At 45.6% G+C, this 57,671-nt stretch carries 46 protein-coding genes (1 of these 46 running past the window's edge); 27 read left to right on the top strand and 19 right to left on the bottom strand.

What is annotated here, in order from left to right; translation table 11 throughout:
- A protein-coding gene (locus tag FR741_RS21955) for a sensor domain-containing diguanylate cyclase (RefSeq protein WP_167427714.1) crosses the window boundary here: on the top strand, positions 1-703 show its final stretch. It extends 1,421 nt beyond the left edge of the window; only the last 703 of its 2,124 coding nucleotides appear in the window; its start codon lies beyond the left edge, outside the window; it ends in the stop codon at positions 701-703.
- Between the two features lie 116 nt (positions 704-819).
- On the opposite strand, the gene FR741_RS21950 is transcribed toward FR741_RS21955, so the two are convergent.
- From FR741_RS21950 to FR741_RS21925, 6 genes are read right to left on the bottom strand one after another with little or no spacing between them, the layout of a single operon-like run.
- Entirely contained in the window at positions 820-2,466 is a 1,647-nt protein-coding gene (locus tag FR741_RS21950; protein WP_167427713.1) for a BatD family protein, read from the bottom strand.
- A gap of 4 nt (positions 2,467-2,470) precedes the next feature.
- Positions 2,471-4,252, bottom strand: a complete 1,782-nt coding sequence (locus tag FR741_RS21945) for a VWA domain-containing protein (RefSeq protein ID WP_167427712.1) — start codon at positions 4,250-4,252, stop codon at positions 2,471-2,473.
- The gene (locus FR741_RS21940; RefSeq protein WP_167427711.1) at positions 4,245-5,249 is read right to left on the bottom strand and encodes a vWA domain-containing protein; all 1,005 of its coding nucleotides are present in this window, start codon (positions 5,247-5,249) and stop codon (positions 4,245-4,247) included. Before FR741_RS21940 ends, FR741_RS21945 begins: the two co-directional genes overlap by 8 nt.
- Complete coding sequence (locus tag FR741_RS21935) at positions 5,242-5,718, bottom strand: DUF4381 domain-containing protein (RefSeq protein WP_047008481.1); 477 nt, start codon at positions 5,716-5,718, stop codon at positions 5,242-5,244. Before FR741_RS21935 ends, FR741_RS21940 begins: the two co-directional genes overlap by 8 nt.
- Before the next feature lie 38 nt (positions 5,719-5,756).
- A complete protein-coding gene (locus tag FR741_RS21930) occupies positions 5,757-6,683 on the bottom strand; it encodes a DUF58 domain-containing protein (protein WP_053808320.1) in 927 nt (308 codons plus the stop codon).
- A 14-nt stretch (positions 6,684-6,697) separates the two neighbouring features.
- Complete coding sequence (locus FR741_RS21925) at positions 6,698-7,654, bottom strand: AAA family ATPase (RefSeq protein WP_167427710.1); 957 nt, start codon at positions 7,652-7,654, stop codon at positions 6,698-6,700.
- A gap of 310 nt (positions 7,655-7,964) precedes the next feature.
- Between FR741_RS21925 and FR741_RS21920 the strand changes: the two genes are divergently transcribed.
- The 8 genes from FR741_RS21920 to FR741_RS21885 all read left to right on the top strand — a co-directional run bounded on the left by FR741_RS21920 (position 7,965) and on the right by FR741_RS21885 (position 16,869).
- Complete coding sequence (locus FR741_RS21920; protein ID WP_005392399.1) at positions 7,965-9,881, top strand: methyl-accepting chemotaxis protein; 1,917 nt, start codon at positions 7,965-7,967, stop codon at positions 9,879-9,881.
- Positions 9,882-9,937: 56 nt separating this feature from the next.
- Complete coding sequence (locus tag FR741_RS21915) at positions 9,938-10,138, top strand: restriction endonuclease subunit S domain-containing protein (RefSeq protein ID WP_005392406.1); 201 nt, start codon at positions 9,938-9,940, stop codon at positions 10,136-10,138.
- A gap of 247 nt (positions 10,139-10,385) precedes the next feature.
- Positions 10,386-11,054 (top strand): LuxR C-terminal-related transcriptional regulator, encoded by a 669-nt coding sequence (locus FR741_RS21910; RefSeq protein WP_150917684.1) that lies wholly within the window; start codon positions 10,386-10,388, stop codon positions 11,052-11,054.
- A gap of 228 nt (positions 11,055-11,282) precedes the next feature.
- Positions 11,283-11,939 carry a LuxR C-terminal-related transcriptional regulator gene (locus FR741_RS21905; protein ID WP_080619247.1) on the top strand — a complete coding sequence of 219 codons (657 nt, stop codon included), beginning with the start codon at positions 11,283-11,285 and terminating at the stop codon, positions 11,937-11,939.
- A 207-nt stretch (positions 11,940-12,146) separates the two neighbouring features.
- Positions 12,147-12,737, top strand: coding sequence for a calcium-binding protein (locus FR741_RS21900; protein ID WP_005392412.1), 591 nt, complete (start codon positions 12,147-12,149; stop codon positions 12,735-12,737).
- Between the two features lie 153 nt (positions 12,738-12,890).
- Positions 12,891-14,609 (top strand): type I secretion system permease/ATPase, encoded by a 1,719-nt coding sequence (locus tag FR741_RS21895; RefSeq protein ID WP_167427709.1) that lies wholly within the window; start codon positions 12,891-12,893, stop codon positions 14,607-14,609.
- Positions 14,584-15,924 carry an HlyD family type I secretion periplasmic adaptor subunit gene (locus FR741_RS21890; RefSeq protein WP_047008476.1) on the top strand — a complete coding sequence of 447 codons (1,341 nt, stop codon included), beginning with the start codon at positions 14,584-14,586 and terminating at the stop codon, positions 15,922-15,924. Before FR741_RS21895 ends, FR741_RS21890 begins: the two co-directional genes overlap by 26 nt.
- A 96-nt stretch (positions 15,925-16,020) precedes the next feature.
- A complete protein-coding gene (locus tag FR741_RS21885) occupies positions 16,021-16,869 on the top strand; it encodes a mechanosensitive ion channel family protein (RefSeq protein WP_005392418.1) in 849 nt (282 codons plus the stop codon).
- Between the two features lie 99 nt (positions 16,870-16,968).
- On the opposite strand, the gene fhuB is transcribed toward FR741_RS21885, so the two are convergent.
- From fhuB to FR741_RS21865, 4 genes are read right to left on the bottom strand one after another with little or no spacing between them, the layout of a single operon-like run.
- Positions 16,969-18,936, bottom strand: a complete 1,968-nt coding sequence (gene fhuB, locus FR741_RS21880; protein ID WP_167427708.1) for a Fe(3+)-hydroxamate ABC transporter permease FhuB — start codon at positions 18,934-18,936, stop codon at positions 16,969-16,971.
- Complete coding sequence (locus tag FR741_RS21875; protein ID WP_167427707.1) at positions 18,933-19,862, bottom strand: iron-siderophore ABC transporter substrate-binding protein; 930 nt, start codon at positions 19,860-19,862, stop codon at positions 18,933-18,935. The genes fhuB and FR741_RS21875 overlap by 4 nt, the downstream gene beginning before the upstream one ends.
- Positions 19,853-20,638, bottom strand: coding sequence for an ABC transporter ATP-binding protein (locus tag FR741_RS21870; protein ID WP_048625354.1), 786 nt, complete (start codon positions 20,636-20,638; stop codon positions 19,853-19,855). The genes FR741_RS21875 and FR741_RS21870 overlap by 10 nt, the downstream gene beginning before the upstream one ends.
- Before the next feature lie 52 nt (positions 20,639-20,690).
- Entirely contained in the window at positions 20,691-22,796 is a 2,106-nt protein-coding gene (locus tag FR741_RS21865) for a TonB-dependent siderophore receptor (RefSeq protein WP_167427706.1), read from the bottom strand.
- Positions 22,797-22,941: 145 nt separating this feature from the next.
- Between FR741_RS21865 and FR741_RS21860 the strand changes: the two genes are divergently transcribed.
- From FR741_RS21860 to FR741_RS21835, 6 genes are all read left to right on the top strand, one after another.
- Entirely contained in the window at positions 22,942-24,795 is a 1,854-nt protein-coding gene (locus tag FR741_RS21860; protein ID WP_167427705.1) for an ABC transporter ATP-binding protein, read from the top strand.
- 236 nt (positions 24,796-25,031) lie between these two features.
- Positions 25,032-26,066: a sensor histidine kinase gene (locus FR741_RS21855; protein WP_174856118.1), complete on the top strand. Its 1,035-nt coding sequence runs from the start codon at positions 25,032-25,034 to the stop codon at positions 26,064-26,066.
- Positions 26,063-26,761 carry a response regulator transcription factor gene (locus FR741_RS21850; RefSeq protein ID WP_025627053.1) on the top strand — a complete coding sequence of 233 codons (699 nt, stop codon included), beginning with the start codon at positions 26,063-26,065 and terminating at the stop codon, positions 26,759-26,761. Before FR741_RS21855 ends, FR741_RS21850 begins: the two co-directional genes overlap by 4 nt.
- 151 nt (positions 26,762-26,912) lie before the next feature.
- Positions 26,913-27,566 carry a potassium channel family protein gene (locus FR741_RS21845; protein ID WP_005375180.1) on the top strand — a complete coding sequence of 218 codons (654 nt, stop codon included), beginning with the start codon at positions 26,913-26,915 and terminating at the stop codon, positions 27,564-27,566.
- Position 27,567: 1 nt separating this feature from the next.
- Entirely contained in the window at positions 27,568-28,932 is a 1,365-nt protein-coding gene (locus FR741_RS21840) for a TrkH family potassium uptake protein (protein ID WP_167427703.1), read from the top strand.
- Positions 28,933-29,179: 247 nt separating this feature from the next.
- Positions 29,180-30,106: a LysR substrate-binding domain-containing protein gene (locus tag FR741_RS21835; RefSeq protein WP_005392445.1), complete on the top strand. Its 927-nt coding sequence runs from the start codon at positions 29,180-29,182 to the stop codon at positions 30,104-30,106.
- A 95-nt stretch (positions 30,107-30,201) separates the two neighbouring features.
- Here the strand turns inward: FR741_RS21835 and FR741_RS21830 are convergent, their stop codons facing one another.
- Complete coding sequence (locus tag FR741_RS21830; RefSeq protein ID WP_048625350.1) at positions 30,202-31,938, bottom strand: BCCT family transporter; 1,737 nt, start codon at positions 31,936-31,938, stop codon at positions 30,202-30,204.
- 319 nt (positions 31,939-32,257) lie between these two features.
- On the opposite strand from FR741_RS21830, the gene FR741_RS21825 reads away from it, so the two are divergent.
- The 6 genes from FR741_RS21825 (at position 32,258) to FR741_RS21800 (ending at position 40,583) form a co-directional block, all read left to right on the top strand.
- On the top strand, positions 32,258-33,445 hold the full coding sequence (locus FR741_RS21825) for an aromatic ring-hydroxylating oxygenase subunit alpha (RefSeq protein ID WP_167427702.1): 1,188 nt from the start codon (positions 32,258-32,260) through the stop codon (positions 33,443-33,445).
- A 1-nt stretch (position 33,446) separates the two neighbouring features.
- A complete protein-coding gene (locus FR741_RS21820) occupies positions 33,447-34,883 on the top strand; it encodes an aldehyde dehydrogenase family protein (protein WP_167427701.1) in 1,437 nt (478 codons plus the stop codon).
- A 142-nt stretch (positions 34,884-35,025) separates the two neighbouring features.
- Positions 35,026-36,459, top strand: a complete 1,434-nt coding sequence (locus FR741_RS21815; protein ID WP_167427700.1) for an FAD-dependent oxidoreductase — start codon at positions 35,026-35,028, stop codon at positions 36,457-36,459.
- Positions 36,460-36,471: 12 nt separating this feature from the next.
- A complete protein-coding gene (locus FR741_RS21810) occupies positions 36,472-37,788 on the top strand; it encodes an NAD(P)/FAD-dependent oxidoreductase (RefSeq protein ID WP_167427699.1) in 1,317 nt (438 codons plus the stop codon).
- Positions 37,785-38,135, top strand: coding sequence for an ethanolamine utilization protein EutQ (locus FR741_RS21805; RefSeq protein ID WP_167427698.1), 351 nt, complete (start codon positions 37,785-37,787; stop codon positions 38,133-38,135). Before FR741_RS21810 ends, FR741_RS21805 begins: the two co-directional genes overlap by 4 nt.
- Positions 38,136-38,537: 402 nt before the next feature.
- On the top strand, positions 38,538-40,583 hold the full coding sequence (locus tag FR741_RS21800) for an EAL domain-containing protein (protein ID WP_167427697.1): 2,046 nt from the start codon (positions 38,538-38,540) through the stop codon (positions 40,581-40,583).
- A 67-nt stretch (positions 40,584-40,650) separates the two neighbouring features.
- Here FR741_RS21800 and azu read toward each other — a convergent pair whose 3' ends face one another.
- The 3 genes from azu to norR form a co-directional block, all read right to left on the bottom strand.
- The gene (gene azu / locus FR741_RS21795) at positions 40,651-41,103 is read right to left on the bottom strand and encodes an azurin (protein WP_005392455.1); all 453 of its coding nucleotides are present in this window, start codon (positions 41,101-41,103) and stop codon (positions 40,651-40,653) included.
- Between the two features lie 362 nt (positions 41,104-41,465).
- Entirely contained in the window at positions 41,466-42,116 is a 651-nt protein-coding gene (locus FR741_RS21790; RefSeq protein ID WP_005392456.1) for an HAD family hydrolase, read from the bottom strand.
- Positions 42,117-42,205: 89 nt separating this feature from the next.
- On the bottom strand, positions 42,206-43,738 hold the full coding sequence (gene norR, locus FR741_RS21785; RefSeq protein ID WP_167427696.1) for a nitric oxide reductase transcriptional regulator NorR: 1,533 nt from the start codon (positions 43,736-43,738) through the stop codon (positions 42,206-42,208).
- Between the two features lie 190 nt (positions 43,739-43,928).
- Here norR and norV point away from each other — a divergent pair, with 190 nt between their 5' ends.
- Genes norV through FR741_RS21770 form a run of 3 tightly spaced genes read left to right on the top strand, consistent with a single transcriptional unit; the run spans position 43,929 to position 46,972 of the window.
- Positions 43,929-45,431 (top strand): anaerobic nitric oxide reductase flavorubredoxin, encoded by a 1,503-nt coding sequence (norV, locus tag FR741_RS21780; RefSeq protein WP_167427695.1) that lies wholly within the window; start codon positions 43,929-43,931, stop codon positions 45,429-45,431.
- 9 nt (positions 45,432-45,440) lie between these two features.
- Positions 45,441-46,589: an NADH:flavorubredoxin reductase NorW gene (gene norW / locus FR741_RS21775; RefSeq protein ID WP_167427694.1), complete on the top strand. Its 1,149-nt coding sequence runs from the start codon at positions 45,441-45,443 to the stop codon at positions 46,587-46,589.
- A 44-nt stretch (positions 46,590-46,633) separates the two neighbouring features.
- Positions 46,634-46,972 (top strand): DUF1971 domain-containing protein, encoded by a 339-nt coding sequence (locus tag FR741_RS21770; protein WP_006742231.1) that lies wholly within the window; start codon positions 46,634-46,636, stop codon positions 46,970-46,972.
- A 129-nt stretch (positions 46,973-47,101) separates the two neighbouring features.
- Here the strand turns inward: FR741_RS21770 and manA are convergent, their stop codons facing one another.
- Both manA and FR741_RS21760 read right to left on the bottom strand, forming a co-directional pair.
- Positions 47,102-48,334, bottom strand: coding sequence for a mannose-6-phosphate isomerase, class I (manA, locus tag FR741_RS21765; RefSeq protein ID WP_167427693.1), 1,233 nt, complete (start codon positions 48,332-48,334; stop codon positions 47,102-47,104).
- Positions 48,335-48,412: 78 nt separating this feature from the next.
- Positions 48,413-50,320, bottom strand: a complete 1,908-nt coding sequence (locus FR741_RS21760) for a PTS fructose transporter subunit IIABC (protein ID WP_167427692.1) — start codon at positions 50,318-50,320, stop codon at positions 48,413-48,415.
- Between the two features lie 385 nt (positions 50,321-50,705).
- Between FR741_RS21760 and FR741_RS21755 the strand changes: the two genes are divergently transcribed.
- Positions 50,706-51,548 (top strand): helix-turn-helix transcriptional regulator, encoded by an 843-nt coding sequence (locus tag FR741_RS21755; protein WP_006742228.1) that lies wholly within the window; start codon positions 50,706-50,708, stop codon positions 51,546-51,548.
- 34 nt (positions 51,549-51,582) lie between these two features.
- On the opposite strand, the gene FR741_RS21750 is transcribed toward FR741_RS21755, so the two are convergent.
- Positions 51,583-52,359, bottom strand: a complete 777-nt coding sequence (locus FR741_RS21750; RefSeq protein WP_020838128.1) for a PTS sugar transporter subunit IIA — start codon at positions 52,357-52,359, stop codon at positions 51,583-51,585.
- 8 nt (positions 52,360-52,367) lie between these two features.
- Positions 52,368-52,670 carry a PTS fructose transporter subunit IIB gene (locus FR741_RS21745; RefSeq protein WP_104970216.1) on the bottom strand — a complete coding sequence of 101 codons (303 nt, stop codon included), beginning with the start codon at positions 52,668-52,670 and terminating at the stop codon, positions 52,368-52,370.
- Between the two features lie 267 nt (positions 52,671-52,937).
- Between FR741_RS21745 and FR741_RS21740 the strand changes: the two genes are divergently transcribed.
- Positions 52,938-54,809 (top strand): fructose-specific PTS transporter subunit EIIC, encoded by a 1,872-nt coding sequence (locus FR741_RS21740; RefSeq protein ID WP_167427691.1) that lies wholly within the window; start codon positions 52,938-52,940, stop codon positions 54,807-54,809.
- Positions 54,810-54,989: 180 nt separating this feature from the next.
- Positions 54,990-55,868, top strand: coding sequence for an NAD(P)-dependent oxidoreductase (locus tag FR741_RS21735; protein WP_053809641.1), 879 nt, complete (start codon positions 54,990-54,992; stop codon positions 55,866-55,868).
- A 166-nt stretch (positions 55,869-56,034) separates the two neighbouring features.
- On the opposite strand, the gene FR741_RS21730 is transcribed toward FR741_RS21735, so the two are convergent.
- Positions 56,035-57,474 carry a catalase gene (locus FR741_RS21730; RefSeq protein WP_124007529.1) on the bottom strand — a complete coding sequence of 480 codons (1,440 nt, stop codon included), beginning with the start codon at positions 57,472-57,474 and terminating at the stop codon, positions 56,035-56,037.
- Between the last annotated feature and the right edge of the window lie 197 nt (positions 57,475-57,671).

The raw sequence follows: 57,671 nt of genomic DNA, 5'->3' as shown, positions 1-57,671 counted from the left end.
GCTGACTTCTCAGCTACGTGAAGTGATTCGTATGTTCGCTTCCAGTCTAGCGGAGGTTTTGCAGCGCACTCAAGCGCAAGAGGCGATTCGCGGATTAAACGAAAACCTGGAGTTAGAAGTACAGAACCGAACCAAAGAGTTGGAAGAAGCCAACCGACAGCTTGAGGTACTTTCTAAACTTGACCCTCTGACACGTCTTGGCAATCGCCGTATGTTAGAACATGTGATGCAGAAATATTGCGCGCTAGAGTGTGAGGAAGCGATGTCCTTTGGTCTTATCCTGATTGATATTGATCACTTTGGGTTATTTAACAATCACTATGGCCATCTCGAAGGGGATATCGTACTAATGCGCGTGGGTCATATCTTGGATCATCATACCAAAGGTGAAGACGAGGTTTTCTGTCGCATTGGTGGAGAAGAGTTTGTGTTACTAATGATCGGCTCTGATCAAGAGGCGGTAAAGCAGAGAGCGGAACGTATTCGTCAATGCATTGAAGATGAAGGCATCAAACACCAACACAACCCAGAAGGTGAGTTGCTCACTGTGTCAGTCGGTTATTCTTGTTACAAAACGAAAGGTAAAGACTTTAATTTCGACCATCTTTACCAGTTGTCGGATAAGGCACTCTATCAAGCGAAGAGTCATGGTCGAAATTGCGTAAGGCGATATGAGTTAGAGCATCAAGCTTTTGTTGAATAAGTGATGCTCATAACATCAAAGTTACTGAGACAGTTTGGTTGATTTTTAGATAAAACTGCTAAAGTGAGTTTGGTCGCACAAGAAAAATGGCAGCTCTCGTGAGCTGCCATTTTGCTTTATAGTTTTTCTAGCTGGTGGTCGGTTTTCGTTACGTTTGCTTTGCTAAGGTTTTGAATTTTTGCCAGTAGCGAGTCTGGATGCCAAGATTGTTGATTGGCACTAAAACGCGCTTGGTTCATGGCGTCAAGTTCTTGTTTTACGGCTTGCGCATCACCAGGGCTTAACCTGTCTCGGTGAGTGTTTAGATACTCGTTTACTGAGCGTTCAATTTTAGCAGCGTCCCCTTCATTGATGACTTTTTTCAACGCATCAACGCAAAGAGGTTGCTCGGTATTCGAAACCGTTTTACTCGCCGTCATAGGACGCTTCTTCCATGCCCAAATCGCGATTCCTAACGTCGCCACCCAAAGTCCAGCGAAAACAAAGGTCAGGGTTTGCCAGAGACTGCTCACTCCACCGTTTGGTTCGGGACTGATGGCTGACTCAGGTGGTGTTGGCAGAGGCGATTCCGGCAATGTGATAAGCCCGGTGTCACTTTGCTCTATTTCTAATTGTAGCTCTGGTAACGTCGCTTTTTTCGCTTCATCATTTTGGCTGTCCCACCAGTTCAAATGGTATCCCGGCAAGGTATATGACCCAGCCTCAGTGGGGATAATGACTTGCTTCACTGTCATGATAACGGTGCCATCTCTCGCGCTGTCGAATTGAGGCTGTTCTGGGTAGACCCGTAGTGAACTTGGATAATCAATACTTACTCGTGGAAGGTATTCGGCTTGTGTTCCGCGAGCTTTAATTTGAATGGTTCGAGTGAGTGAAGAGCCCTGTTTGACAGTGTTGAGCGCATTAACCGACAGTGGATTACCTTGATCGTCTTGCCAGCTCTGCGTCATTTCTAACGCTGAAGCTGGAAGCCATTCCCCTTCAAATTCACTTGGGATTGATTTTACCTCGATAGGCATTTGCTCAGCTTTGGTGTTGATTGGCATGATCTTGGTAGAGCCCGTCAAGCTGTCGCCATAAATGTAAGAGCCTGTCAGTCTAGGACCTATCAAGGTGTAAGTACCCGGCTGATTCGCCGTTAAGCGAAACGACTGTTCAATGACCGCTACTTCTAATCCATTTAAGATCTTTTGTCCTTGCTGTAAGCCACCAATAGCTTCAAGCTTCATGCCTTCAATCTGTGGAGGCACAATTTGTGGGTTATCAAGACGGCGGGTATCTGCTTTGATCAAAAGCTGCATACGTAATGTCGCAGATTGCTGAGGGTACAGCGTGCTGTTGTCGACACTGATATTAAAGCTAAATAGGTCATCGAGATTGGGTTCAGCTTGGCTTGCGGTGACGCGAAGCTTTATTGGCTCCGTTCTCATACCATCTGCGGAAAAACTCGGAATAGTCAGAACACCTTCTTTCATCGGCGCAATCGAGATACTCCACTCAGTACGTACAGATTTTCTTCCGTTAATGTTATTGCTGGAGCGCCCATAACGAGGTTGACCCAAGAAAAAGTCGTTCTCAAGTACATTAAAGTCAATTGCATCTGAGCTGAGCTCAGTATCTGCCATGATTCTGAGGTTGATCACTTCATTCTTAGCAACTTGTGTTTTATTGACGCTTGCTTGAAGCGTCTGTGCCATCACCGAGAAGCTGGATAATAGGCTGGCCACAAGAATAAAGATCAGTTGTACGCCTTTGTTCATCACGGGCTTACCACTCCTTTTGAGATTGTTGTGGAGGTTGTTTTTGTTGAGCTTGAAGCTGCATTTGTGCACGAATCAAAAAGCTTGGATCGCGAGCGCTTTCGACTGCTTCTAGACGACGGAATTCAGGATCATCCCGATGCGTGTTTTTTGGCTGCACTTGAGCCTGCATTGGTTCACCTTGTTCCTGAGCCTGCTTTTCACCTCGTTTCGGTCGATGTTGCTCTGTTTTTTGCTTTTCTGTTTTATTTTCAGATTCTTGCTGATTTTGTGACTGTTGTCCTTGCTCTTCCTTCTCACCGTTTTGAGACTTTTGTTGCTGTTGCTGTTGCTGTTGCTGTTGCTGTTGCTGTTGCTGTTGCTGTTGCTGTTGCTGTTGCTGTTGCTGTTGCTGTTGCTGTTGCTGTTGCTGTTGCTGTTGCTGTTGCTGTTGCTGTTGCTGTTGCTGTTGCTGTTGCTGTTGCTGTTCCACAACCGACAAGTTTTTCTTTGCAGCTTCAAAGTTGGGCGTTTCTTCAAGCAGTTTTTTATAAAGCTCTGCTGCTTCTTCTAATTGACCATTTTGCGCCAGAGAGTTGGCAAGGTTATAGCGGCCGTTAGGAGAGGAGTCATGAGAAAATGCTTCGATAGCGGCTTCGTAGTCACCTTTTTGGTAACTGGCGGCTCCTTTCCAGCTTGGGTTTGTAAATAGGTTTTGCGCCTGTTCATACTCACCTTGCTTGTAGAGTTCCGCTCCTCGTTGGTCGGCATTTAAGAACGGATTTGCTTCGGCGTGTTGTGTCCAAGTCATCGGTATTATTGTTGCCACAAACATCCAAATCAGGCCGCGTCGGAACAGTAAAGCTGCAGGCAGAAGTAACAGCGGCAGCAACCAAAAGCCACCGTTTAAGCGAGAGTCAGTGCTCACTTCTTCACTCTTCTTGGCCGAAAGTTGACTGCCAACGTTGCTCGTAAAGGCCGAAATGTTCTCAACATCGCGATTGGTGTGCTGAATAGGAACAAAAATTCCACCTGTTTTCTTTGCTAGTATTTGTAAATTCTTCAGATTTGTTTTCGCTACGACAGTTGTGCCTTGTGCAGTCTTTAAAAGAGAACCATCGGGTAGGGCAATGGGAGCACCATTAGCGGTTCCTACTGCAAGAACAGAGATCCGAATGTTTTTACCTTCGACTAAATTCAACGCGCGAGACAGTTCTGACTCATCAAGGTCATCAGCTAACACGATGATGTCGCCTTGTTGCACCCCTGCTTGAGAGAACTGGTTGAGCGCTAATTCAATTGCGGAAGGCAGGTTTGCCCCTTGAAAAGGCATTAGCTCTGGTGACAAATTCTCGATAATGCCGGCAAGCGTACTGGAATCAGTCGTCAGTGGACTTAAGTTATAGGCATCGCCAGCGTAAGCAATAAGACCCGTAGCCCCTTCTTTCCATTTAGGAAGTAAGTCCAGCGCCTTATAACGTGTTTGCGCGAGTCGATTAGGCTTGATGTCCGTAGCGAACATCGAGCGAGACATATCAAGCACTAAAATGCGGTTTTGGTTTAACTCAAAGCTTGGGCGAGCGTTGGATTGCCAGCTTGGTCCCGCTAGCGCAATACAGGCAATCGCCCAAGCTACGCCCCAGAGAATAAAATAGTGTTTGGACTGCGTGTTTTGTCCGAGCACTTTAGCTAGGTGAGGGGCAATCAGTGTCGATTTTTTTGCTCTAAGTTTGTGATTGAGCAAGAGCGCAATAGGGATTGCGATAAGCCCCAAAAGCCAATAAGGGTTAAGGAAAATAAACTCAGCCATGTTTTCTCCTCAGTAGGAATAACAATACCGACAGTACGAATGCAGCGCTTAATGGGTATGGGAACCATTCTGACTGCGGACGCCAAGTTTGCGTGTCGCTTGACACGGGCTCGAGCTGGTTGATCGTGTCGTAGATCTTTTCGAGCTGTTCAGTATCTCGCGCCCGAAAATATTGTCCACCAGTCATCTCTGCCACTTTAGTTAGTGTTTGCTCATCCAAGTCGGCTGCGGTGTTAACCTTGCGAGTCATGAAAAACTCTTTCACCATCATTTCACCAGCACCTACGCCTACGGTGTAAATGGTCGCATTGTATTTTTTTGCGATTTCCGCTGCTTCGAGCGGTTCGAGCACACCGGCAGTATTGCTGCCGTCACTAAGCAAAATCATGACTCGTTGCGGAGCATCACTGTCTACAAAAGTTTTCGTGCCTAGACCAATACCATCACCAATGGCGGTTCGTTGACCAACCAAGCCGATGACGGTTTGATTAATCTGCTGCATGACGGTTTTACGGTCTGCAGTGAGTGGCGTTTGCAAATACGCGTGATCGCCAAACAAAACAACCCCGAGACGGTCACCTTTTCTTTTTGCCACGAAATCCGATAGAACTTTTTTGACAGCGGTGAGGCGGTCAATGTATTCGCCGTTGAGCTCCATGTCTTCTTGCTGCATCGAGCCAGATAGGTCGACGACTAACATCAAGTCCCGGTATTTGGGTTGGAACTCAACTGGATCACCAAACCAAACTGGACGCGCACAAGCAATGATAAGAAGAACCCAGATCGCCACTGATAGTGATTTTTGCAGGGCTTGCTTAGGCTTGCTGCCATTCTCATTAGCTGGTAAGTACGCCAATTTGATCTCGGCTTGTTGAGATTCTTGTGGCAGGAGCTTGTATACCAGCCAGGGGACAGGCAGCAAAAATAGTGCCCACCACCAGACAAATTCAATGTTTAGCCATTGGGCAAGATCGGTTATGAGTGTTTGCTCAGTCACGGTTATTTGCCTTTTTCTTTGGTGGCAAAGCGTGAGTTATCCAAAAGACACAATCATCGACCAAGCTTTGATGATTTTCTTGAGAGGATTTCTGATACAGCGCTTCTTGCCACTGATGTTGTTTGTCTACGAATCGAGTTTCTTTGGTATGGCTATCGAGAAACTCATACCAAGCGATTCCAGTTAATGGCGCGATTTCTTCACGCGGAAAGTAACTCAATGCCGCCTGACGCAATATTTCTAGAGCAGAGGAAGGGGTATGAGGTGTGACAGATTGAGTTAAAAGTTTTAAGGCTGCCTTTTGCGCGCGTAGGCGTTTTTTACGCCATTTCGTATAAAGATAAATGCTGAAAACGAAAAGTACGGTGGCCGCAAGCACTGCCCACCATCCCCAAGCGAGCGGAAACCAATCCGGAGCGTTTGGTAAAATCAGAGGTTCAAGGTCTAGGCTTTGGTTGTTTGTTGTCATTATTATTACTGCTTAATAAATGCTGCTTGTACTGTTTGTTAGCTTAATTGTGAAATCAAGGGCCAACCACTTGATAGCGTGTTAAATGGAATCGCCATCGAATGGCATTGCTGTTTAATGGTTTCTTGGTGTTGAGTAAAGTGTGTTTCGAGTTCCTTTCTTTGGCCCTTGGAGCCAAAGTTGAACCATTGACTACGTTGTCCATCTGAGGCTTTTACTTGACCTCTAAAGTTTGTTTCACCTCTTTCTAAAGGGTCATAAAACTGTATAGCCCTCACACTGTTGTGCTGTTTTAGTCGACGTAACTGCGTCAACTCTGCTGCGCTTATGTGGGCAAAGTCGCTGAGCATAATCAGTTCGCTGCCCTTAGGTGTCAGTGTATGAAGTGTTTCTAACACCTGAGTATACGGCAGTGTACGAGCCTCGTTGTTGGCAGTACGAGCCACCTGCGCGTTATGTGTATCGACGATAGCATTAAGAATCCGCAACCCCTGTTTTTGTAGAGAGGAAGGGCGAAACTCAAAACATTGATGTCCATCGTCAATCACCGCACCGATGCGATCCTTTTTAGCCAAAGTGAGCCAAATCAACACGCTGGCAAAGTGAGCCAATTGAACCGACTTAAGCATATACTTAGACCCAAAATGCAGGCTAGAACTCAGGTCAAGGTAAAGAATCACAGCTTGCTCTTTGTCTTCTGCAAATAACTTTGTGTGCGCTTTCCCTGTACGAGCAGTTACCCGCCAATCAATACTGCGGATATCATCGCCAGGTTGGTATTGGCGTACTTCCATAAAATCCATGCCTCGCCCTTTTTGGCGGCTGGTATGGTTACCGCTCATTTGCGACCAGATACTTTGTGCTGGTGGCAACCAACGTACAGATTGAGTGCGGTATTGCAGCAGCTCTTCAAGGGTTAATGTCACCCCATTCGCATGAGGTGGCAATGGATGCGTTGTGGACATATCACTCCCTCGTCTTATGCACTGCCAACGAGGTTTAGCAGCTTATCAATGACTTGGTTTGCCGTAATGCCTTCCGCTTGAGCGTGGTAACTCAGTAATAAACGGTGGCGCAAAACCGGATAAGCCATGGTTTGAACATCTTCTGGGGACACAAAATCACGACCTGCAAGCCAAGCGTGCGCACGGGCACAACGATCCAGAGCGATGGTGGCACGTGGACTAACGCCCATTGACAACCACTTATCCAGCTCAGTGTCATATTCGCTGGCTCGACGTGTTGCCATAACTAAACGGACGATGTACTGCTCTATCGTTTCCGCCATATGAATATCCAACACTTCTTTACGCGCAGTGAAGATATCTTGTTGGCTTAACATTGGGCGCTCGACGGTAGTTTCGCCTTTTGCTTCACCGCGGTTAATACGCAAGATAGATAGCTCATGTTCCGCATCTGGGTATTCCACTTCTAAATGTAATAAAAAGCGATCTAGCTGTGCTTCAGGTAGTGGATAAGTCCCTTCTTGTTCAATCGGGTTTTGAGTCGCCATGACCAAAAACAACTCTGGCAACGGGTAAGTAAGGCGACCTGCTGTGACTTGTTTCTCTGCCATTGCTTCAAGCATCGCCGCTTGTACTTTGGCCGGTGCACGGTTTATCTCATCCGCAAGGATAAGAGAATTGAAGATAGGACCAGATTGGAAAGTGAACTCTCCGGTTTCGGGGCGGAAGATATCGGTGCCGGTTAAATCGGCTGGCAGCAAGTCAGGGGTAAACTGAATTCGGTGGAAGTCGCCTTCAACACAATCTGAGAGTGATTTTACTGCACGGGTTTTTGCCAGCCCAGGAGGGCCCTCAACCAAAATATGTCCATCTGCCAAAAGGGCAACAAGCAGTTGTTTGACTAGATCTTGCTGACCAATGATCTGCGACTCTAGGTATTGCTGAAGAGTTTCGAAGTTAGATTTATGCATGCTTTGGACTCTCGATATCCATTTGATTTTTGTGTTGAGTATTGGTCATTTTCCAGATGGAAAAAGTTCCAATGCGCTTTCGCAATTTATCTTTTCAATATTGGGACGCTGCAGAGAATTGCAAGTACTTGCTATCACTGAAAGTTCTTATCTGACAGAGCGTTACATTTATTTTTCATAATATAGTGAGAAATGCCTCTAGTTTTGTATATGTGAGCCGATAAAGTTTCTGTGATGTGCGTGTCATGAGATATGCACCAGATTCCCCTTATGGGGCCAATAACAAGTGATTCTTTTAAAAGGTCCGAATATGTTGAAACTTCATTCCTTGAGCATCAAACAGAAGGTTGTACTTGGTATTACGTTTGCTGTTTTAGCATCAACAATTATCGTTGGTGTTATGGCTCAGCGTCATGCAAGAGATGTGTTGAGCCACCGTCTTATTGATATCGAACTACCTGCGATGCTGCAGCAAATCAATACAGAAATTGACCGCGAAGTTGTAGAGATGCAACAAGCCGCAAAACAGCTCGCAACAAACGAGTTTATTGTCGAAGCCCTATCTAATACAGACCGCGACCCGTCGGTAGAAGTTCAGTTAGTTCAGCAGCTCAATAACGTTAAATCCCAGTACGGACTTAATGATGCGTCGGTAGCCAATCGTCAAACGGCATATTACTGGAATCAAAACGGGTTCTTGCGTCAGCTTAATCGAACTCAAGATGCTTGGTTCTTTGGCTTTACGTCTTCTGGTCAAGAAACGTCAGTGAGCGTTTTCCAAGAGGCAAACGGCGAAGTAAAAATGTTTGCCAACTACCAAGACTTAAATGGTACATCAATGTCAGGTCTTTCAAAGTCGATGGACGACATGGTTGCGCTGCTCAATGGGTTTAAAATTGAAGATACGGGTTATGTGTTCCTCACTAACGAACAGGGTGAGATTCAAATACATCGTCAACAAGGTAAAAACCAAACTTCTATCACCAAGCTATTTGGTAGTGATGCGAGTGCACTGCTGAATAAAAACAGCTTCAATTTGATTAATGTGGACTTTGAAGGGCAGGACACGTTTGTTTCCAGTTTGTATGTTCCTTCAATGAATTGGTTTGTCATTGGTGTAGTTCCTGTCGATGAAGTCTTCGCGGACCTAAATGCTACTGCGCAAAAAATGCTGTTTACGACCATCATTGTCGCCGTTGTATTCATTCTGATGGGCGTATGGTTGGCAAATAGTATTACTAAACCAATTCGACTGATTGCCGATCGTTTTACTGACCTTGGGCAAGGTGAAGGCGACTTGGCGCAGCGCATTGAAATTCAGGGTAATGATGAAATTGCTCAGCTTTCAAAAGGCTTCAACGGATTTATTGAGAAGATCCACGCCACAATGAAAGAAGTTGCTTTAACTAGCGGCTCATTAAGTCAAGCGGCAGAAAGTGTATCGACGAAAGCAACATCCACACATGACAACAGCCAAGAGCAACGTGATCAAACCATTCAAGTTGTTGCGGCGATTAACCAGATGGGTGCGACCATCAGCGAAATTGCATCGAACGCGGCTACTGCTGCCGATACGGCAAATCAGGCTTCTGACAATACTCAAACGGGTCGTGAAGTGGTTATGAAAGCCAAAGAGGTGATTAGCCGCCTAGCTGATGACGTAGAAACGACCAATATTGTCGTCACGCAGCTGGCATCGACAACTAAAGATATTGGCTCGATTCTGGGCGTAATTCGTGACATATCAGAACAAACCAACTTGCTCGCGTTGAATGCCGCGATTGAGGCTGCACGTGCTGGAGAGCAAGGTCGTGGTTTTGCGGTGGTTGCTGACGAGGTAAGAAACCTAGCGTCACGCACGGCTGATTCAACAGAAGAGATCCAACGGATGATCAACCAACTTCAAAGTGACGCACAAGATGCGGTAAGTGCGATGGAAGCGGGTAAAGCGGTCACTATTGAAGGGGTCGCTTCAACCGATGAAGCAGTGGAAGTGTTAGTCAATATTTCTGAGCGAATTACAGACATCTCTGATCGTAATACGCAAGTTGCGACGGCGACGGAAGAGCAATCCACTGTGGTGCATACCATTAACCAAAACATTGAAGAAATCAACGCGATCAATGAAATGACAACGGCAACGGCAGAAGAGCTGGCGGATGCAAGTCGTGATCTTCAAGCGCTCTCTTCACGTCTGGACAAGATGGTTGGTAGCTTCAAGCTATAGAGTTGGATAGAATAGCCGAAGTTTAAAAGTTCACTAACTAAATTTAGGTAAGTACTATGAATGACTTCGAAAAAGAACTAGAGCAGATTTCTCAGGAAGCCGCTCAGGAGCCAGAAGTAAAACTGCCGTCGCTAGAAGAGCAAAAAGCGATCGTCGCTGAGCTAAAAAAGCTGGAAGCAGAAGGTAAGTTGACGCCAGAAGTGTTAGAGCAACACTTTGGTAAATTTAACCAAAAAAACTCTGTTCCAGTTCACTAAGCTAGGGTGAGGTTTCGGCTCTAACGGGCGCGACAAAATCACCAACTCAAATACAAAAAGGGAGTGTATGCTCCCTTTTTTAATGCCTGAAAAATGCTAATACCTCTTACAGACTTGCCACTTAAAAATTATTGACACTTCAATGAGTTATTAATTAGTACTAGTTATTTTCATACTTGACAATACTACTGCTCTATCTAAATCTATTGCGTATTTCAATAAAAGCGACCAAGGGAATGCGATCAGGATGGAGCAACAAAAAACAAGAAATGTCATTTTAATCACGGAGGGCAGTCTGCAGTCATCTCTGCTGAAAGATGTATTGGAGACCAAACTCGGTATTAGTGTTGCTCTAATCACACCAGACTCTCTTATTCACGGAGCGTTAGATTCGCCTTTAGCGTCAGCCATTATTGTTGATTGCAGCGTGATCACTGATGAAATCTTTCGGCGTTATTCGGAATTTAAAGAGTCGCAACAGAAAGATACGCTCGAAATCTTAATTAATTGTGATCAATCCATTTCGACTGAAGATCTTTTTGCTTGGCGTACTCTAGCAGGTATTTTCTATACCTCTGATGATATAAAAACGCTGCAAGTTGGGATTGGTAAGGTACTTCAGGGGGATATGTGGTTCAGCCGTAAGTTTTCTCAGCAATACATTACTCACCTTCGTCGCCACTGCAAACCTATAAATAAGAATGTTCCCGCTATTTTGACCAAACGAGAGCAACAAATAATTACCTTTCTCTCTATGGGGGCTTCCAATCAACAAATTGCCGAACAACTATTTGTGAGCGAGAATACGGTAAAGACTCATTTACACAATATTTTCAAGAAGATTGAAGTAAAAAATAGAGTCCAAGCACTTATTTGGGCGAAAGAAAATATTTCGGATAACTCGTTAACAGTGTAATGTTCTTGAAATATTGCGTTATTTAATTTAGTGAATTCTTAATCATTACTGTGACCTAAATGTGTTAAAAGTGTTTCTTTTATGAGAAACACTTTTTTTGATTCTCTTTTTAATAACTTTGGAATTTAAAAAAGTAGCAAATAACTTTACTCTGTGGACTAGCACTTACATATCACACTAAGTGCGGACGATTAACGACTAATTTAAGAATGTTAAGTCACTGAAAGTATGAGAAACATTATGGAACAGTATATGGAAAAGCCTGAAGTCCTAATGCTCACTCAACAAAGTTTACAGAGTGAAAACTTTAAGGAAATGCTTTCTAAAAATATAGAAACTAAAATAACGATCATAGATACTAAAAACCCTAGTTATCACGAACTCATTCCGGAACGCTACTTTTTGCTTGTTGATTTTTCAGTTGAGATTCCATCCGAAACTTTAGTTTATTTAAAAGATAGTAATAAAGTGCTAGGAACCATAATGCTTAATTTAGGTTATGACTTAGACACAGAAGAACTCGCCTCATGGCCGCATGTAAAGGGTATATTCGGTCCGGGAGACTCCATGGACAAGGTGTGTCAGGGGTTAAAAGCAATAATAAAAGGAGATAATTGGCTGTCTCGAAGATTACTGGATCAGCTGGTTAATTATTATCGAGGAAAAGAAGCGAATAGCATTATTGAGCCCGCTATCGAGGTAGAGCTTACTCGGCGTGAAATTCAAGTTTTAAAAATGTTGAAAGAAGGAGGCTCAAATATGGAAATTGCTGATTCTTTATTTATCAGTGAGCATACTATTAAATCACATCTATACAATATTTTTAGAAAGTTAGAAGTAAAGAACCGTACGCAAGCAACAAGTTGGGCTAGGCGAAATCTGTAGTACTAGTATTAACTTACTGTAATAAAAAGAAAATACTCTATAAAGTACTAAGTTTTATATTTATTATTAAAATGTCAGTCTGAAATATCATCCCATATTCAAACTTATTCCTATTCGGTTGACTATTAGACTTCTCATGTCTGTTACAAATCTACTCAGACATAGAATAAAAGGTCTATTCAATTATTAAGACAAGAGGGAATAAAAATGAGCACAAGTGACAATGACACGTATCTAGGCGATGCAGGTGTAAATAACCAATTTGCTGATTTCGATGGCGGCGATGACTTGTTTATTGGTTTTGGTGGTAATGATTCGTTTGTTGGCGGTGGCGGTAACGATTATGTGATCGGCGGCGACGGTGATGATCGCCTAACTGGTGGTGCTGGTGATGACATCCTAAGGGCTGGTACAGGAAACGATTACCTCGGCGGTGGTACAGGTAATGATTTGCTTTTGGGTTTGTTGGGTGACAACAAACTAAATGGCGGCGTCGGTGAAGATATTCTTGTAGCTGGTTCTGGTGATAATGTTCTAGTTGGCGGCAGCAATGGCGATAAGTTTGTGTTCACGGATAAGTTTGGTGGCCATGGCGAAGCAAAAGTTGTGGATTTCACCATTGGTGAAGATTCTTTGCACATTATTAGCGACTCGGTCACAGACTTCGGTGATTTAAGCTTTAGCTATGATGCTGTAGGTAATGCCGTGTTTACCGATGGTGCTGATCTAACCGTGAAACTCATTGGCGTTACCGAAACTGACATCAATACTTACGGTGCGGATTTATTTGCAATCTAAATGACTTAAATCACTCAGAATGGGATTTAGTTTGTGTGGCTCTGTCACGCTGAGGTGAACTAACTCGGTCATTCTAGAGTGTATTTGAGGCTGTCTTAAGTTAGGTGCTAGCTTTTGCTAGCGCCTACATTTTCAATTTAAACGGAAATAGTCGTGCAAAAAACGGTTTTCAAAGAAGTGAGACAAAAACTATGCACGCTTGCGGGCTTGCTAATCGCTTTTAGCCTTTTTATCAACTTACTAGTCCTCTCGATACCCTTGTACATGCTTCAAGTGTACAACCGAGTGATATCCTCCTATTCAACCGATACTCTACTTTTGCTCACTATTATCGTGATTGTCGCGTTACTAACCATGTCGATTATTGATATCGCTCGCGCCCAAATGAGTAAATCATTTGGTTATTGGATGGACACCAAACTGTCCACTTTTATGCTTAAGCGCAGCATTCAATACCAATCGCACACAGGGAAGAGTTACACCTCGCAAACGCTGCGAGACATTCAGAACATCAAAAGCTTTTTGAGCAGCCAAGCACCCTATCCACTATTGGATGCGCCTTGGACACCGCTGTTTATTTTGTTCGTATATTTATTGCACCCAGTATTGGGTCACATCGCGTTACTCGGGTCTATCGTATTGTTTAGTCTCGGGCTACTCAATGAGCTAATGACGCGTAAAACCATGCAAGAGAGTGAAGTTAGGGCGATCTCTCATATCAACAACGCCGAGCTAGCCACGCAAAATGCCAATTCAATTCTTGCGATGGGGATGATGAACGCGTTTTTAGAGAAATGGCAGTCGCGCGTGAATGAAGTCAATATGCTCGAAGAGCGAGTGGCAGGTAAGTCCATTTACATGGCTAACTTTTCTAAGTTTGTACGTGGTTCACTACAGATCTTTTTGTTGGGAGGCGGAGCATGGTTAGTGATCCAACATGAGATTACTGCGGGAGCGATGATCGCGAGTTCCATTTTAATGAGTCGGGCACTCTCGCCGATGGAGCAGGCGATTGGAACATGGCGAAGTGCTATGTCTGCTAAAGGCGCGTATAAACGACTAAAAGAAATCGACGCAATCGTGCGCCAAGATGAATCGAATATGCCACTGCCAAAGCCAAAAGGGCACTATGAACTTACTGGACTTGCTTATCGCCATCCTGGCACAGCAGAGCCTGTACTCTCATCGATCAACTTATCTATGCCTCCCGGAGTCGCTGTCGGAGTTATTGGCCCTTCTGGTACTGGTAAATCGACGTTTGCTCGGTTGTTATTAGGTACGATCAAGCCATTAGCAGGTAAGGTTACGCTTGATGGTATGGAAGTGTCTACTTGGGCATCGGAAGATCGCGGCGCCCATTTTGGTTATCTCGCTCAAGAAGTAGAGTTGTTTCCTGGCACAATTCGGGAGAACATCGCGCGCTTCAAAGAAGAAGACCCCGCTAAAGTCATTAAGGCGGCGCAACTAGCAGGATGTCATGAATTAATACTCAAGAAAAACAAAGGCTATGATTTCGTTATTGGCGAAAATGGCCGTGGTTTATCTGGAGGAGAGAGGCAGAGAATCGCACTTGCAAGAGCCGTTTATGGCGATCCATCTATTGTGATTTTCGATGAAGCTAATGCCAACCTTGATGGTGAAGGAGAGGCTGCATATCAACGTTTGATTGCCCATTTAAAGGCGCAAGGATCAACGATTATCGTCATTGCCCATAATCCGAGTACATTACGACAAATGGATAGATTGCTGTATTTGGCTGAAGGTCGAGTCAAATTATACGGTGCTAAAGATGAAGTATTAAAACGCTTGATGGGCGAAGAAAGAACAGATATTCCAAGGGTAAGAAATGAGCAATCAACTGCCAGCCGTTAATCAGCATCCGTCTGAAACCGTTTATCGTTTTAGTCCGCAAGCGAAACTAAGCTTTCGAAAGCCAATTTTACTTGGTGTCGTGACGCTAAGTGTTTTTCTTGGCGGTCTAGGCTACTGGGCTGCGACAGCGAAATTAGAGAGTGCTGCGATTGCTTATGGCGATTTGTCTGTTCTCACTAAGCGCCAAGAAATTCAACATCTAGAAGGCGGCATTATTGAAAAGCTGTACGTGCAGGAGGGGGACTTAGTTGAAAAAGGTCAATTATTAATTCAACTCTCTAAGCGACAAGCTATGGCGAAGTTGGATTCATTAAGTGGTCAGTTTATTCATACTCTAGCGAAGGAAAACCGTCTAAGTGCTGAGCTAGATGAATTGCCAACGATCGTATGGTCTGATGATCTTGAAAGTATTCCTCGCGTCGATATCGTCCAAGAAGCTCAACTGGTTCAAAACAAGATCTTTGAAGCGAGAAAGCGATTCTTTGATAGTAAGCTGAGCATCATTGAGCAGAGTATTTCTGGAGCAAATTTGGAGCTGGAAAACCTCCAGCAAACCAAAGTAATTGAGAGAGAAAGACTCAATTTTATCGCCGAAGAAATAGACAGTAACCAAGCTCTAGTTCAAAAAGGCTTTTCGGGTAAATCCACCTTGCTTCAACTCAAACGTCTTGCGGCGGAAGTGCGGAGTACCTTAAGTCAGTTAGATAGACAATCACTCACAGTAAGCAAAAGGTTGGATGAAAACCAAGCGCAAATTGAAGAGTTGAAGCTTGAAAGACTGAATGAGATTGTCGAGGAGCTACGAAACACCAAAAAGGAAATCGTCGCCATTCGTGAAGAGTATCGCTCAGCCCAAGATATTGTAGCGAGAACAACCATCAATGCACCTATTGCAGGCCGTGTGGTCAACATGCAGGTGTTTACCGAAAAAGGTGTGATTGGTTCGGGTGAAACGCTATTAGAGTTGGTTCCTCAAGACGATAAGTTGTTAGTCGAGGCTCGCGTGAATCCTCAGGATATCGATTTAGTTAACCCAGGTCAGCAGGCGCATGTTCGTCTGACCGCTCTGAATGCTAGAACGTTGGCACCATTAGACGGCACGGTGTTAACGATTTCTGCGGATAAGCTTTCACAAGAAAACCAAGAGGATTTTTACCTCGCTAGAATTGCAATTTCGCAAGAAGATGTAGCCAAACACCGCTTAACTTCAGGAATGAACGCGGAAGTGCTTATTTTATCTGAACCGCGAACGCCTTTAAGTTATTTAATAAAGCCAATCACTGAAAGCATGAATCGCGCCTTTAGAGAGGAGTAATCTCAAAAGTACTTGAGTGAACACGGACAACTGACAAAATAATTTGTTATGGTTACCCGTTACTAGGCCGTATTTTAATTCTAAGGGAGCCGTGGAATGGAGAAAGTGCAGTTAGTCGTCGATTTTCTTCTCACTCATAAACTGATTTTTACCGCACTGATCTTTGTGATTATGTGGTTAATTCGTCGTACCATTTTATCGATGATTCGTGGTGACCATGCCTTTCTTTCTGAAGATCAGCGCAGCTGGATGTCCAGAACTAAGAACGGCACCTTTGCCGTTACATTACTGATTTTATTTATTTTATGGCAATCAGAAATAAACGAGTTTGCTCTAAGTGTCACGGCGATAGCGGTTGCCATTGTTGTGGCATCCAAAGAGATAATTTTGTGTTTTACAGGCTCGATTCAAAGAGCAAGCTCACGTTCTTTTCGTGTCGGTGACTGGATTGAGGTCGGTAAACTGTGCGGCGAAGTGATCGAGCACAATATGATGGCGACGGTGATTCAAGAGATCGACCTGCACCATGGGCAATATCACTACACCGGAAAAACCGCGACCTTACCCAATAGTATGTTTTTTACTTACCCAGTAAAGAACCTCAATTTTATGAAGCGCTACGTCTACCACAATTTTTCTATCGTGGTGAAAGACTTCGTTAATTTGTATCCTCTGTTACCAATCTTGACCGACAAGATTGAAGAGCATTGTAGCTACTTCAGTGATGTTGCGCATCGCTACAACGCGATGATTGAAAAACACGCTGGGGTCGATCTTCCCGGTGCAGAGCCACATATGCATATTTCTAGCAATATCAATGGTGAGCAGATTTTGCATGTTATGATTTTCTGCCCGACCGATAAAGCTAACCACTTGGAGCATTTGATTCGTAAAGACTTTATGGAACTTTATGAGCAGCGCTTTCCTGTGGTGAGTGAAAAATAGAGAAGTGTCGTACGCTAGTTAAAACAAACCCCGCTATCAAACATAGCGGGGTTTGTTTTTCTAACGGTATTTCCAGCTCTAACTATATTCCCTGAATACTTAGCTGAATTTACTTTTCAGCATTAAAAACAGAAAGTAAGTACTGCCTAAAATAGCGACCAATGTGCCAGCTGCGACCTGACTTGGATAAATAGCGATTTGTCCCAGCCAATCTGCCCACAACATTAGGGTTGCACCAATTAAGGCTCCGACACTTAGTTGCTCTTTCACTTTTCTTGCTCCTAACATCATCGCCATATGGGGAGCGACCAAGCCAACAAAAGATATCGGACCAACTGTAGCGGTAGAAAAGGCGCATAATAAAGCAACGATGGTGAGCATTAGCGTATTGGCTACGGTGGGGTTAAGTCCTCGTGCATTTGAGAATTGTCGTCCGATGGAAATTAATGTTAGCCAGCGAGAAATCGCGAATACAGCGGTAAGCAGAACCATTATTGCCAAACATAGCATCAGTGCGGTGTCGGCTGTGACTCGATAAATTGAACCAGTTAGCCACAATAAAATTTTGTAACTGTCACCAGAACCTTGAGCTAGCGAAAATTGAACAAGGGCTTCTAATAGTGCCGTTAGTGCTATGCCGGACAACACGAAGTTAGATGGATTAAAATGGCTTCGTTTACCGATAATCAGCAATAACATCAATACGGACATACTTCCGAAAAAAGCGATACCCCAGTTAAATGCGGAGAGAAGTGACCCAGCGATGACTCCTGTCGTAATAATGGCAAACGTGGCTCCGGAAGACACACCGAGAATATCTGGGCTGGCCAGAGGGTTGTAAACAATGCGTTGCAAAATGATTCCGGCAACGGATAGCGCAATACCGACAGAAAGTGCGGTTAGCATTCGCGGCCAGCGTAATTGCCATTGGAACTCCCCTGGCACGGACCATTGGATCCCGTTTATACCATGGGTAACGAATGAGTAAGCTAGAATCCCAACCAGACTGAATAGCGCAATGCTGCATACCGCGCGTTTAGAAAGCGCCGTTTTTCCTTGGCTCATTGAAAGGTTAAGTTGATCGGTTGCCGTCAGCTTTTTACGAGTAAACCAAATTAAAGCGGGGGCGCCAATAGCTGCAGCCGCTACGCCGCTAGGAATGGTTTCCTCTAACCATAAGCTTAGTGAGATAGCGGCAGAGTCGGTGATGATTAACAGCATTGCGCCCAAAAGCATGCTGCTGATCAATTCGTCGCGCGGTGTTCTTGCCCCCATCGCTCTGGCAATATTGGGTGTCAGTAATCCGATGAAGCTGATAATGCCAACTGCGGTGATTGAGGCAGATACCAGCCAAATACCCATCACCATTAACGTGCCAAAAGCAGGTAATACTGCTAACCCACGCGCTGCTGCGCCTTCTTGTCCTAGTTTCATTAAGGTCAGAATGCGTGGTGCGACGATCAAAATTACGATTGCGATAGCGCAGCGAGGCAATAACCACTCAAACCAATCCCAGCTGTATTGTGAAAGGTCGCCCGCTCCCCACATAAAAATATTCTGTGCAAACTGAGCATTTAAAATAATGATGGCTGTGGCAATAGAGCCGAGCAGGATATTAATCACCATCCCTGAAACGACTAGCGGTAAACCCGTCATATTACGCACACCGGCAATAGATACGATCAGGCCAAACGCCACTAAGGCGCCTACCATTGCGGCTAATGCAGAGTAGTCGGCTACCCAATCAACAAACCAAATATTTACCAAAACTAATGCAAGCCAAGCGCCAGAAGAGGTGCCAAGAGTCAACGGCGAGGTGAGGTTGTTCTGCGTTAATTGCTGCATTAAGCTGCCGGTGAGACCAAGCATGGCACCAACAAGCAGGGTAATACTTAACCTAGGAAGCTGAGCTTGCGTAAAAAATACGTCACGAAATTCGCTCGCTACCTCTGGTTTTGTTAATAATTGCCACTGTTCGAAGAGTGATAAATTAGTGTCAATTTGTAGACTAAAGACGCTAAGTAACGTAATCAGCGCCAGATAACCAATATAATGTTTCGTTCTCATTGCTTTGGTGCCAACTCTATTAGACTGTCGGTAATCGCTTCAGCGGTGTATTGCAGAGACATAGCACCGCCATACGCCCACACTGCTCTGACTGAATTTACCCGCTGCTTCTTTACAAACGGCATCGCTTGCCAAAGTGGCGAATCTTTCAGTTTGCGTTCTTCTGGGAAAGGTTGTACGTAGAGAACGTAGCTGTTTTGAAGGTTTTGAAGTCGATTAATCCGATCTTGCTTTACGCCCCACGCGCGTGGAGCCTCTTTAATTGGAGCGTGTAATCCCAGCTTTCTGGCCACGTAGTCTGTGGTGGAATTTTCGGTTGCAAGAAACACCGTATTCGGCGTTGAAAAACGCATCACCAGAACACTGAGTGGCTCAGAGTAATAGTGGCGAATTCGCTGGCGCATCTGCGCAAATGAAGCATCTAATTCTGTCAGTTTCTGTTCAGTAAGTGCCTCTTTATTGAATAGCTTGCCGAGCGTACGAAAGTGACGAATAGCAGTCTCGGCCGCAGCCTCATTTTCAGAAAAATTAGGTAAATATATAACCGGAGCAATTTGTTTGAGTAACGGAATCAAGTCTTGCTGTGGAGACGCAGCAAGGATGACATCTGGCTTCAAGCTGGCGATTTTTTCTAAGTTGGGCTCTGCTCGGGTTCCAATATCTTCAATTGACTCTGGTGCAGTTGGATTGACGACCCATTGGCGGTAGCCTGGTAAATTTGGGGCTGCGATTGGTTCTACGTTTAGCGCCAAAACTTGTTCTAAGATGTCCCAGTTTAAGGCAACAACGCGTTGTGGCGCTTGCTCAAAACTATGCTCACCATATTCATCGGTAACGGTGATGACTGCATTTGCATTAGTCATAAAAAATGCCAACAGAAAAGCAGATTGTGTAACCACAGTAAGTAAACGAGCTATTATGCGCATACAACAGCCACCTTTTGGCTCGCCAATGTGTTGGCTGGAGTTGGATGATCAATGAGCTTAATCGGTGACTCATACAACTCAGAAAGGCGCTCCTCATCTAGCAACATGTCGGCGTTGCCTTCGAACGCAATTTGACCTTTCTTGAGCGCAACAATGTGGGTTGCATAGCGCAGTGCTAAGTTCAAATCGTGCAGGATCACGATAATGCCTACGTTCTCGGTTCTATTTAGCTCTGCAAGTAGCGCCATCAGTTGAAATTGATGGTGAACATCGAGCGCGGAGGTCGGTTCATCTAGGATCAAAATTGGTGATTGTTGAGCCAACAGCATAGACACCCAAGCGCGTTGGCGCTCGCCGCCCGATAAGTCATCCGCCAAAGCTTGAGCAAAAGGTGTAACTCCTGTTCGTTCCATAGCCTGCGTGATGATCTGTTTGTCTTCAGGTTTCCAACGACCAAGTGCGCCACGCCACGGAAAGCGGCCCAAGCGCACTAGCTCTTCTACCGTTAAACCAGCCGAGGAGGGCAGCTTTTGTGGCAAATAGGCGATCTGCTTTGCCAGCTCTTTGGTTTTGAGTGACGAAAGGGAAGTGTCGTTTAGTGTTACCGTGCCTTTATCTGGTGACATTTGACCAGAAAGCAAGTTCACCAGTGTAGATTTGCCTGAACCGTTATGGCCCAAAACGACAGTTAGTTCATTCGTTGGGATGTTAAGTTGGTCGATGCCGAGGATCTGACGTCCACCTCGAACGATCTCAATATTAGACAGTTGAAACATGGATGACTCTTAGGAGAAAACTCCCCTCAAGAGAGGGGAGTAGAAAGTTCAATTACCAGCGGTAGTTTGCGTTTAGCATGACAGAGCGAGACTGGCCGTAGTAACACCAGTAATCGCAACCTGAAACAAACTCTTTATCCAGAATGTTGTTCACGTTTAGCTGTGCTTGCCACTGTGAAGTGATGTCGTAAGTGACTGACGCATCCCAAAGAGTGACTGAAGGAATAGTTAGGTTCGAGCTCTTAGGGTTATCTTTTGACTCACCTACGTAGCGCACACCAGTACCGATATTGAGGCCTGGAATCAGGCTGTAGGCGCTGTAGTCTACCCATGCTGAAGCTTGGTGTTCAGGAATAAGTGCGGCTTGTTTTTTACCTTGGCCAAAGCTCTCATCTGTTTTCGCTTTGGTGTAGGTGTAGCTTGCCATCAGTTTTAGATCGTCGGTTAGCTGTGTTGTGCTTTCAAGCTCAATACCTTGAGAAGTCACTTCACCCGTTTGTGTCGCAATCCATGTTGATGGGTTGGTGACCAACGCGTTCTTTTGCGTGATGTCGAACCATGCAAGGTTGATAAAGCCATCCATAAAGTTTGGCTCATACTTCACACCCACTTCTACTTGCTCGCCTTCCAGCGGTTTGTATAGTTCATTGGTTGCCGCATCAATAGTGCTGATCACTTCAAACGACTGAGAGTAGTTTGCGTAAGGTGACAGGCCATTGTTTGCAAGGTACATCACACCCGCACTTAGAGAGAGCTGACCATCATCACGAGATTCACTTTGATCAACGGTAGCGCCTTTGCCAGAGTTTTCTGTTTTCACCCAGTCGTAACGAGCACCGATGTTACCAATCCACTGTTCATGCAGTTTCAATTGGTATTGTGAATAGAGACTTGCTTGAGATTTCTCAATCTCACGTTTCACGTTGTTGGCAGGATCAAGCGGGGTGAAGTTGCCGTAAACTGGGTTCCACGGATTGATGGTGCCAAATGCGTAGTTGTCTTGCTCGTCGCCATCGGTTTTGTGGAATTGCAGATCCATACCGATAAGCACTGTGTGCTCTGCGTTGTCTGTCATCCAGTTGCCGACAGCATTGTTATCGAACGTGATGCTCTGGTTTTTTCCGTCACGGAATACGATGCCTTGCGTTAACTCTTCTTTTGCTGGATCGTTGTTTGAGAACGCGTAAGAGCTGCGCAAGTACAACTCATTGGAGCCGTAGTTGAGGTTTTGCGAGAATGACCACGTGTCATTGATGTCGTGCTCTAGTAAGTAACCTAGAGAAAACTGCGTGCGTTCGTATTTATCGTAGTTTGGCTGACCAAGGTTAGTCGAAGGATCGATTTTGCCAAAGTTAGAACCAATCAGAGTACCTGCTGCCGGGAAGAATGGGTTAGTTGGTACACCGTCATCATGAAGGTAAGTAGCCAAAACGGTCAGCATTGTACGGTCAGAAATGTCGAACTCGACACTTGGCGCTAGGTAGAAACGCTCGTTATTTGTGCCGTCCAGTTCACCGTCTTGGCTTGTCATCAAGCCAACCAAACGATAGCGCACGGTGCCTGCGTCGTTTGCTTCGTCAGCAATGTCAAAACCTACGGATTGGTGTTGGTTGTTGCCAACTTCGACTTTTACTTCGCCTTGAGGCGTAAACGTTGGTTTTTTCTGCACCGCATTCACGATACCGCCTGGTGCCGATTCACCAAACAGAATAGCTGATGGGCCTTTAACGATTTCTACACTTTCTAGGCCGTAAGGTTCGACTAACCATGTGTAGTAACCATCGCGGAATAGGCGGTTGCCGTTTAGGTAAGTCGCAGCATCAAAACCGCGAACTTTGAACCAATCGGTGTCGTTGTCGGCGCCATAAGGCTGAGCGGTTACGCCAGATGTGTAGCGTAATGCTTCGTCCAATTTTTGCGGTGCACGAACACGAAGTTCATCTTCAGAAATGATAGATACGCTGCGCGGCGTTTCTGCCGCAGGGGTTTCTACTTTAAGTGCTTGCGCGGTGACCGTAATGGTCTCCATTGCAATAATGTCATCTTGTACAACGTCTTCTTGAGCTTGTGCTGTGAATGCAACCACTGCTGCTGTTGGTGCCAAAGCACAGACCAACGCGTTACGGATCGCGATGGCCAGTAAGTTATTCTTTGTCATAAATATATTCCCGACAATTATGATTAACGCTAAGCTTAATTGTAATTATTATCATTTGAACTTTTGTTTCGGTATTTTACTGACTTTTGTATCAAAAGATAGTAAAACGTTCGCAAATTCATTCGCGGTACTTAAAGTCGTTGTTATGTTCAATTGGTTTGAAAAACTGACCCAACCCTTTCCCCAGATGGAAACCGAAAAGCCACCGAAGACACTTTTTGGCTTCTGTCGCTTTTACACTCGTGGCTTTGAAGCCCCTTTACTTGTCATGGCTGTGTTCAGTGCGCTTATTGCCATTACTGAGGTGACGCTGTTGCGTTATATGGGTGAGCTCGTCGATATTCTCTCTAATCAAGATCGCGCAACATTCTGGCAAGACCAGGGTGATCGCATGCTAATGATGCTGTTCTTAGTGGCGGTTGTGATGCCAGCTCTCGGTTTTGTCCACTCAATGGTGATGCACCAAACGTTATTGGGTAACTACCCGATGTCTATCCGTTGGTTGATTCACCGTTACTTGCTAAAACAAGCGGTTGGATTTTTCCAACGTGACTTTGCAGGCCGAGTTGCGACCAAAGTGATGCAAAGTGCGTTAGCGGTACGAGAAACGGTCATGAAGTTGGTGGATGTACTGGTTTATATCAGCGTTTATTTTCTTTCGATGCTTTGGATGATGGGCGAGGCCGATGGTTTGCTGATGTTGCCTATTGTGATTTGGATAGGGATGTACGCGGTTATCCAGTTCTACTTTATCCCTAAAATGAAACAAGTAGCGACAGAGCAAGCGGATGCTCGTTCTGTAATGACTGGGCGCATTGTCGATTCTTACACCAACATTTCTACCATAAAACTATTCGCGCACTCGCAACGAGAGTTGGAATACGCAGAAAGCAGCATGAAGCAATTTTTGGTGACGGTTTACCGCCAAATGCGCATGGTGACTTGTTTGCTGTTTAGTGTTGATGCCATCAACTATTTACTGCTGATGTCTATCAGTGCCATTTCGGTTTATTTATGGCTAGATCACGCTGTAACAATTGGTGCTATTGCGATTGCCATTAGTATTGCGTTGCGCGTACAAGGAATGTCGAAGTGGATCATGTGGGAAGTTAGCGCATTGTTTGAAAACATCGGTACGGTAGTGGACGGTATTAATACGATTTCAAACGACGTTGAAGTGAAAGACATACCAAATGCCAAGCCTCTGCAAATCTCTCAAGGTGAGATCTGCTTTGATCACGTAGGTTTTAACTACAGTGATGAAAAGGCGGTATTTGAGAACTTGAATCTGACTATCAAACCGGGCGAAAAAGTCGGCATTGTCGGTCGCTCTGGGGCAGGCAAATCCACGTTGGTTAACCTGTTGCTGCGTTTTTACGACGTAAATACGGGGAAAATTTGTATTGATGGACAGGACATTTCTCAAGTCGAACAAGAGTCGCTGCGCCAACACATCGGTATGATCACGCAAGACACCTCTTTGCTGCATCGTTCAATTAAAGAGAACATTCTTTACGGTGATCCAGATGCTTCAATGGATGCCGTTATCGCAGCTGCTGAAAAAGCACATGCTCATGATTTCATTCAATCTCTACGAGACGAGCAAGGTAACGTTGGTTATGACGTTGAAGTGGGAGAACGCGGCGTGAAGTTGTCTGGCGGTCAGCGTCAACGTGTGGCGATTGCTCGCGTGCTGCTGAAAAACGCACCAATTTTGATCATGGACGAAGCAACGTCTGCACTTGATTCAGAAGTGGAGTCGGCAATTCAAGAAAACCTTGAAGTTCTGATGGAAGAAAAAACAGTGATTGCGATTGCTCACCGTTTATCAACGATTGCCGCGATGGATCGTTTGATTGTGATGGATGACGGCAAAATCATTGAGCAAGGCTCACACCACGAGCTGCTGCAATTGGGTGGTGTTTACGCTCAGTTGTGGAAGCATCAAACCGGCGGCTTTTTGTCTGAGCAAAGTGATGCTCAACTGCAAGTCATCTAATATGACGCTATACGAAAGAGGAGCAAATGCTCCTCTTTTTTATGTCTGCCGTTTATACCGAGTGAGTAGGCGTCAATGGGTGACGTTTACTTGTGATTATTCATTGAGTTAGGCCAACTTAATGATGGTTATGTTTATAACTGACTGTCGTTCTTGCATTTTTTACGCTTTTTTTACGCGAACTCCGAATTGGCTTTTGCTAAAGTTTCTGCATCGAATTTTGGTTGATGTACTTTATGTTTGCTCATTGGCGAGATAACACATTTCTCTTTTCTGCCATCGTGATTGTTGGCGCGGTTGTGGCCTCATGGCTGTTAGACCAATTGTTTGGCTCTACCGCTGCGGTCCTGCTGATTTTGCAGTTAGCAGTCGTGGTGGTGGCATTTCAATGCAACTCGCGATTCGCTTATGCGGCGGCGGTGATCGAAGCGCTGAGCTTCAACTTCTTTTTCACGACGCCTCGTTACTCTTTACAGATGTTTCGTCCGGAAGACATTTTTAATCTAGTCGTGTTTATGGTGGTGGCATTTATCACCAGCACTTTTGCAGATCTTTATCGTCGCCAGCAGGGCGAGTTAAAACAAACCAAGCTGCAAAACAGCATCCTGCTATCGGTATCACATGATCTACGCACACCTCTGGCAACCATTATTGGAACATTGACCACACTCAACGAGTACATGACCAAACTCAATGACTTAGAGCGTAAAGAATTGCTCGACAGTGCGACTTCAGAAAGCCACCGCTTGCATCAATATATAGAGAACTTGTTACAGGCGACTAAGCTCCAGCACGGCACATTAAAAATAACCCAAAAAGATGAACCTATTGCGGATATTGTGCGGGATGCGGTTTCTCGTTTGCCAAACGACACCGAGAAAGTATCCATGAATATGGATGATTCCGTTGGTTATTTATCAGTAAGTCGTTCGCTTATCGAACAAGCGATCTTCAATGTGCTGGATAATGCCATGCGATTTTCGCCAGAGAATGAATCTGTTGAGGTTTCTCTTTCTAAGCAGGGTTCGTCGTGCGTGATTGATGTTCGGGACATGGGGATTGGCATCAAAGCTGAAGATGCGGAAAAAATATTCAGCCTTTTCTATTCCGGTGCGAACAACAAATCGGCCGATTCAGGCACCGGAATGGGACTCGCGGTTGCCAAAGGCATCATCACCGCGCACCAAGGAGAGATTCAATCTATGCCAGTATCAGAAGGGACGCTGATCCGCATTCGACTTCCACTCAATCAAGGAGCAGAGCAGGCGTGAGTTACAAAGTTTTAGTCGTGGACGATGAGCCTCGCATTCATACCTTTATTCGAATTTCGCTGTCTGCTGAAGGGTTTGATTACATTGGCGCGAGTACCATTGCAGAAGCCAAAGCGTGTTTCGAAGCGCATTCGCCACACGTCATTCTGCTAGATTTAGGCTTGCCCGACGGCGATGGGACGGAGTTTCTCACTACACTTCGTCAGACGCATAAAACGCCAGTGCTAGTGCTGACAGCTCGCGATCAAGAAGAGGAAAAAATCCGCCTTTTAGAAGCGGGCGCGAATGATTACTTGAGCAAGCCTTTTGGCGTAAAAGAGCTCATCGCGCGCATCAAAGTGCTGGTTCGAGATTTGGTGGATGAGCAAACCGTCGCTGATGAGCTGGTGGCTGGCCGAGTCAAAATCATCAAAAGTACTCACCAATTTTGGTTGGATCAGAGGGAAATTCCACTCACCAAGAAAGAGTTTTCTTTCATTGAACAGTTGATTCTCAAGCCGGGAAAACTCATTGAGCAAACTCATTTGCTAGTGGTGATTTGGGGAAAAAGTCATGTCGAAGATACTCACTACTTACGCGTGCTAGTGAGTCAACTACGCAAAAAACTGAACGATAGTGCTGACGAACAGCGACTTTTAAAAACCGAGCCGGGGCTGGGTTATCGTTTAGTGCTTGAGACGTCCAAGCACCACTAAAGTCCAAATTTAATCAACGTTAATGCCAAGGTTTAGTGCTGGTTATCGGCACTCGAACAGGATTCGTGTTGCCTATTTTCCGTGACGGAAAATCAGTCTAGTCCTTAACGCATTAGCATTTTCTATACATAAAACACAGTTAGGGATTGATATGGCTCACTTTACAGTAATTGGTTTAGGGCGATTTGGCGTTGCCGCCAGCTTAGAACTTATTCATCTTGGACACACGGTAACGGGAGTGGATAGCGACCCGAAAATCGTCGAAAAATACGTCGAAGAGTTAACGCAAGCGGTCATATGTGACGCAACAGACGAAGGCGCACTCAGAGAGTTAGCGTTAGCGAACAGTGATGTGGTGTTGGTGGCGATTGGCGAAGACATGCAAGCCAGTTTGTTGTGTACGCTGGCGCTGAAAAATTTAGGCGTGAAATCTATTTGGGTCAAAGCGAGCACCAAAGCACACCACACCATCGTATCTAAGCTGGGTGTACAACGCATTATTCATCCGGAAGAGGAGATGGGCGTAAGAGTCGCGCAGGCACTCAACTATCCGATGGTGAACAACTATTTGGAAATGGGGCATGGTTTGTATGTGGTGGAAATCCACGTTAAATCCAATCTGCACGATACGCCGCTTTCTAAGTTGATCAGCCGAGGCAGTTACAACATTCAGCCTATCTTGGTGAAGCGCGAAGAAGCCGTCTACACCAATATCAATGATGAGTTTGTGCTTAATGAGTTCGACACGCTGTTGCTTTGTGGTAGTCGCGCTGAGCTGAAATACGTCGCTCCGAGGTTGGTGTAACATGGTTTTGTGGCATCCCTCTATTATCCCGATCGAGCGAAAACCCAAAGCGGGCAAAAAATTGTTGGGCGCACCGCCGCTGATACTTAGCCTCAGCTTTGCGTGCTTGATCATGCTCGGCACAGTTTTACTCAAACTGCCGATTGCCACCACAGAGCCCATCACTTGGATTCAAAGCTTGTTTACTGCGACATCGGCCATTACGGTGACGGGATTAGTTGTGGTAGACACGGGCACGGCGTTTACGCCTTTTGGGCAAGGGGTTATCGCTTTCCTGATTCAATGTGGTGGCCTAGGTTTAATGACGTTTGCCATCGTGACCTTGCTGGCTCTGGGCGGAAAAATTGGCTTTTTGGAGAGAGCCGTCGCGAGAGAGGCGTTCAACCAAACTGACTCATCGACACTCATTGCCACCGCTAAATCTGTATTGATGTTCGCTCTGCTCGTTGAACTTATTGGTTTCACTATTTTGAGCGTTTATTGGAGTGAAGAGCTGGGCTGGAAAACCAGTTTGTTCCATGGTTTCTTCTACACCATCAGTGCGTTTAACAATGCAGGTTTTGCGTTGAGTGCCGATAGCTTAATGCCTTACGTGGACGACCCGGTCGTTAACTTCACCATTACCAGTTTGTTCATTATTGGTGGTTTAGGCTTCTCGGTTTGGATTGACTTAAAACGCAATCGCCGTTGGCACCGACTCACCGTTTACAGTCGAATGATGATCTTAGGCACGGTGATCATTAACGTGGTGGCACTTATCGCGATTTACCTGATCGAATATGACAACCCCAACACGCTTGCCCCGTTGAGCGAAGCAGGGAAATGGTGGGCATCGTGGTTTCAAGCGGTGACGCCAAGAACGGCAGGGTTCAACACTTTAGCTATCGATCAGTTGGAAGATGCCACAACGGCGATCATTCTGGTGTTGATGTTTATCGGCGGAGGATCATTGAGCACGGCAAGTGGTATTAAAGTTGTGACATTTATGGTGTTAGTCTTGGCAACTTACAGCTATTTACGTCGTGATGAAGCAACCTATGCCTTTCAACGTGAGATTCCCAAAGAGACCATCAGCAAAGCATTGGCGCTGACTCTGATCTCGGTGGGTGTGACTTGGTTTGCCATCTTCACGCTGTTACTGACAGAGAAAGCGTCTATGTTAGACATTATGTTCGAAGCGGTCTCGGCACTGGGTACGGTTGGTTTGTCGCGAGGCTTAACGGGCAGTTTGTCCGAACCGGGTGAGTTAGTGATCATCTTCATGATGTTTATGGGACGATTAGGCCCCCTTACTTTGGCGTACTTCTTAGCCAGTCCAAGAAAGAAAAAAGCGCGTTACGCGAGCACTAAATTGGCAATAGGGTAAATGGGCTAACTCGAAGAAAGTGAGCAAAAGGCTAGGCAAAAGAGGAGTAACTGCTCCTCTTTTTGTGCTCGTTGTAGCCACGAAACTGTATACGGTTGCCTCTCTCACAACAATTTATGATTCATCTCTATTTTTTATCATTTATAAATTGTCGTTTTTGAGGTGTTGTCCAGAATGGCATTATCCACGTGCAACATAAGATTGCCGGGAATAAAAATAATTACAATACTGCCTTACTGGAAGATACATGAAAATCAAACCCCTCCCACCTTTAAATAGCCTCGTTGCGTTTGAAGCGTCGGCGCGGCACTTGAGTTTTACGTTAGCCGCTGACGAGCTAAACGTGACCCAAGGTGCTATCAGTCGCCAAATTAGACAATTAGAAGAATACTTAGGCAAGGCTATGTTCACGAGAGCCAATCGAAGCATTAACTTAACGCCTACAGGTCTTCAATATTATCAAGCCGTCAGCCAATCTTTGCTCGATATTGCTCAAATCACGGGTGAAGTGAAGAAGTGGCAGGGCGAACAAAAGATCACGGTTGCGACGACAAACGCAATGGCCGCTTTGTGGTTGTTGCCTAAGGTCGCTCAATTTCAAAATGAACATGATGACATCGATATAAGGATTTTGGCCTCAGATAATGTGTTGGACTTACGCCGATTAGATTGCGATATCGCCTTGTTTTATTGTCGCACGCCACCTGCGGAAATGGATGTGACAACGCTATTTTCAGAAGAGGTATTCCCTGTGTGTAGCCCGCTTTATTTAGAGAAAATCGGCCAGCCTAGTGAGCCAGAAGAAATCTTCAATAAAACGTTACTCTATCTGGAAGAGTCTCAAAGAGACTGGGTGAATTGGGAGCAGTGGTTTGCGAGTGTAGGGTTGCCAAATATTTCGCCTCGTAATCGCATGAACATCAACAACTATCCAATGCTGTTACAAGCGGCAATTAATGGTCAGGGCATCGCGTTAGCTTGGGGCTCATTAGTGGACGACTATTTACAAAGCGGTGCTTTGGTTAGGCCAGTCGAACACGTTCTTTCAACTCCCTCTAATTTTTCTATGCTTGAACCTAAAAATAGAGGTTTAATCCCAGCAAGCGTCAAACGTTTTAGAGAATGGCTTTTGCATCAGTTGCCAGATGAAGTGGGTGATCGAGGCCTAGCCTAAATCAATAAGCAGAGAAAAGAACAGAGTTTGGTCATGTTAAAAAAGCGGGAATATCAGTTCCCGCTTTGTTTGAATTGATTGGATGAAATGACGCACTAAGTGAGTGCTGGTCCTTGATTGAGTGTCGAATCATCTTTCAGCGAGGATGTTGAAGTAATAGGTTCAGAAGCTACCGTTTTGCTTTCAACAAGCGGTTCAACAGGACCATCAAGTTTCTCTTGCTCTGGATGAACATGCTCAGGAAGCATTGCCCATGGCTTAGGTTCGCGTCGAATACTATGGAACAGCGTTAAGCTCATCACCGCGATAAAAATCGCGATAGGGAAACCGGCAATAATGGAGGCCGTTTGCATTGCTTTTAACCCTCCTGCATATAGAAGCACTCCCGCAATGGCGGCGATCATGATCCCCCATAGTACCCGTATAGACGTGGGAGGTTCACTGTGTCCAGCGGCATCGAGGGTACATAGAACTAGGGTACCCGAGTCCGCGGAGGTAATGAAATAAGTACCGAGTAATAAACACGCAAGTACGCTAAGTAGTTTACCAAACATACCTGTATCTAGGTTGTCGAATAGCGTAAACAAAGCGCGTGTCGTATCAGCTTTGGTCGCTTCAAGAATCGGGCCGCCAGAAAAATCTGCAGGTGGTGTTTGTTTGGCTTCTTGTGCCGCAGTGACTTGCTCTTGATGAGCAATACGAGCGTCTTGCTCTACCTTTAACGCTGCGCCGCCAAATACTGAAATCCATAAAAACGTGATCAGCGTAGGAACTATGAGAGCACCGCCGATAAGCTCACGTATTGTGCGCCCTTTAGAGATACGAGCCACAAACATGCCAACGAAAGGTGCCCAAGTCATCCACCAAGGCCAGTAATAAGCCGTCCACCAGTTTTGCCAGCCAGAGTCATTCTGTGCATCGCTCCATAAGCTCATACCGACAATGTTTTGTGCATAAAGCCCCGTGCTTTCAAGTAGCGTATTTAAGATATAGCGAGTTGGGCCAATGTAAAGTACAACTAGCACGAGTGCGAGTGAAAGCAGCATATTCCATTCTGATAAACGGCGAATACCTTTTCCTACACCAGATAGCACCGACGCAACCGCACAAGTACAAAGGGAAACGATAATAAAGAGTTGAATCCCCAAACTAATGTCTAGACCAAAGGCTTGATTCAAACCAGAGTTTATTTGGATAACTCCCATCCCCAAGGTTTGAGAGATACCGAAAGCAGTCACCGCGACTGTTAGGATATCAACCGTGTGCCCGATAGGCCCATAAATACGATCGCCAATCAAAGGGTACAAGATAGAGCGTAGGGTAAAAGGCAGATCTTTACGGTAGGAAAAGTAGGCTAATGCGAGTGCAACAATGATAAAGACAGACCAAGGATGTAGACCCCAGTGAAAGAATGTCAGTTTCATTGATGTTGTTGCGGCTTCATTGGTCAGGCCTTGAGTAAATGGGTTGTCAGCGTAATGCCACATCGGTTCGGCGACCGACCAGAAAATTAAGCCTATCCCCATGCCTCCGGAAAAAAGCATGGATACCCAAGACAAATAACTAAACTCTGGTTTTTCGTCATCTTTACTCAAACGAATATGTCCATATCGACTAACCATAAGATAAAGAAGAAAACCGACAACGAGTGAAACAAGTCCGATGTAAAACCACTTCATATTCTGCAGCAAAATGCCGGAAATCGTTTCGAAGTATTGGCCCGCTTGGTTGGCGAGAATGGCGCAGAAAAGTACAAAACCGATAACGACGATCTTTGATGCGATAGTCACAGTCGGATTGAGTCCTTTCAATATCCCAGATGTTGCTCTCATAGGCATCCCTCACAGTGCTTTTGTTTTAGCGTTATTGTTTGTTGCGTTATTGTTAATTTTTGAAAGAGAGTAGAGAGAGGGCTTTTGTGTTTCAACTGATTAATACTCATCGGTTAATGAGTATTAATCATGACAAGAAGAACCTTGTTAATTAAAAGGTTATTTTGTTGTTCGAGATCAATGCATGAATGACAAAAACTCATCCAAACCCGGCGAAAAAGTCGTTTGTTTGTTGCTGGGTTGTTAATCAAAATCATCTCCACTAACACAACACGATGTTGTACGCACTGGATGCAACTCGACTCTCGGAGATAAGAATATGAGCAATGTCAACCAAACCATTATTCCTGTTGAACTTGTTGATAATGTACTGAACCCAATCAGTGAAGCAACAGGAATGCCGAATCAGGCCTACACCAGCGAAGAGTATTTTACTTTTGAGCGTGATCAGGTGTTTGGTAACACTTGGGTATGCATTGGTTTTGCATCAGACCTGCTTAAAAATGGCTATGTGATGCCACTTGATTTCATGAATCTTCCACTACTCATGATGAGAAATCGTCAAGGTGAAGTCCAAGTCTTCCACAACGTATGTAGTCATCGTGGTATGAAGCTGGTGCATGAGGCAGGCGAAGTTCAAGGCATGATTCGCTGTCCTTACCATTCATGGACGTACGATCTTGACGGCAATCTAAAAGGCACACCACACATCGGTGGTATCGCAAAACACAAAGATGATCGATTTAAGTGTGAAAAACACGGCCTTAAGCCACTTCGTTCAGCCGTTTGGATGGACATGGTATTCGTTAACTTATCGGGCAATGCAGAAAGCTTTGAAGATCATATCGCGCCACTAGAGCAACGTTGGCAGCAATTCTTAGGTGAAGATGGGTTAGGGCTTCTTCGCCGCGTGAACATGGGTGGCAACTTAGAGATCGAAGTGAAAAGTAACTGGAAGCTTGCCGTAGAAAACTACTGCGAGGCTTACCACTTACCTTGGGTGCATCCGAGTTTGAACAGTTATTCTCGCCTAGAGGATCACTACAACATCATGTTTGCAGAGCGCTTTGCTGGTCAAGGTAGTCTCGCGTACAACCTTTCTGATACAGCAGGAACACACTTACCTAAATTTCCAAGCTGGCCAGAAGATAAACTGCGTCATGCAGAATACGTTGCACTCTTTCCAAACGTGTTGCTTGGTATTCAAGCCGATCATGCCTTTGCAATGATGATTGAACCAATCACTGCGAATAAGAGTGTTGAGCACCTACGTGTTTTCTATGTGGGTGATGAAGCAACGAAAGATGAGTTTGCTGCGTGTCGTACTGCTACCGTTGAGTCGTGGCGAGTCGTGTTCGGCGAAGATATTGGAGCGGTCGAAGGTATGCAGGAAGGTCGTTACTCACCTGGCTTTAGTGGTGGCGTGTTCTCACCAGAAATGGATGTTCCGACGCATTTCTTCCAAACCTGGTTGGCAAAGCAAGTGAAAGCGGCACAGGAGCAGTAAGATGATGCATTACCTTAATTATATTGATGGTGAGTGGTGCGATTCAGAGCAAGCGCTGACCGTCATGAATCCTGGCACAGCCGAAGCGTATGCGACGATTGCAGAAGCCACTATCACCGATGCCGATCGCGCAATGGCAGCGGCACGCCGAGTGGTCAAGCAAGGCCTTCTTTCGGACGTTCGTCCAGCCGTCAGAACCGAGTGGATGTTAAAAGCCGCCGCAGCTATTCGTGAAATGGTTGATGAAGGTGGGTTAGTTGCCTGTCGTGAAAATGGGAAATCTTTGCAAGATGCCAAAGATGAGTTTTTAGAGTCGGCACGTTACTTCGAATACTACGCTGGCATGGCCGACAAGCTGGAAGGCACGTCAATTCCGTTGGGTAAAGACTATGTCGACTTCACTCAATATGTGCCGTTTGGCGTGTCAGTACAGATTGTGCCGTGGAATTTCCCTGTCTCTATTTGTGCACGCTCATTGGCACCTGCATTAGCTGCTGGTAACGCAGTGGTGATCAAATCGCCAGAGATTTCTCCACTTGCCATTACGTTGTTGGTTAAAGCGATTGAAAAAGCGGGCTTCCCAAAAGGCACGATTAACTTGCTATGTGGCAAAGGCTCCGTCGTTGGCAGTCATTTGGTGCAGCATCAAGAGGTCGATCAAATTGTCTTTACGGGTTCTGTACCGACCGGCCAACGCATTCTGCAAGATTCAGCGCAACGCGCTACTCCATCGGTGATGGAGCTGGGTGGTAAATCGGCTGCTATCGCGCTGAAAGATGCGAACCTCGAAACACTTTTGAAAAGCGTTCAGGTCGGTATTTTCTTTAACGCTGGTCAAGTGTGTTCGGCAATGTCTCGTTTGCTGATTCAAAAAGAGCGTTATGAAGAAGTAAAAGCGGTGGTAGTGGAAATGGCAAAAAGCCTAACTATTGGTCAAGGCGAAAGCCAGCCGGACATCACACCGTTGGTATCGGCTGATCAACAAGCACGCGTGCTTAAAATGATAGAGCAAGCAAAAGCCGACGGCGCGAATATCCTGACGGGTGGCTACGCACCTGATTTATCGGGTTACTTTGTCGCACCGACGGTGATTGAAGCCTCACCAGATATGCGTATTGCTCAAGAAGAAGTGTTTGGCCCTGTACTGGTAATTACACCGTTTGAAACCGAGCAAGAGGCCGTTGAAATCGCGAATGGCACCGATTTTGGCCTAGTTGCTGGTGTCTTTGGTGAAAGCCTAAACCAAACATTGCGTGTGGCGCAGCAACTGCGTGGTGGGCAAGTGTTCATCAATGAATGGTTTGCTGGTGGTATCGAAACACCATTTGGTGGCGTGGGCTTGTCCGGTTTTGGGCGAGAAAAAGGACAAGAAGCGATATATAGCTACGTCCAGACACGCAATATTGCCATTCGTTTGCAGCAAGACAGCAACGTATAGCTACCGTGTAACTTGATTTTCATCACCTCGTACCGACTTGGATTTCAGACCACAAGCTAGGGCGAGGTTGATGGAATCACAACAAATCTGACAGCGGTTTGTAAACACGGAAATTCTGAACAAGGTAGTTGGAGTAAAAGTGATGAGAAAGTGGCTCTGTATTATTTGCGGCTTAATCTATGATGAAGCACAAGGTTGGCCATCCGATGGCATTGCACCAGGAACAGCATGGGAAGATGTACCGGATGACTGGTTATGTCCTGACTGTTTAGTGGGTAAGGCCGATTTTGAAATGATCGAAATCACCGACGATGAGCCAGTAGAAGAGGTCGCGGCAGTGTCTTCGGTGTCGGTAGGATCGTCTGTTCAGCCAAATGCGGCTCAGCCACTTCCATCTGAAGTCACTCAGCCTATATTTTCAGCTGACCCTATTGTTATCATCGGTAGTGGCCACAGTGGTTACCAGTTGGCTGCGGCACTTAGAGCGCAATCTGAAACGGTTCCGATCACTGTCTTTACCGCTGATGATGGCGCACTGTACAGCAAGCCTGCATTGTCTAATGCACTGGTCATGAACAAAGACGGCGACGCGCTACAAAGTGAAAGCGCGTTGGAGTGGGAAAGCCGTCTCAATATCCGCGTTTACCCGCATACCCGTGTTGAACATATCGATCGTGCCAATTCAACGCTACACACCTCTATCGGCAAATACGCTTACAGCCGCTTGGTACTGGCAACAGGTGCATCACCGATTGAAATCCCAATTGAGGGTGATCGCTCTTGTGTTATGAGTGTGAACGACTTAGTTGATTACCGGCGTTTCAGAGCGGAGCTGCAAGACAAAAAGCGCATCGCAATCCTAGGTGATGGCTTAATTGGCTGTGAGTTCGCGAATGACCTGATCGAAAGCGGTTATGAAGTAACAGTTATCGGGTTAGGTCAATGGCCAATGGAGCGTTTGATCCCGCAACAGTTGGGTGAATCATTACAAAGTGCACTTGCCGATCGAGGCGTGCAATGGGCTCTACAAGACAGTATCGCCAGAATCGAGCCAAGGTCCGAATCAAGCGCGGTTTTGCATCTAAACAGTGGCAAGAAAATTGAAGCAGACCTAGTGCTAAGCGCGGTTGGACTCAAGCCAAATGTATCGCTGGCTGAGCAAGCAGGGCTCGAAGTGGGCCGCGGCATTAAAGTGAATCAATTCGGCCAGACGAGTGATGAGAGTATTTACTCGCTAGGCGACTGTGTTGAAACCGAGCAAGGTTGGCAGCCGTATATTGCGCCGATTAATCAAATGATTCCTTCCGTAGCGAAAAGCTTGCTAGGCGATGTCGCGTCAATCTCGTTAACGCCAACTCCTGTGATTGTAAAAACGCCGATTCTTCCACTCACTATTTTCCCGGTTGCCCCGAATGAACTGGGACAATGGTATATCGAGAGTCAGGCAGATGAATTGACCGCTGCGTTTTATTCTCCTGAGGGAACGATGTTTGGCTTTGCGTTGCTAGGAAGAAAAGTACAGTCATTACGTGGCCCTTGGCTAGATCAATTGTCATTGAAACTGTCAGCAGCGTAACGGAGAAAGAAGATGATTCATTTACCCAATGATGATGCAACATGTGGTTGGTACCATGCGTTGCCAAGTATTGCAGAAAAACCAGCGTTAAAAGGTAAACAAACTGCTGACTATGCCGTGCTAGGTGCCGGTTTCGCTGGACTAGCTATGGCAAGACGTTTAGCTGAGCTTCAGCCTAACGCACGAATTATACTGATTGACGCACAACGTATCGGCCAAGGGGCGTCAGGGAGAAATTCGGGCTTTGTGATCGATTTGCCTCATAAGTTTTCACTTGAGCATCCCGACCCTGAGCACAAACAAAAGTTGTTATCGCTCAACCGTTCTGCGATTGCTCAGCTAGACACTTTAGTGTCGAAGCACAGTATTTCTTGTCAGTGGTCAGCAAAGGGCAAATATCAAGGAGCCGTAGGGGCGCGCGGTGAAGCGTATCTCGATCACTTTGAGCACCTAATGAAAGACCTTGGCGAACCATACTTCCATGTTAATGGTAGTGAGCTGGCGAAAGTCTTAGGGACAAATTACTACAGCCGCGCAATTTACACGCCAGGTGGTTATTTAATGCAACCTGCTGCTCTGGTGCGTGGGCTAGGGGAAAGCCTTCCAGAGAACGTCGAGGTGTTAGAAAACTCGCCAATCCGCAAACTCAGTAAAGAAAACGGTTACTGGGTATTACATGGAGATAGTGGTTCTGTTGAAACCACTGAACTGTTACTTGGCACCAGCATTTTTACTCGTGAGTTTGGTTACCTTAAAAACAGATTACTGCCAGTGATGACGTTTGCAAGCTGGACGCGTCCATTGACCGACGCAGAAATGCAACGATACGGAGGTGAGCTGAATTGGGGTTTAACTCCAGCAGATCATGCGGGAACGACGTTACGTATGACCGCAGATCGACGTATTTTGATCCGAAATACTTACAAACACGTGCCGAAATATGGCTCAAGCATGAACGATAAAGTCAGAGAGCAAATCCGAGACGATCATCGTCAAGTCTTTTTGGTGCGTTACCCCGAGCTGGCCGACATACCATTTACTCACACATGGGGTGGGGTATATGCCATCTCTCGTAACTTTACTAACTTTTTTGGTCAATTAGATGAAGGTGTTTATGCCAGCGCTTGTGACAATGGTGTTGGTGCTGCGTGGGGAACCATTTCTGGAACGCTGTTAGCTGACTATGTCGTAGGTGCGACATCTAAATCATTGGATGACATACAGCAAGTGACAGGGATGCCTTGTTTGAATCCGCCAGAGCCTTTTTTAGGCATGGGAGTAAAAACGCGTATCCAATTAGCAAAATGGCAAAGCAGGAGTGAGTTATGAAGCAAGTCAAACTCGTTGATAGTAAAAATTTAGATTTCAATGTTCGTGGTAATACGCCGGGAATGGCGTACGTAGCCCGAGCGTTAAGCCCAGAAATCTCACCAAACATTGGCGTAGGCTTTGCTAAATGGGAAGGCGCTCAAGTGGCTTGGACGGTGCTTTATGATGAGGTTATTTTTGTGATTGAAGGCTGTTTCGAGCTGACCGCAAATGGTGAGACACATTTTGTGCACCCAGGTCAAATGCTGTGGATCCCGGAAGGAACCGAATTGGTTTATGGTGGGCATGCTCTATTCGGTTACGTGGTTCATCCAGGAAACTGGAAAGAGCTACACGGGATTAAATGATTTGTTTTACAGACGAGACAACGACTTGAAGTTCTACTCGTGCTAAATCAAAAATCGTTCACAGTGTATGTGAGCCAAATCAACTCGCTCGTTAAGGGCGTGTCACCGAAGCCTCCTTCTTGAAGTCATTTGGGTATATACATCAGTTTTAACGGTAGCCATATCGAGATGCTTGGTATGGCTTTTATCGTTAAGGATAATAATCTCATTGGATCAAGGGGTATATAATCGTTAAATTGCACTTGCGACATCTTTGCGCTGTGACTGGCAATTCAAACTATTGTTTTAGCCAATAGAAACACTAAAAATTATCCACCAAATAATACGTTACTGAGTCTGGCCGTTGCATTTACGGCTGCCTATTTCGCAGCCGATGATTATTACTTAATATAAGAACTCACCATGCACACTCGTCGTGAACGCGTATTTGACCCCTTTCATCGTCTAACGGTATTTACAGATAAATGGCGACTTGGATCTAAATCTTATCTTACTGATCTCGCATCTATTGCCTTATTGCTGTTACCGCTGACGCTATCTAACGCACTTGCCATCTTTTTTGGTCACGCTTCTAGAATCCTAGGGATGTCAGAGGTTTCTCAGTTATTGTTCCATCTTTCTGATATTTTAATCAACTTATATCCCACAGCGTTTTGCATTGTGGCTGGTTACTATTTATCGCATAAAGTGAATGTGTCGAGCGCGATTATCATCATTTATTCGTTGGTCATGTTCTATTTAATTTCAATAGAGAATGACAGCCTTTCTAGTAATTACATGTTGCCGAATAACCCGTTATTAGCACTCTTTAGTGCAACAGTGTCATACGTTTATTGTAAAAGTTTCCGAATTGAGCTGCTTGATCCTCAAGCAATGGACTTCTCTTCTCGTCTTTTTAAAGATGTCTTACATTTTTTCGTATTCGTTTTATTTGCGGTTTGCTTATCTCATGTCACCGCAGCGGTGATGGATGCTTTTACTACAACAGTGGCTGGACTTAACTTTGATCCGCTGACGTTCACAGGAGGATTATTTTATCAATCCATCTTGAGCTTATTAGGAGCGGCGGGCATTAATGGTCACAACATGTTGTTTGCCATCAAGCAGCAAATATACGCTGCGACCGAAGCCAACATGGCTGCTTGGCAAACAGGCGAAGCGTCGCTTAACGTTATTAGCCAAGGTTTTTACGACGCATTTTTATCCATGGGCGGGTCAGGGAATAGCATCAGTTTACTCCTGTGTCTGCTATTGTTCGCTAAAGAGCGCAATCATATTTTACTGGCGTTAGCGGCAGCCCCATTGGTGATGTTCAACATCAATGAAGTGCTGCTATTTGGCTTGCCTATCATCTTTAACCCTATTCTAGTCGTCCCATTTGTATTAGTACCGCTGGTAAGTTTTATCATCACCTACTGTGCGATTGCTTCCGGCTTAATTGCGCCTGTTGAAAATATTGTGAACTGGATGACACCGCCTCTGTTGAGTGGTTATGTTGCAATGGGGCATCAGGTACAGGGGGCGATACTTCAACTGGTGGTGATTGCGATTGGTGTACTAATTTATCGACCTTTTTATCTAGCCTATGCAGGCAAATATGTGGGGCAGCTTGGTGTAAGTAATACTTACAATGGTTTAGAACAATCTCTATTTAAATCACTACTCAGTAGTGTGAAAGATGCGAACACATCGAGTATCAGCAAGTCATCCGCGCAGAAGCGTTTAACTTCCATTCTTCGTGAAGGCGAGTTGGTGATGTTTTATCAAAAGCAGCACTCAACAAAGGATGCGGAACAGTATTCTTACGAAGCGCTTATTCGATATAAAGATGAAGATGGAAACTTACTTTCACCAACGTTTATTGAAGATTTTCACCGATTAGATGCCATGCCACTGCTCGATAAATTAGTACTCGAAAAGGTGTTGTCGGATATGAAGGAAATGGGATTATCTGAGCAGCGAAGAGTGGCCATTAATGTTTCTGTTGCTACCATTCAACAAGTGGATTTTGTTCAGCATTTACAAGGCAGGTTGGTCTATTTTGGAATCCCGGCTGAATGGCTTGAAATTGAAATTACTGAAGAAGCCGTATTAGACAATGAAGTTTCTTTAACTAACACCATGAAAGCTCTACAGAGTATGGGAGTTTGTATCACAATGGATGATTTTGGTACGGGCTACGCATCGTTTCCTCATTTGTTCAAGTATCCATTTAACAAGATTAAGCTAGACAGATCGCTGCTATTGGACGCTAACGATCATCGTGGACGGCAACTGTATCGATTGGTTGCTAAGTTAGGACATATTGCAAATTGTGAGGTCGTAGCGGAAGGGGTGGAAACGCAGTCTGACTATGACTTTGTGCGGTCAAGTGGGGTTGATAAAGTTCAAGGGTTTTACTTAGCAAGGCCTGTACCTTTGGATGAGATTATCCATCGACGTGCTTAACTAAGGTGCAATAAAAAGGGAAGCGATGGCTTCCCTATAGTGAGTCTTGTTTTGACTTAGTTAGCTCTTATTTGAACTCAAATTTACCCTGCATGATCGCCCAGTGACCAGGGAACGAGCAGAAGAATGAGTAGTCGCCGCCAGCTTTCATTTTTTCAGTGCTGAAAGTAATGCTGGTGCTTTCACCGCCGCCAATCACTTTTGTGTGAGCGTATACACGGTCGTCATTTGGCTTCACGTAATTGTTTTCTGCACCTGCTGCCATGCCGTCCGTACCTACTGCTTGTAGATTAGCGGTATCTGCTATAACGACGTTGTGACCCATTGATTGTGCAGGCATTTTACCTGTGTGGTTTAGCGTCAGTTTTACTTCTTTACAAGTGGCTGGAACGCTCAGTGTTTTAGTAGAAAACTGCATCATATCGTTAGCATCTAGGGACACTTCACACTCGGCACTGGCTTGGGCACCAAAGCTCATTCCTACTAATGCGAAGGTTGCTGCTAATAAACGTAAAGACATATAACACTCTCCATTTTATATTTTGGGCTGACTTGGATTAATCTCATCCAATAGTTCTCATTATCAGCCAATTTTCACTCGAAAAACGTGCTTCAAGCGGTATATTGACGTTTTGTTGCAAACTTGTACTGGTTAGTTCCACTATTTGATCACTCATAGGCCCTATTTCATGCGATGGCGTGAGGTAAATCAAAAAAGAAAGGAATACGCCCCGTACAGAGATAAGGTCTATCTTATTAAGCCTTTGGAGCAGTATCTTGGCGTTTATTAGAAGTAGATTAGAGAAGGTGAGAGGAGAGGCTCAAGCATAAAAAAGCTCAGCCAAATTGCTGAGCTTTAACAGTTAGAGCGGCAGTTTACGTTTAGCGATTTTGCTTCAACGCATCTAACGCTTCATGTAATGACGGCACGATGGAATGACCAAATTGTTTTACCTCTTCGCAAGGTTCAACTAAATCCGGAATCTGATAAGTAACCATATTCGCTGCCACGGCTGCGCGAACACCGTTATTGGAATCTTCAAAGGCCAAACATTGGCTTGGTTCTACATCCAGACGATTCGCTGCCAGCAAATAGATTTCTGGATCGGGTTTACCGTGGTTTACCTCGCAGCCTGTGGTGAGGTTGTCGAAGTACTTACTCAAACCCGCTAATTCCAGTTTGATTTTCGCCACCTCTTTTGCCGTAGAAGTCGCTACTGCGATTGGTAAGCCTTGTGCTTTCAGCCATTCTAGCAGCTCAACAACACCATTTTTCACTGGGATGGCTTGGTGTTTGACGACAGCATTGTAACGAGTACGCCATTCATGATGCAGGCGGTCTAGGTTCTCACCGTAGGCTTTGCGGAAAATTGCTTCAATACCTGCCGCATTGCGACCAATGATCGACAGGTAAACATCTTCATAAAACGGAAGGTTTTGGACTTCACATGCTTCTTGGAAAATACGCATACAGACGCGCTCAGTATCAAGGAGCAAACCATCCATATCAAAAATAGCAGCTTGGTAGTTCATTACATTACAGACTTTTCGATTGTGATGGTGCATTTTGACATAAGCGAGATAGATTTTCTTGCGGAATTCAAACCGTCCGTATCCTTTTTTTACTTTATACCTAACCGTTTGGCTAAGCGGTGTAAATTACCATTATCGAGTTCTAACTGACGTGCTGTTGCAGCCCAGTTTCCTTGATTCTGCTCTAGTGCTTTTAGAATCATGGCTTTTTGGAAGGTGTCAGTAGCTTGCTTTAAACCAGCGTCTGACAGTTCAAATGAAGAGCTAGGTATACCTGGCTCTTCAGTGACGGGCTGATTGTTCGACGCTTTGATATCGAAATCTTGTTCCACCAATTCGATATCCAGCGATTGAGTTCTAGCTTTGGCAAGCACGCCCGCTCGTTTGATGACGTGTTCCAGTTCACGCACGTTGCCCGGCCAAGAGTAATCTTTAAGTTCTTGAACTAGAGTGGGAGAGAGTCGAACACTGTTCAGCCCCAACTTGCTGCGTAGTTGCTCTGCAAAGAAACCAGCCAGTAGCACGACATCGTCTTCACGTTCACGAAGTGGAGGGACATGAAGAGGGAATACACTCAAACGGTGGTACAAATCTGCTCTGAAACGGCCAGCTTTTACTTCTTCATGCAGAACACGGTTCGTTGCCGCCACAATGCGTGTGTTGACTCGAATATGGCGGTCATCCCCAACACGCTGGATATCGCCATATTGCAATGCGCGAAGTAGCTTGGCTTGCAACTCCAGAGAAAGTTCGCCGACTTCATCCAAAAACAGTGTGCCGCCGTCGGCTTGCTCGAACTTACCCTTGCGATTACTGATAGCACCAGTAAAAGCGCCTTTGATATGACCAAAAAGCTCACTCTCTGCGACAGACTCCGGTAACGCGGCACAGTTTAAGTACACCAAGGTATTATTGGCTCGGTGAGAGCGATGATGAATTGCGTTTGCGACGAGCTCTTTACCAACACCTGTTTCACCCATTATCAACACAGATAGCTCGGTATCTGCCACCGCATCGATTTGCTCTTGAAGTGCTTTCATTCCAGCAGATTTGCCAATGATTTCGTTGCTTAGCGTGCGTTTCTCAGTGTAAGACTCACGTGGCAAGCTTGCTTGTGTTTCTAACTGCTCCAGTAGTAGAGCAGTGTGCAAGCCACCCGCGGCTAACGCACTTACAAAGCGTAGTTCTTGATTGAGTAAACCATCGAACTGATTCGGGTCGAAGGCATCAATAGTGATCGCGCCAATCAATTGATCGTCGATCAACAAAGGGAGGCCAATACATGAATGGACGTGCAGCTTGTCGTCGTGGTTCGGAATTAACCCGTCATAGGGATCGGGTAAGTCGCTATTCGATGGAAACCGTACGATATCGCCAGCGCGTGCAATGGCTTCCAATCTCGGGTGTTGGTTTATAGAAAAACGGCGTCCCAATACTTCCTTTGCTAAGCCATTGATAGCCAGCGGCTTAAAGTGCTGATCTTCATACAAAAGAAGAGCAGAAGCATCACATTTTAATATCTCGCGAATCGTTGTTAATAAGGTATCAAATCGAGCTTGCCGAGTGAGCGCTGAATTTAGGTCTTGCGTGATGTGTAGCCATTGCGCGATTAAAGAAGTCATAGCCAATACCAATTGTGTCAATATGACTATTGTAGTGTCTTAATGACAATTTTCAACTGTGTCTAAATGACAGTTGTTAAAGTTGTATTTTAATTAAATTATTGAAATATATAGCAATTAAAAGTTGGCATGCCCAGTGCTATACAAGAAGAAATTATTTTTGTTTATCCCGTCATTCAAGGTAGTAATTATGACAATTCACGTAAAAAACAACATCCACTGGGTAGGTCAACGCGATTGGGAAGTTCAAGATTTCCATGGTACAGAATACAAAATGACAAAAGGCACCAGTTACAACAGCTATCTTATTCGTGAAGGAAAAACGGTGCTGATCGATACGGTTGATCATCGATTCAGCCAACAATTTATCCAGAACCTAGAAATGGAAATCGATCTTAAGACGATCGATTTTATCGTCGTGAACCATGCAGAAGAAGATCATTCAGGCGCATTGTCTGCATTGATGGAGAAGATTCCGAACACGCCGATTTACTGTACAGAAGCGGCGATTGATTCGATTGTGGGTCATCACCACCATCCTGAGTGGAACTTCAAAACCGTAAAAACGGGCGACAGCATTGATATTGGTAACGGTAAACAATTGGTATTTGTGGAAGCGCCGATGTTGCACTGGCCTGACAGTATGATGACTTACTTAACCGGCGATGCGGTGCTGTTTAGTAATGACGCCTTTGGACAGCATTATTGTGATGAGCGTTTGTTTAATGATGAAGTGGATCAAAATGAGTTGATGGAACAGTGTTTGCGTTACTACTCAAACATCCTAACGCCATTTAGCAGCTTGGTAACAGCCAAAATTAAAGAAGTGCTGAGCTTTAATTTGCCCGTCGACATGATCGCAACATCACACGGTATTGTATGGCGCGATAATCCGGTTCAAATCATCGAGCAATATTTGGAATGGGCGGATAACTACCAAGAAGATCGCATTACGATTTTCTACGATTCCATGTCAAATAACACTCGAATGATGGCAGATGCCATTGCGCAGGGCATTCACGATGTTGACCCTAGCGTGGCGGTCAAAGTCTTCAATGTCTCTAAACATGACAAAAATGAAATCCTCGCCAATGTGTTCCGCTCAAAAGGCATATTGGTTGGTTCATCTACCATGAATAACGTCATGATGCCGAAGATCGCAGGCATGCTAGAAGAAATTACCGGTCTGCGCTTTAAAGCGAAAAAAGCCGCTGCCTTTGGTAGCTACGGTTGGAATGGTGGTGCGGTAGACCGTATCCACGCACGGTTGACCGATGCGGGTTTTGAAACGGCAGTCAGCCTGAAAACCAAATGGCGACCAGATGGTAAAGCGATGCGTGAGTGTCGTGAACATGGCAAGAGCATCGCGAAACTGTGGGCGAAACATCCACTAACAAGTCCTGTTACGGCTCCGATGATGGCTGCGTCTGCACCGCAAGTTCGATCACAGCCCGTTGTACAAGTAGAAACGCCAGCAGTGGTCGAAAGGGAGCTTATTAATCCAAGCTCAGAAGCACATCCATCAGATTGCCAGTGCATGATTTGCACCGTTTGTAACTGGGTGTATGACCCTGCTCAGGGTGAGCCTAACCAAGGAATTGAACCGGGTACCACGTGGTCAGACGTTCCGGATTACTTCCTTTGCCCTGAGTGTCACTTGGGTAAAGATGTATTTGTTGAGTTCAAGGGTTAAGGAGCTGTGATGCAAGCACCAATTGTAATCATAGGCAGTGGCTTTGCTGCCTATCAACTGGTTAAAACTGTGCGTCGAATGGATGCACTGGTGTCAATTCAAGTATTCACCGCTGATGACGGTGCGGAGTATAACAAGCCCGATTTGAGCCATGTGTTCAGTAGAAAACAGACCGCGAGGGATCTGGTGGTAAAAACGGGAGAAGCGTTTGCCCAAGAGCATCATATCGAGTTATTAACCCACACTAAAATTGATAGTGTGGATACGCAAGCCCAACAAGTGGTAGCAGATGGACAAGTTTATGCGTACTCCAAACTGGTTTTTGCAACGGGTGCGAAAGCTTTTGTTCCTCCAATGCGAGGTGATGCTTCTGGCGATATCCTAACGCTCAATTCGTTACAAGAGTATCAGCTCGCAGAAGAGAGAATCAGTCAAGCAAAGCGCGTAATGGTTATCGGTGGTGGTTTGATTGGCGTTGAGATTGCAATGGATATTGCGAGCAGCGGTAAAGCCGTTACGGTGGTTGAATCAAACCAACGCTTGCTTGCCAATCTTATTCCTGAGTTTGTTGCGTTGCCTCTGGAAAGCCAACTTAAGCAACAAGGCATTCAACTGGCGTTGGGAAATGGGGTTGTTGAGGTGAATCGTACCGCCGATTCGTTGGTAGCGATTTTGAACAGCGGTGAAGTGAGCGAGATTGATGTAGTGATTTCTGCCGCGGGCTTACGTTCAAACACTCAATTAGCGAATGCTTGTGGATTAGAGGTTGGGAAAGGCATTGCTGTCGACGCTAAGCTGCAGACTTCTGCGAACAATGTATTCGCTCTGGGCGATTGCGCCGAGATACAAGGGCGTATGCTTCCATACCTTCAGCCAATCGTGTTGAGCGCTAATGTTTTAGGTAAGCAGTTGCTTGGGCAGGAAGCGCAATTGAAGTTGCCGCCAATGATAGTAAAAGTCAAAACGCCGAGTTACCCAATTCAGCTTGCCGGGGACTTCAGTGCTGTCGCTAATTGGAATGTGCAGATTTCTCAATCTGGCATCGTGGCAAAAGCTGAAAATGAACAAAGCATATTGACAGGGTTTGTTGTGACGGGCGAGCAAGTGGCTCAGGCTTTTCCGTTACTGCGTGAACTGTCTCAAGTCGCGCAATCGTAACTCGCTTCAAGCAGCACAATTTTATATTCAAAGAGGGTATAACCATGTCACATCTTCGTATTCCGAAAGACTGGACGGTTCAACGTTCGACGCCATTTTTCACCAAAGGCAGTGTGCCTCCTGCTCTTCTAACTCATCACAACACAGCCGAAGGCGTGTTTGGGCAGTTATGCGTAATGGAGGGGCAAGTCACCTATTATGGTTTTGCAGATGAATTCGCGACAGAGCCTGAAATGGTCGTCGTGATCAACGCAGGTCAGTTCGCGACAAGCCCGCCACAGTATTGGCATCGTATTGAAATGAGCGATGATGCACAGTTCAATATTAACTTTTGGTCGAATAAAGATAAAAGTGGACAAGCGATGTTCCACGCTAAGCAGTAAACCTTTCTAGACAATTTGATTATTGAGTGAATTTATCGGGAAAAGCGCATATTAAGTAAAAGAGCAGAGACGTTTCTCTGCTCTTTTTTGCTTATTGGCAGTAACGACATGTGAACTTAATCAGCGATATTAACTGTAAGCCCGCGCCACACGACCTTCGCAATTCAAGGTGTATTGTTTTGCGTAAGCCGGAATGAAAACAGATTGGCCTTTATCTACTACACATGTTTCACCATTTGCGTGTGTAATCACGAGCGGGGAATCTAGCGGCAACAGGATTTCTGCGGTTCTTACATCAAGCGTTCGTTGGTTGGCTTGTTTTACAATCGCGAATTTGAAATCGTCGACGGGAACTGGGTATTCCAATATGTCGTCGATTTCATTTGGTGCGAGCAATAGGCTGTCGAATGGTTTTTCTTCGAAGCGTGTGCATGCAATGAGTTCTTTTATATCCATATACTTCGGCGTTAAACCGGCACGTAGCACGTTGTCTGAGTTCGCCATGATCTCAAGCCCCGTCCCTTTCAAGTACGCGTGTGGCGTTTCTGCATCCAAGAACATCGCTTCGCCTGGTTTCAGCGTGATGACGTTGAGTAGCAAGGGTGCAAACAAACCAATGTCACCCGGGTATTGCGTTTCTAACTCCAAGATCAGGTTGAACAGAGGGAAGTCGGTGATGCGAGCTTGTGCCAATAGCACCGTCAACGCCATCTCTTTCTGTTCGCCTTCTAGTGACAGTAGACCGGAGAAGAAGGTCGCTAAGCCCGTTGGCGTTTGGTTTGCGATAAGGTCATCCACCAAGCCTTGCAGCTCAGGAATCGCCAGCTCAGAGAAGAAGCTGATGATTTCACTTGTTGGGCGGAAGCCATTCATCGCTTGGTATTCGGTTAGCGCGTAAACCAATTCTGGTTTGTGGTTTGGATCTTTGTAGTTACGGTTTGCAGCGGTTAGGGGAATGCCTTGTTTTTCTTCCAGTGCAAAACCCAGTTCTGCTTGTTGCTTGTTTGGGTGCACCTGAATCGACAGCGCTTTCTCGGCGGCAAGCACTTTAAACAGGTATGGAAGTTCACCAAAACGGTTTGCGACTTCTTCACTCAGAAAAGCATTCATGTCTAGAGCAATCAGTGAAGAGAGTTTGGTCTCCTCGTCGTTTACCATCACCACTGAGCAACCGTTTGGATGCGCGCCCATCCATACTTCTGCTTGTGGTTCGCCCGCTGGGTTTTCAATGCCAAACAGTTGGTTAACAGAAGTAGTACTGCCCCAAGCGTAGTTTTGAATCACGTTGTTCATCAGGAAAAACGTCGGATGCTTAGCTTGAGTTTGAATCGTTTGTGTATCGGACATCGTTAAATCAGACATAGAGTGTCACCATGAGAGAAAATCATGGCTTGGGCGACATTGCCCAAGTCATAGGAGCCATTTGGGGGAAGGGGATGATTAAGCGGCTGCTTGCATCATTTTTGCTTTACGCACTTTTTTCAACGTTACACACGTTACTGCGGTAACCGTTGCGCCAGCTGCCATACAAATCAGAGCAAGGACTGGGTGGTTCATCGCGCCAAGCAGAGCGACCACGGGACCACCGTGAGCAACGCTGTTGGTGATGCCGAATGAGAACGCCATTACTGCCGCCACCATTGATCCAAGTACGTTTGCAGGAATCACTGACATTGGATCTTGCGCTGCGAACGGAATCGCACCTTCAGAGATACCCACCAGACCCATTGCGCCTGCGGCTTTACCCGCTTCGGTTTCTGATTCTTCGAACAGGTCGAACTTACGACCAAGCGCCGTTGCCAGTGCCATGCCTAAAGGTGCAACAGGGATTGCACACGCCATCGCACCCATAAATTGAGTTTGACCGCTCGCAATCATGCCCACAGAGAATAGGAATGCGACCTTGTTGAATGGACCACCCATATCGAAGCCAGCCATACCTCCAAGTACGATACCCAGTAGAACGACGTTACCTGTACTCATGCTCGTTAGTAGCGCAGTCAGACCGTCCATTAGGCTTGCGATTGGCGCGCCGATAACGAAGATGAAAAGACCTGCGATGAACAACGAACCTGTGATTGGCGCAATCATGATTGGCACCAAAGGTTGAATAAACTTGTGGTAGTTAATCGACGTAATCCACTTCACGAAGTAACCCACAAGCAGGCCTGCGATGATGGCACCGATAAAGCCTGTACCTGCGTCTGCGCCGTAGAAAGAACCGTTGTTTGCAATCCAACCACCGATCAAGCCAGGAGTTAGAGCAGGGCGGTCAGCAATCGCGTAAGCAATGTAACCCGCTAGAATTGGGATCATCAGCGTAAAGGCAACCACACCGACGTTGAGGATTTGGTTCCACATGCTGCCTTCAGGGATGGCCATGCCGGCTTCACTTGGCTGACCGCCGATTGCAAGAGCAAGTGCAATCAACAGACCCCCCGTTACGACGAAGGGGATCATGTGTGATACGCCGTTCATCAAGTAGCGATATAAGTCAGAACGGGCTTGAGAAGCTTTGTTTACAACTGACGCTTGCGTATTGCCATTGGACTCAGCTTGGTACGTCGGTGCGTTTAACGCTTCATTAATCAGTCCTTGAGCATCGCGGATTGGGGCTTTTACGTTGGTTTTAACCACGCGTTTGCCCGCAAAGCGGTTCATGTCGACTTGTTTGTCACAGGCGACGATGATGGCATCTGCACGCTCGATTTCTTCTGCGGTTGGGCTGTTTTTCACACCGATTGAACCGTTCGTTTCAACCTTGATTTCGTAACCCATTGCCGCGGCGCCTTTCTCTAGCGCTTCTGCTGCTAAGTAGGTGTGCGCAACGCCCGCAGGACAACCGGTAACACCAACGATGAAACCTTGGTTCGCTGGAGCATCTGTCACTGGTTGCGGTTCTTCTTTAGCAAGAAGGAGCGCCAGTGCGTCTTGGCTGTTTGTTGCGCCTAAGAACGCATCGATGAAACCATCTTCAATCAGTTTTGAAGACAGCTCTGCAAGTACTTCGATGTGGTGGTTATCACCACCGTCTGGAGAAGCTATCATGAAGAACAGCTTTGAAGGCAAACCGTCTTCCGCGCCGTACTCGATACCTGATTTGCTTACGCCGATCACAACCGCCGGTTCAATCACAGCGGCGCTTTTCGCGTGTGGAATTGCCACGCCATCTTCAAATCCAGTATTTCCTAATTCTTCACGTGCTTTTATATCTGCAAGAAATTGTGTTTGGTCAGAAATACGACCTTGGGCATGAAGAACGGCAACCAGTTCTTTAAATACGTCTTCTTTTGAAGACGCTTTAAGATCAAGCTTAATTAAGTCTTCATTTATTAGTTTGGTGATCATTGTAGAACCCCTATAAATATAATTTTTATTTCAGGGATATTTTTAAATTAGTGAGAAAAAGACTGTAGTGAAGAAAAAATGCATTTACTGGAGGATTGTAACCGACTAACTATAGTGTGATTTAGATCGTTCACTGGACAAATCTAGCTGCATATCTGTGACATGATGGATAAGAAGCTAAACGATAAGTGAAATGTGGCCTCGCTCCCACTTGAAAAGGGATTGAGTGTTGTTGATAGAGTTTTTGTTACTGGAGATTTGATGCGTTAACTGGATTTTTGTAACATTAAAATGGAAGTGTGATTTTGCTCAATAGCACAAAAGTCCAGTCCGGTGTATATCTATAGTAAATAGCATCATTGATGCATATATAGAGTGTGAGACAATGATTTTTCATGATTTAATTTCAGCGGTATTAAATGAAAGAGAGCCATTTCATAATATTTGGTTTGCAGGAGATTTTCATACGCCGCCTGAATTTAGCTATCAAGTTAATTTCCCTCGCCTAGAGTTAGTTCTGGATGGGGAATATATTAATGAAATGGAAAGTCATGATCGAAAAGTAACGCACATCGTTGCTAAAAAAGGCGATGCGATATTTATTCCACCTAACTGTTGGAATAAACCAGACTGGGATACCGATTGTTCAGTGTTAAGTATTTTGTTTGGGCGTCGACAACTTGGGTTGAGTTTGGTGAGCAAACGCAAAGGTGAGGCAAACTTTTACGATATTCAAAAGCATAGCATTCAAACGCGCTCAGGATTTGCGATAGATAACATCTTAGAAGCGTTGAGCTCACTGGCTCGTGAGAATACTAAAAAACCAATGGATGAGCTTTTACTACAAGCATTATTGCAATACGCGAAGACGATGTTGGATGCACCAGTCGAGCAGCAGTCACATAGCCGTGTGCAAGATCTCTATCAAGGGATCTGCATCTACATTCAAGAGAACTTCCATCGCCCAATCACGCGTGACAGCATTGCGTCGAGATTCAGTATTTCCTCGAACCATTTGTCGCGCTTGTTCCGTCAGCAGGGGCACATGACCTTGGCAGACTACATTACTTGGGTACGCGTGGATCGTGCGAAGTTTATGCTCAAGAAATACAACTTCAAACTCAATGACGTGTCAGTGCGCTGCGGATTTAAAGACGTGAACTATTTCTGCCGAGTATTTAAGAACCGTACAGGCAGAACGCCGACGGAATATCGTGGTTCGATTTAAGCCTTCAGTCAGAGTGCGTAAATCATAGAAAAGTTTAGGCGAGCAGCCTCGACATGGCGTACATAAGCAGCGCCTGTAAGTCGACGCTGCTTTTTGTTAGTAGTAGGCGTTCCGCCATTTGATCGGTAAGCAGGTTTCTTGTGAGGTTAGTGGCCGCAATGATCTGTTCTCGGGTCGGCTTTTCTGGCATCACCAGTGCTATAGCCAGATGAACATCACCCATCTTCGAAGCCCAATCCATCGACTTTTCATTCGCAATAACAGCAATAGAAATATGGTCAACACCTGAAAACATCACGTGTGGTAGAGCGATCCCCGGGGTCACGCAAGTTGATGAACGTTCTTCACGTTTAATAAAAGCAAGAATCAGTTCGTCGGGATGAATGGGGTGGATGAGCTGAGCTAGTCCTTTAAGGCATTCAAACTTGGTGAGCTCGGTATGCGCTTTGGCGTAGTGCCATTTGATTTCACAAGGTGGGCAAATTTGCGGTAAACGCTCGGCCAGTTGGCTAGAAAACTCATAGTTGATATGAGATCCCACCACAGTAAAGTGTTCAGCAATCATGTCTTTTATGACGAAGCAGGCCAGCTCTGCGTCAATGCCAATCGCTGTGATTTGACATAAATCACCTTGTTGTAGACCTGCTTGCAAAATCGCCACGGACTTGGTGAGTTCCGCAACACGATTTTGCGTTACATTAATGATATGTAAGGTACTTTTGAACTTCTTTGCCACTCGATTGAGTGGCTGAGCAAGGTGCGCACTGGCATTTGCATTATCGACGAAAAAGGTGATTTGGTATTCGTTCATCTGCAAATTTAGTCGCGGCAGTGGACGAGGAATACTTTGTCGACGTTCAGCAAAACCTCTTCAATGGGGATTTGAATTTTGCGCGTCCCTTCGAATCGGCCTAGTTGTTCTATCTCAATATCCGACACGATCAAAACCCTATCCGCTTGAGCGATATCGTGAGGAGTGAGCTGATTTTCTATCCCCATCGCACCTTGCGTTTCTACTTTAATTTGCACGTTATGTTTTGGCGCAGCTTTCATTAGTGCATCTGCTGCCATATAAGTATGAGCGATGCCTGTAGGGCATGCTGTCACCGCTACGATTTTCATGTTCTATCCATTTTATTTTTTGTGGATATTAGCACAGCCACCGCAGATTGAATTGATTTGAGCTGGATTAACGCAAGAGCTCTATCACAGTTTGAATCTCATGTTACATTAATCCAGTTAATGCACTTTTAGTCCTATATATCAAAGGGTAGGCACTGGTTAATCTATGCCCAAATAAAATGAGTAGGAACGCATACGAGCCAGGGGATCCTGTATCTCAAACTCACTTGGGTATATATTCGAGCGTGAATATTGGAAGGTAAAACAATGGACATCACAAACCTAATTGAGCTGGAAACGATATGTTTAGATCTAAAAGCTCAAACCAAAGATGAAGCGCTCAAAGAGCTGGTCGAGATGCTAGAGGCCGCCGGCAAGCTCAATAGTCAAAGCCAGTTCTTGGCAGATATCTGGAAACGAGAAGAGATCGGTAACACAGGATTTGATGATGGTATTGCGATCCCTCATGCCAAAAGTGATGCTGTAGCGAAACCGGCTGTCGCGGTCGGGATCAGCCGTAATGGGATTGATTATGGCGCCGAAGATGGCGAGCTGTCCGATGTGTTTTTCATGCTGGCGTCTCCAGATGGTGATGATCACCATCACATTGAAGTATTGGCACAAATTTCCACCAAAATTATCGAAGACGGCTTTGTTGAAAAGCTCAAACAGGCTCAATCGCGAGAAGAAGCGCTTGAGATGTTGACTGATATTCAAACCCAATCCAATGAATTTCCCCCAACTTCTTTAGAATTTACATCAGAACCCCTGAGCCCTTGGGCGCAAAAACTTGGTCGCATTAAAGAGCACCTGCTGTTTGGCACATCCCACATGATCCCGTTTATCGTTGCGGGCGGTGTGTTGTTGTCGTTGTCGGTGATGATCTCTGGTCACGGTGGTGTACCACAAGAGGGCATTTTGGCCGATATTGCCCAAATGGGGATTGCTGGCCTGACATTGTTTACTGCCGTTCTTGGCGGTTACATTGCTTATTCCATTGCCGACAAGCCGGGCCTTGCGCCGGGTATGATTGGATCTTGGATTGCTGTCAGTCATTACAATACAGGTTTTTTAGGTGCGATTGTGGTCGGCTTTTTTGCTGGCTTTGTCGTTTGGCTATTAAAGAAAATTCAGCTACCAGACAGCATGAGTTCGCTTGGCTCGATTTTTATTTATCCGCTAGTCGGTACGTTTGTTACTTGCGGTGCGGTGATGTGGGTGATAGGTGCTCCGATAGCTAACGCAATGACGACCATGAACGAGGTGCTGACGGGCATGGCGGGCTCAGGCAAAGTGATGCTCGGTACCGTGCTTGGGGCAATGACCGCGTTTGATATGGGCGGCCCAATTAACAAAGTGGCGACGTTGTTTGCTCAAACCCAAGTGAACACGCAACCATGGCTGATGGGCGGGGTCGGTATTGCGATTTGTACGCCGCCATTGGGTATGGCACTAGCCACGTTTTTGGCGCCGAGTAAATTCAAGCGAGATGAACGCGAAGCGGGGAAAGCCGCAGGTATTATGGGGATGATCGGTATTAGCGAAGGTGCGATTCCTTTTGCCGCTGGTGACCCTGCGCGAGTGTTACCAGCTATCGTGGCGGGTGGCATCGTTGGTAACGTGATTGGCTTTATGTTCCACGTAATGAACCATGCACCGTGGGGCGGTTGGATCGTTCTCCCTGTTGTGGATGGAAAAATTGGTTACATCATCGGCACGATTGCGGGCTCTGTTACCACGGCGTTGATCGTGATTGCACTAAAGAAAACCGTCACCGAAGATGAGAGTTACACTGGTCATTCTCAAGTATATGGCTCCGTTCAAGGCGAAGGTGAGGCGGATGTTTTGGCGGTCACATCTTGTCCATCAGGTGTGGCACATACGTTCTTAGCGGCTAAGTCATTGGAAAAAGCGGCTTGTGCACTCGGCATTAAGATTAAAGTCGAAACCCAAGGCGCGAATGGAGTCATCAACCGAATTACCGAGAAAGACATCGAGAAAGCGAAGTTTGTGATTTTTGCTCACGATGTGGCGATTAAAGAACCGGAACGTTTTCGAAAAATCCAAGTCTTGGATGTCAGTACCAAGGATGCCATGTTGAACGCCACGGCTTTGTTGCAAGCTCGTAGAGTGTCTTAACATTTAACTTCTGAGAAATGTCTCCTCGATGACCCTGATGAATGCTTTTGGTATTTACTCCAACATCGCGGTTCGCTTTTATTTGTGCCGCGAGTGAAGGATAAATTACGAGTAATGTTTTCAATTCTTTAGTAGCATGTTACAAAACATTTCAGTCAGGTGAACTAAGGGAAGCGTGCAATGGAAAAACAACGAGTAGCATTTATTGGTTTGGGTGTTATGGGTTACCCAATGGCGGGCTATTTGAGCAAAGCGGGATATGAAACCAAAGTATACAACCGCACCAAAGCCAAAGCTGATAAATGGGCTGCAGAATACAACGGCATTGCGTGTGAGACACCTCGAGAAGCGGCAGAAGGTTGCGATATCGTATTTACTTGTGTCGGTAATGACGATGACGTGCGCAGCGTTGTATACGGTGAAGAAGGCATTCTAGTCGGTCTAAAAGCAGGCGCGGTACTGGTTGATCACACCACGACTTCCGCTGATTTAGCCGTTGAATTGGCCGATGCTTGTACCAAATATGGCAATCACTTCATTGATGCTCCGGTATCTGGTGGTCAAGCAGGCGCAGAAAATGGCGTACTAACCATCATGTGTGGTGGCGAGCAGAACATTTTTGATCGTGTGTCTCCAGCGATGGACGTATATGCAAAGCAAATGACGCTTCTGGGTGAAAATGGCCAAGGTCAACGTTGTAAAATGGTAAACCAAATCTGTATTGGTGGCGTGCTTCAAGGCTTGAGCGAAGCGTTGTTACTCGCGCAGAAATCCGGTTTGGATATTGAACAAGTAGTTGAAACACTCAAGCACGGTGCAGCAGGGTCATGGCAAATGGAAAACCGCGCCAAGACGATGGCGGAAGATAAGTTTGATTTTGGCTTCGCGATTGATTGGATGCGCAAAGACTTAGGCTTTTGTTTGCAAGAAGCAGAGCGGGTTGGGCTCAACCTACCACTAACTAAAAAAGTGGATGAGCAATACGCTGACCTTCAGCGTGATGGTTTAGGCCGCATGGATACGTCTGTTCTGATTAAAGCCGTCGCTAAGAATCAGTAGTAGATAAACAGTTCTTTGGTATCAAAGAGCTTGAAGAAATTTAAGTTGATCATGATCGTTCCCCTTGAACATTAGTGTGTGATTAACGAACTTGAATGAGGAGGTGCTTTGGGGCACCTCCTTTTTTATGTCTTCTTATCACAGCATTTGCTGGTGCAGTGTCCGTTTACTTGTTTAAGCCTAGCGCAATCTCAAGGCCTTTGCCGTAAGCTTCGTCCGCTTGGTAGGCGTGGTTAACGTGACGTTCTTTGATGAAGTCTGGCACACCATCCATTGCACGAGCGGTGTTGTCGAATAGAGTTTGACGCTGTTCTTCGCTCATAAGACGGAATAGGTCACCCGCTTGGCTAAAGTAGTCTTCGTCTACACGGTGATCGTAATGATCAGCATTGCCGTTGATGCGTAGAGGTGGCTCAGAGTAATCTGGTTGCTCTGCCCATTCTTGTTTGTAGTTTGGTTCGTAACCTAGTGTTGAACCAAAGTTGCCATCAACGCGCATTGCGCCATCGCGGTGGTAGCTGTGTACCGGACAACGAGGCGCGTTAACTGGAATTTGGTGATGGTTTACACCTAGGCGGTAACGCTGCGCGTCTCCGTATGCAAACAGACGGCCTTGCAGCATTTTGTCTGGCGAGAAGCCAATTCCAGGAACGATAGCTGCCGGGTTAAACGCGGACTGCTCAACTTCCGCATAGAAGTTTTCTGGGTTACGGTTCAGTTCAAACTCGCCTACTGGGATCAATGGATAGTCTTTTTGTGACCATACTTTTGTTAGATCGAACGGGTTAAAGTTCACTTCATCCGCTTCTAGCTCAGGCATGATCTGTACGTACATCTTCCATTTAGGGAAGTCTTGACGCTCAATCGCTTCGTAAAGGTCACGGTGATGGCTTTCGCGGTCTTTACCTACGATCGCTTCTGCTTCTTGGTCAGTCAGGTTTTTGATGCCTTGCTGAGTTTTAAAGTGGAATTTCACCCAGTAACGCTCGTTTTCTGCGTTGATAAAGCTGAATGTGTGGCTACCGAAGCCGTGCATATGACGGTAAGACGCAGGAATACCGCGATCACTCATAACGATCGTAACTTGGTGGAATGCTTCTGGTAGTGATGTCCAAAAATCCCAGTTGTTTGTCGAGCTGCGCATGTTGGTGCGTGGATCGCGTTTCACCGCGTGGTTTAGATCTGGAAATTTTAGTGGATCACGGAGGAAGAACACTGGCGTGTTGTTACCAACCAAGTCCCAGTTGCCTTCTTCGGTGTAAAACTTTAGCGCAAAACCACGGATGTCGCGCTCTGCATCTGCGGCACCGCGCTCCCCCGCAACGGTGGTAAAGCGAGCAAATAGTTCGGTCTTTTTACCAATCTCCGAGAAGATCTTCGCGCGCGTGTATTTTGTGATGTCATGAGTCACAGTAAAGGTGCCGTAAGCGCCTGAGCCTTTGGCGTGCATACGACGCTCAGGAATCACTTCACGATCAAAGTGTGCCAGTTTTTCAAGGAACCAAACGTCTTGCAGTAGTTGGGGACCACGAGGACCTGCAGTCATCACATTTTGATTATGGGCGACAGGACAGCCTGCGGCGGTGGTTAATTTCTTATTTGTCATTTTTCTTCCCCTCCAGGGATCAATACCTTAGCAACTGAAGAGAAGATTATTACGGAAAAGCTGGAAGCAAAAACTGATACTGCTTATCAATTCAATAGGTGGTAACGATGATGAAAAGTAACTTAGAATCAAATTCTTAGCTGATTTTTATGATTGGTTTATTAACGTATTGGCGAAAAGGGTAAAAAGAGTACGCT

It is taken from the genome of Vibrio diabolicus (genome assembly GCF_011801455.1).
Taxonomy (GTDB): domain Bacteria; phylum Pseudomonadota; class Gammaproteobacteria; order Enterobacterales; family Vibrionaceae; genus Vibrio; species Vibrio diabolicus.
The sequence above is the reverse complement of the archived record's forward strand: the minus strand, read 5'-3'. Positions and strand labels throughout refer to the sequence as shown.

Bases quoted from the DNA above. Each gene is read 5' to 3' on its own strand.
- FR741_RS21815 (WP_167427700.1), top strand. From the start codon at position 35,026: ATGAGAAAGTGGCTCTGTATTATTTGCGGCTTAATCTATGATGAAGCA.
- manA (WP_167427693.1), bottom strand. From the start codon at position 48,334: ATGTCTGATTTAACGATGTCCGATACACAAACGATTCAAACTCAAGCT.
- FR741_RS21805 (WP_167427698.1), top strand. From the start codon at position 37,785: ATGAAGCAAGTCAAACTCGTTGATAGTAAAAATTTAGATTTCAATGTT.
- fhuB (WP_167427708.1), bottom strand. From the start codon at position 18,936: ATGAGAACGAAACATTATATTGGTTATCTGGCGCTGATTACGTTACTT.
- FR741_RS21935 (WP_047008481.1), bottom strand. From the start codon at position 5,718: ATGACAACAAACAACCAAAGCCTAGACCTTGAACCTCTGATTTTACCA.
- FR741_RS21925 (WP_167427710.1), bottom strand. From the start codon at position 7,654: ATGCATAAATCTAACTTCGAAACTCTTCAGCAATACCTAGAGTCGCAG.
- norV (WP_167427695.1), top strand. From the start codon at position 43,929: ATGACAATTCACGTAAAAAACAACATCCACTGGGTAGGTCAACGCGAT.
- FR741_RS21735 (WP_053809641.1), top strand. From the start codon at position 54,990: ATGGAAAAACAACGAGTAGCATTTATTGGTTTGGGTGTTATGGGTTAC.
- FR741_RS21885 (WP_005392418.1), top strand. From the start codon at position 16,021: ATGGAGAAAGTGCAGTTAGTCGTCGATTTTCTTCTCACTCATAAACTG.
- FR741_RS21930 (WP_053808320.1), bottom strand. From the start codon at position 6,683: ATGTCCACAACGCATCCATTGCCACCTCATGCGAATGGGGTGACATTA.
- FR741_RS21910 (WP_150917684.1), top strand. From the start codon at position 10,386: ATGGAGCAACAAAAAACAAGAAATGTCATTTTAATCACGGAGGGCAGT.
- FR741_RS21740 (WP_167427691.1), top strand. From the start codon at position 52,938: ATGGACATCACAAACCTAATTGAGCTGGAAACGATATGTTTAGATCTA.
- FR741_RS21875 (WP_167427707.1), bottom strand. From the start codon at position 19,862: ATGCGCATAATAGCTCGTTTACTTACTGTGGTTACACAATCTGCTTTT.
- azu (WP_005392455.1), bottom strand. From the start codon at position 41,103: ATGTCTTTACGTTTATTAGCAGCAACCTTCGCATTAGTAGGAATGAGC.
- FR741_RS21800 (WP_167427697.1), top strand. From the start codon at position 38,538: ATGCACACTCGTCGTGAACGCGTATTTGACCCCTTTCATCGTCTAACG.
- FR741_RS21770 (WP_006742231.1), top strand. From the start codon at position 46,634: ATGTCACATCTTCGTATTCCGAAAGACTGGACGGTTCAACGTTCGACG.
- FR741_RS21790 (WP_005392456.1), bottom strand. From the start codon at position 42,116: ATGAACTACCAAGCTGCTATTTTTGATATGGATGGTTTGCTCCTTGAT.
- FR741_RS21825 (WP_167427702.1), top strand. From the start codon at position 32,258: ATGAGCAATGTCAACCAAACCATTATTCCTGTTGAACTTGTTGATAAT.
- FR741_RS21745 (WP_104970216.1), bottom strand. From the start codon at position 52,670: ATGAAAATCGTAGCGGTGACAGCATGCCCTACAGGCATCGCTCATACT.
- FR741_RS21855 (WP_174856118.1), top strand. From the start codon at position 25,032: ATGTTTGCTCATTGGCGAGATAACACATTTCTCTTTTCTGCCATCGTG.
- FR741_RS21865 (WP_167427706.1), bottom strand. From the start codon at position 22,796: ATGACAAAGAATAACTTACTGGCCATCGCGATCCGTAACGCGTTGGTC.
- FR741_RS21920 (WP_005392399.1), top strand. From the start codon at position 7,965: ATGTTGAAACTTCATTCCTTGAGCATCAAACAGAAGGTTGTACTTGGT.
- FR741_RS21915 (WP_005392406.1), top strand. From the start codon at position 9,938: ATGAATGACTTCGAAAAAGAACTAGAGCAGATTTCTCAGGAAGCCGCT.
- FR741_RS21870 (WP_048625354.1), bottom strand. From the start codon at position 20,638: ATGTTTCAACTGTCTAATATTGAGATCGTTCGAGGTGGACGTCAGATC.
- FR741_RS21830 (WP_048625350.1), bottom strand. From the start codon at position 31,938: ATGAGAGCAACATCTGGGATATTGAAAGGACTCAATCCGACTGTGACT.
- FR741_RS21905 (WP_080619247.1), top strand. From the start codon at position 11,283: ATGAGAAACATTATGGAACAGTATATGGAAAAGCCTGAAGTCCTAATG.
- FR741_RS21810 (WP_167427699.1), top strand. From the start codon at position 36,472: ATGATTCATTTACCCAATGATGATGCAACATGTGGTTGGTACCATGCG.
- FR741_RS21860 (WP_167427705.1), top strand. From the start codon at position 22,942: ATGTTCAATTGGTTTGAAAAACTGACCCAACCCTTTCCCCAGATGGAA.
- FR741_RS21750 (WP_020838128.1), bottom strand. From the start codon at position 52,359: ATGAACGAATACCAAATCACCTTTTTCGTCGATAATGCAAATGCCAGT.
- FR741_RS21945 (WP_167427712.1), bottom strand. From the start codon at position 4,252: ATGGCTGAGTTTATTTTCCTTAACCCTTATTGGCTTTTGGGGCTTATC.
- FR741_RS21845 (WP_005375180.1), top strand. From the start codon at position 26,913: ATGGCTCACTTTACAGTAATTGGTTTAGGGCGATTTGGCGTTGCCGCC.
- FR741_RS21820 (WP_167427701.1), top strand. From the start codon at position 33,447: ATGATGCATTACCTTAATTATATTGATGGTGAGTGGTGCGATTCAGAG.
- FR741_RS21890 (WP_047008476.1), top strand. From the start codon at position 14,584: ATGAGCAATCAACTGCCAGCCGTTAATCAGCATCCGTCTGAAACCGTT.
- norR (WP_167427696.1), bottom strand. From the start codon at position 43,738: ATGACTTCTTTAATCGCGCAATGGCTACACATCACGCAAGACCTAAAT.
- FR741_RS21755 (WP_006742228.1), top strand. From the start codon at position 50,706: ATGATTTTTCATGATTTAATTTCAGCGGTATTAAATGAAAGAGAGCCA.
- FR741_RS21900 (WP_005392412.1), top strand. From the start codon at position 12,147: ATGAGCACAAGTGACAATGACACGTATCTAGGCGATGCAGGTGTAAAT.
- FR741_RS21835 (WP_005392445.1), top strand. From the start codon at position 29,180: ATGAAAATCAAACCCCTCCCACCTTTAAATAGCCTCGTTGCGTTTGAA.
- FR741_RS21760 (WP_167427692.1), bottom strand. From the start codon at position 50,320: ATGATCACCAAACTAATAAATGAAGACTTAATTAAGCTTGATCTTAAA.
- FR741_RS21730 (WP_124007529.1), bottom strand. From the start codon at position 57,474: ATGACAAATAAGAAATTAACCACCGCCGCAGGCTGTCCTGTCGCCCAT.
- norW (WP_167427694.1), top strand. From the start codon at position 45,441: ATGCAAGCACCAATTGTAATCATAGGCAGTGGCTTTGCTGCCTATCAA.
- FR741_RS21840 (WP_167427703.1), top strand. From the start codon at position 27,568: ATGGTTTTGTGGCATCCCTCTATTATCCCGATCGAGCGAAAACCCAAA.